Source organism: Alkalicoccus chagannorensis DSM 18086 (assembly GCF_000429725.1).
Taxonomy (GTDB): domain Bacteria; phylum Bacillota; class Bacilli; order Bacillales; family Salisediminibacteriaceae; genus Alkalicoccus; species Alkalicoccus chagannorensis.
In genome coordinates, this window is sequence record NZ_AUCK01000006.1 from 1 (window position 1) to 55,897 (window position 55,897).

Annotated in this window: 70 protein-coding genes and 1 other annotated feature (1 of these 71 cut by a window edge); of the genes, 69 read left to right on the forward strand and 1 reads right to left on the reverse strand. The window is 53.3% G+C overall.

The genetic code is table 11. The annotated features are described in order from the left end of the window. Positions 1–374 precede the first annotated feature (374 nt). From G477_RS0104480 to rpsI, 69 genes are all read left to right on the forward strand, one after another. Positions 375–845 (forward strand): CtsR family transcriptional regulator, encoded by a 471-nt coding sequence (locus tag G477_RS0104480; RefSeq protein WP_026696924.1) that lies wholly within the window; start codon positions 375–377, stop codon positions 843–845. Positions 846–864: 19 nt separating this feature from the next. Then, positions 865–1,413: a protein-arginine kinase activator protein McsA gene (mcsA, locus tag G477_RS0104485; RefSeq protein ID WP_026696925.1), complete on the forward strand. Its 549-nt coding sequence runs from the start codon at positions 865–867 to the stop codon at positions 1,411–1,413. Further along, on the forward strand, positions 1,410–2,507 hold the full coding sequence (gene mcsB, locus G477_RS0104490; protein ID WP_026696926.1) for a protein-arginine kinase McsB: 1,098 nt from the start codon (positions 1,410–1,412) through the stop codon (positions 2,505–2,507). The genes mcsA and mcsB overlap by 4 nt, the downstream gene beginning before the upstream one ends. Continuing rightward, positions 2,504–4,954, forward strand: a complete 2,451-nt coding sequence (gene clpC, locus G477_RS0104495) for an ATP-dependent protease ATP-binding subunit ClpC (RefSeq protein ID WP_026696927.1) — start codon at positions 2,504–2,506, stop codon at positions 4,952–4,954. Before mcsB ends, clpC begins: the two co-directional genes overlap by 4 nt. A gap of 323 nt (positions 4,955–5,277) precedes the next feature. Further along, on the forward strand, positions 5,278–6,684 hold the full coding sequence (radA, locus tag G477_RS0104505) for a DNA repair protein RadA (RefSeq protein WP_026696929.1): 1,407 nt from the start codon (positions 5,278–5,280) through the stop codon (positions 6,682–6,684). Beyond that, positions 6,659–7,741 carry a DNA integrity scanning diadenylate cyclase DisA gene (disA, locus tag G477_RS0104510; RefSeq protein WP_026696930.1) on the forward strand — a complete coding sequence of 361 codons (1,083 nt, stop codon included), beginning with the start codon at positions 6,659–6,661 and terminating at the stop codon, positions 7,739–7,741. The genes radA and disA overlap by 26 nt, the downstream gene beginning before the upstream one ends. Positions 7,742–7,891: 150 nt before the next feature. Further along, positions 7,892–8,995 (forward strand): PIN/TRAM domain-containing protein, encoded by a 1,104-nt coding sequence (locus G477_RS0104515; RefSeq protein WP_026696931.1) that lies wholly within the window; start codon positions 7,892–7,894, stop codon positions 8,993–8,995. 28 nt (positions 8,996–9,023) lie between these two features. Further along, a complete protein-coding gene (ispD, locus tag G477_RS0104520; protein ID WP_026696932.1) occupies positions 9,024–9,734 on the forward strand; it encodes a 2-C-methyl-D-erythritol 4-phosphate cytidylyltransferase in 711 nt (236 codons plus the stop codon). Then, on the forward strand, positions 9,731–10,207 hold the full coding sequence (gene ispF, locus G477_RS0104525; protein ID WP_026696933.1) for a 2-C-methyl-D-erythritol 2,4-cyclodiphosphate synthase: 477 nt from the start codon (positions 9,731–9,733) through the stop codon (positions 10,205–10,207). The genes ispD and ispF overlap by 4 nt, the downstream gene beginning before the upstream one ends. Positions 10,208–10,281: 74 nt before the next feature. After that, on the forward strand, positions 10,282–11,745 hold the full coding sequence (gene gltX, locus G477_RS0104530) for a glutamate--tRNA ligase (protein ID WP_026696934.1): 1,464 nt from the start codon (positions 10,282–10,284) through the stop codon (positions 11,743–11,745). Positions 11,746–12,062: 317 nt separating this feature from the next. Further along, positions 12,063–12,716 carry a serine O-acetyltransferase gene (gene cysE / locus G477_RS18720; protein WP_035211241.1) on the forward strand — a complete coding sequence of 218 codons (654 nt, stop codon included), beginning with the start codon at positions 12,063–12,065 and terminating at the stop codon, positions 12,714–12,716. An 11-nt stretch (positions 12,717–12,727) separates the two neighbouring features. Then, complete coding sequence (gene cysS, locus G477_RS0104540) at positions 12,728–14,134, forward strand: cysteine--tRNA ligase (protein WP_026696935.1); 1,407 nt, start codon at positions 12,728–12,730, stop codon at positions 14,132–14,134. Continuing rightward, positions 14,134–14,559 carry a Mini-ribonuclease 3 gene (locus G477_RS0104545; protein WP_415783269.1) on the forward strand — a complete coding sequence of 142 codons (426 nt, stop codon included), beginning with the start codon at positions 14,134–14,136 and terminating at the stop codon, positions 14,557–14,559. The genes cysS and G477_RS0104545 overlap by 1 nt, the downstream gene beginning before the upstream one ends. Continuing rightward, positions 14,552–15,301: a 23S rRNA (guanosine(2251)-2'-O)-methyltransferase RlmB gene (gene rlmB, locus G477_RS0104550; RefSeq protein ID WP_026696937.1), complete on the forward strand. Its 750-nt coding sequence runs from the start codon at positions 14,552–14,554 to the stop codon at positions 15,299–15,301. Before G477_RS0104545 ends, rlmB begins: the two co-directional genes overlap by 8 nt. Positions 15,302–15,304: 3 nt before the next feature. Beyond that, positions 15,305–15,817 (forward strand): NYN domain-containing protein, encoded by a 513-nt coding sequence (locus G477_RS0104555; protein WP_026696938.1) that lies wholly within the window; start codon positions 15,305–15,307, stop codon positions 15,815–15,817. 126 nt (positions 15,818–15,943) lie between these two features. Continuing rightward, positions 15,944–16,603, forward strand: coding sequence for an RNA polymerase sporulation sigma factor SigH (sigH, locus tag G477_RS0104560; RefSeq protein WP_026696939.1), 660 nt, complete (start codon positions 15,944–15,946; stop codon positions 16,601–16,603). A gap of 302 nt (positions 16,604–16,905) precedes the next feature. After that, positions 16,906–17,049 (forward strand): 50S ribosomal protein L33, encoded by a 144-nt coding sequence (gene rpmG / locus G477_RS20880; RefSeq protein WP_084406129.1) that lies wholly within the window; start codon positions 16,906–16,908, stop codon positions 17,047–17,049. A 20-nt stretch (positions 17,050–17,069) separates the two neighbouring features. Further along, on the forward strand, positions 17,070–17,273 hold the full coding sequence (secE, locus tag G477_RS0104565) for a preprotein translocase subunit SecE (protein WP_026696940.1): 204 nt from the start codon (positions 17,070–17,072) through the stop codon (positions 17,271–17,273). A 49-nt stretch (positions 17,274–17,322) separates the two neighbouring features. Next, positions 17,323–17,856 (forward strand): transcription termination/antitermination protein NusG, encoded by a 534-nt coding sequence (gene nusG, locus G477_RS0104570; protein ID WP_026696941.1) that lies wholly within the window; start codon positions 17,323–17,325, stop codon positions 17,854–17,856. A 171-nt stretch (positions 17,857–18,027) separates the two neighbouring features. Next, entirely contained in the window at positions 18,028–18,453 is a 426-nt protein-coding gene (rplK, locus tag G477_RS0104575) for a 50S ribosomal protein L11 (protein WP_026696942.1), read from the forward strand. A gap of 120 nt (positions 18,454–18,573) precedes the next feature. Then, positions 18,574–19,272 carry a 50S ribosomal protein L1 gene (rplA, locus tag G477_RS0104580; protein WP_026696943.1) on the forward strand — a complete coding sequence of 233 codons (699 nt, stop codon included), beginning with the start codon at positions 18,574–18,576 and terminating at the stop codon, positions 19,270–19,272. 37 nt (positions 19,273–19,309) lie between these two features. Then, positions 19,310–19,458: a sequence feature (ribosomal protein L10 leader region), on the forward strand. Positions 19,459–19,504: 46 nt separating this feature from the next. Next, positions 19,505–20,005 (forward strand): 50S ribosomal protein L10, encoded by a 501-nt coding sequence (gene rplJ, locus G477_RS0104585; protein ID WP_026696944.1) that lies wholly within the window; start codon positions 19,505–19,507, stop codon positions 20,003–20,005. Between the two features lie 50 nt (positions 20,006–20,055). Next, positions 20,056–20,415 (forward strand): 50S ribosomal protein L7/L12, encoded by a 360-nt coding sequence (rplL, locus tag G477_RS0104590; RefSeq protein WP_026696945.1) that lies wholly within the window; start codon positions 20,056–20,058, stop codon positions 20,413–20,415. A 222-nt stretch (positions 20,416–20,637) separates the two neighbouring features. After that, complete coding sequence (locus G477_RS0104595; RefSeq protein ID WP_026696946.1) at positions 20,638–21,240, forward strand: class I SAM-dependent methyltransferase; 603 nt, start codon at positions 20,638–20,640, stop codon at positions 21,238–21,240. A gap of 349 nt (positions 21,241–21,589) precedes the next feature. Beyond that, positions 21,590–25,135, forward strand: coding sequence for a DNA-directed RNA polymerase subunit beta (gene rpoB / locus G477_RS0104600; protein WP_026696947.1), 3,546 nt, complete (start codon positions 21,590–21,592; stop codon positions 25,133–25,135). Between the two features lie 37 nt (positions 25,136–25,172). Next, positions 25,173–28,790 carry a DNA-directed RNA polymerase subunit beta' gene (gene rpoC, locus G477_RS0104605; protein ID WP_026696948.1) on the forward strand — a complete coding sequence of 1,206 codons (3,618 nt, stop codon included), beginning with the start codon at positions 25,173–25,175 and terminating at the stop codon, positions 28,788–28,790. A gap of 144 nt (positions 28,791–28,934) precedes the next feature. After that, positions 28,935–29,183, forward strand: a complete 249-nt coding sequence (locus G477_RS0104610) for a 50S ribosomal protein L7ae-like protein (protein WP_026696949.1) — start codon at positions 28,935–28,937, stop codon at positions 29,181–29,183. A gap of 108 nt (positions 29,184–29,291) precedes the next feature. Then, entirely contained in the window at positions 29,292–29,705 is a 414-nt protein-coding gene (gene rpsL, locus G477_RS0104615; protein ID WP_026696950.1) for a 30S ribosomal protein S12, read from the forward strand. Positions 29,706–29,741: 36 nt separating this feature from the next. Next, entirely contained in the window at positions 29,742–30,212 is a 471-nt protein-coding gene (gene rpsG / locus G477_RS0104620; RefSeq protein WP_026696951.1) for a 30S ribosomal protein S7, read from the forward strand. Positions 30,213–30,295: 83 nt separating this feature from the next. Continuing rightward, complete coding sequence (gene fusA / locus G477_RS0104625) at positions 30,296–32,374, forward strand: elongation factor G (protein ID WP_026696952.1); 2,079 nt, start codon at positions 30,296–30,298, stop codon at positions 32,372–32,374. A gap of 117 nt (positions 32,375–32,491) precedes the next feature. Beyond that, the gene (gene tuf / locus G477_RS0104630; protein ID WP_026696953.1) at positions 32,492–33,682 is read left to right on the forward strand and encodes an elongation factor Tu; all 1,191 of its coding nucleotides are present in this window, start codon (positions 32,492–32,494) and stop codon (positions 33,680–33,682) included. Positions 33,683–33,878: 196 nt separating this feature from the next. Beyond that, the gene (locus G477_RS0104635) at positions 33,879–34,688 is read left to right on the forward strand and encodes a hypothetical protein (RefSeq protein WP_026696954.1); all 810 of its coding nucleotides are present in this window, start codon (positions 33,879–33,881) and stop codon (positions 34,686–34,688) included. A 417-nt stretch (positions 34,689–35,105) separates the two neighbouring features. Continuing rightward, positions 35,106–35,414, forward strand: a complete 309-nt coding sequence (gene rpsJ / locus G477_RS0104640) for a 30S ribosomal protein S10 (RefSeq protein ID WP_026696955.1) — start codon at positions 35,106–35,108, stop codon at positions 35,412–35,414. Between the two features lie 53 nt (positions 35,415–35,467). Then, positions 35,468–36,097, forward strand: coding sequence for a 50S ribosomal protein L3 (rplC, locus tag G477_RS0104645; protein ID WP_026696956.1), 630 nt, complete (start codon positions 35,468–35,470; stop codon positions 36,095–36,097). A 27-nt stretch (positions 36,098–36,124) separates the two neighbouring features. Then, positions 36,125–36,748 carry a 50S ribosomal protein L4 gene (rplD, locus tag G477_RS0104650; RefSeq protein ID WP_026696957.1) on the forward strand — a complete coding sequence of 208 codons (624 nt, stop codon included), beginning with the start codon at positions 36,125–36,127 and terminating at the stop codon, positions 36,746–36,748. Next, entirely contained in the window at positions 36,748–37,035 is a 288-nt protein-coding gene (rplW, locus tag G477_RS0104655) for a 50S ribosomal protein L23 (protein ID WP_026696958.1), read from the forward strand. Before rplD ends, rplW begins: the two co-directional genes overlap by 1 nt. Before the next feature lie 27 nt (positions 37,036–37,062). Continuing rightward, the gene (gene rplB, locus G477_RS0104660) at positions 37,063–37,902 is read left to right on the forward strand and encodes a 50S ribosomal protein L2 (RefSeq protein WP_026696959.1); all 840 of its coding nucleotides are present in this window, start codon (positions 37,063–37,065) and stop codon (positions 37,900–37,902) included. Positions 37,903–37,966: 64 nt separating this feature from the next. Next, complete coding sequence (rpsS, locus tag G477_RS0104665; protein ID WP_026696960.1) at positions 37,967–38,242, forward strand: 30S ribosomal protein S19; 276 nt, start codon at positions 37,967–37,969, stop codon at positions 38,240–38,242. 32 nt (positions 38,243–38,274) lie between these two features. Continuing rightward, complete coding sequence (rplV, locus tag G477_RS0104670; protein WP_026696961.1) at positions 38,275–38,616, forward strand: 50S ribosomal protein L22; 342 nt, start codon at positions 38,275–38,277, stop codon at positions 38,614–38,616. A gap of 2 nt (positions 38,617–38,618) precedes the next feature. Further along, on the forward strand, positions 38,619–39,278 hold the full coding sequence (rpsC, locus tag G477_RS0104675; RefSeq protein ID WP_026696962.1) for a 30S ribosomal protein S3: 660 nt from the start codon (positions 38,619–38,621) through the stop codon (positions 39,276–39,278). A 3-nt stretch (positions 39,279–39,281) separates the two neighbouring features. Then, entirely contained in the window at positions 39,282–39,716 is a 435-nt protein-coding gene (gene rplP, locus G477_RS0104680) for a 50S ribosomal protein L16 (protein ID WP_026696963.1), read from the forward strand. Next, complete coding sequence (rpmC, locus tag G477_RS0104685) at positions 39,706–39,909, forward strand: 50S ribosomal protein L29 (RefSeq protein ID WP_026696964.1); 204 nt, start codon at positions 39,706–39,708, stop codon at positions 39,907–39,909. The genes rplP and rpmC overlap by 11 nt, the downstream gene beginning before the upstream one ends. A gap of 20 nt (positions 39,910–39,929) precedes the next feature. Then, positions 39,930–40,193 carry a 30S ribosomal protein S17 gene (gene rpsQ / locus G477_RS0104690; protein ID WP_026696965.1) on the forward strand — a complete coding sequence of 88 codons (264 nt, stop codon included), beginning with the start codon at positions 39,930–39,932 and terminating at the stop codon, positions 40,191–40,193. 36 nt (positions 40,194–40,229) lie between these two features. Beyond that, positions 40,230–40,598 (forward strand): 50S ribosomal protein L14, encoded by a 369-nt coding sequence (gene rplN, locus G477_RS0104695; protein ID WP_026696966.1) that lies wholly within the window; start codon positions 40,230–40,232, stop codon positions 40,596–40,598. Positions 40,599–40,661: 63 nt separating this feature from the next. After that, entirely contained in the window at positions 40,662–40,973 is a 312-nt protein-coding gene (gene rplX / locus G477_RS0104700) for a 50S ribosomal protein L24 (protein ID WP_026696967.1), read from the forward strand. 30 nt (positions 40,974–41,003) lie between these two features. Beyond that, positions 41,004–41,543 (forward strand): 50S ribosomal protein L5, encoded by a 540-nt coding sequence (rplE, locus tag G477_RS0104705; protein WP_026696968.1) that lies wholly within the window; start codon positions 41,004–41,006, stop codon positions 41,541–41,543. 29 nt (positions 41,544–41,572) lie between these two features. Further along, the gene (locus tag G477_RS20885; RefSeq protein ID WP_084406132.1) at positions 41,573–41,758 is read left to right on the forward strand and encodes a type Z 30S ribosomal protein S14; all 186 of its coding nucleotides are present in this window, start codon (positions 41,573–41,575) and stop codon (positions 41,756–41,758) included. 30 nt (positions 41,759–41,788) lie between these two features. Further along, the gene (gene rpsH, locus G477_RS0104710; protein ID WP_026696969.1) at positions 41,789–42,187 is read left to right on the forward strand and encodes a 30S ribosomal protein S8; all 399 of its coding nucleotides are present in this window, start codon (positions 41,789–41,791) and stop codon (positions 42,185–42,187) included. A gap of 30 nt (positions 42,188–42,217) precedes the next feature. Continuing rightward, positions 42,218–42,754 carry a 50S ribosomal protein L6 gene (gene rplF, locus G477_RS0104715; RefSeq protein ID WP_026696970.1) on the forward strand — a complete coding sequence of 179 codons (537 nt, stop codon included), beginning with the start codon at positions 42,218–42,220 and terminating at the stop codon, positions 42,752–42,754. Positions 42,755–42,794: 40 nt separating this feature from the next. After that, positions 42,795–43,157 (forward strand): 50S ribosomal protein L18, encoded by a 363-nt coding sequence (rplR, locus tag G477_RS0104720; RefSeq protein ID WP_026696971.1) that lies wholly within the window; start codon positions 42,795–42,797, stop codon positions 43,155–43,157. A gap of 26 nt (positions 43,158–43,183) precedes the next feature. Continuing rightward, entirely contained in the window at positions 43,184–43,681 is a 498-nt protein-coding gene (rpsE, locus tag G477_RS0104725; RefSeq protein ID WP_026696972.1) for a 30S ribosomal protein S5, read from the forward strand. Between the two features lie 12 nt (positions 43,682–43,693). Further along, complete coding sequence (gene rpmD, locus G477_RS0104730; RefSeq protein WP_026696973.1) at positions 43,694–43,882, forward strand: 50S ribosomal protein L30; 189 nt, start codon at positions 43,694–43,696, stop codon at positions 43,880–43,882. Between the two features lie 32 nt (positions 43,883–43,914). Then, positions 43,915–44,355, forward strand: a complete 441-nt coding sequence (gene rplO / locus G477_RS0104735) for a 50S ribosomal protein L15 (protein ID WP_026696974.1) — start codon at positions 43,915–43,917, stop codon at positions 44,353–44,355. After that, the gene (gene secY / locus G477_RS0104740; protein WP_026696975.1) at positions 44,355–45,647 is read left to right on the forward strand and encodes a preprotein translocase subunit SecY; all 1,293 of its coding nucleotides are present in this window, start codon (positions 44,355–44,357) and stop codon (positions 45,645–45,647) included. The genes rplO and secY overlap by 1 nt, the downstream gene beginning before the upstream one ends. A gap of 34 nt (positions 45,648–45,681) precedes the next feature. Then, positions 45,682–46,335 (forward strand): adenylate kinase, encoded by a 654-nt coding sequence (locus G477_RS0104745; RefSeq protein WP_026696976.1) that lies wholly within the window; start codon positions 45,682–45,684, stop codon positions 46,333–46,335. Next, entirely contained in the window at positions 46,332–47,081 is a 750-nt protein-coding gene (map, locus tag G477_RS0104750; protein ID WP_026696977.1) for a type I methionyl aminopeptidase, read from the forward strand. The genes G477_RS0104745 and map overlap by 4 nt, the downstream gene beginning before the upstream one ends. Positions 47,082–47,110: 29 nt before the next feature. Further along, a complete protein-coding gene (locus G477_RS0104755; RefSeq protein ID WP_026696978.1) occupies positions 47,111–47,413 on the forward strand; it encodes a KOW domain-containing RNA-binding protein in 303 nt (100 codons plus the stop codon). A 4-nt stretch (positions 47,414–47,417) separates the two neighbouring features. After that, positions 47,418–47,636 (forward strand): translation initiation factor IF-1, encoded by a 219-nt coding sequence (gene infA, locus G477_RS0104760; RefSeq protein WP_026696979.1) that lies wholly within the window; start codon positions 47,418–47,420, stop codon positions 47,634–47,636. A 48-nt stretch (positions 47,637–47,684) separates the two neighbouring features. Beyond that, complete coding sequence (gene rpmJ / locus G477_RS0104765; protein WP_003322638.1) at positions 47,685–47,798, forward strand: 50S ribosomal protein L36; 114 nt, start codon at positions 47,685–47,687, stop codon at positions 47,796–47,798. A gap of 19 nt (positions 47,799–47,817) precedes the next feature. Then, entirely contained in the window at positions 47,818–48,183 is a 366-nt protein-coding gene (gene rpsM / locus G477_RS0104770) for a 30S ribosomal protein S13 (protein WP_026696980.1), read from the forward strand. An 18-nt stretch (positions 48,184–48,201) separates the two neighbouring features. Then, entirely contained in the window at positions 48,202–48,594 is a 393-nt protein-coding gene (gene rpsK / locus G477_RS0104775) for a 30S ribosomal protein S11 (RefSeq protein WP_026696981.1), read from the forward strand. Positions 48,595–48,727: 133 nt separating this feature from the next. Then, positions 48,728–49,672, forward strand: a complete 945-nt coding sequence (locus G477_RS0104780) for a DNA-directed RNA polymerase subunit alpha (RefSeq protein ID WP_026696982.1) — start codon at positions 48,728–48,730, stop codon at positions 49,670–49,672. 44 nt (positions 49,673–49,716) lie between these two features. Continuing rightward, complete coding sequence (rplQ, locus tag G477_RS0104785; protein ID WP_026696983.1) at positions 49,717–50,079, forward strand: 50S ribosomal protein L17; 363 nt, start codon at positions 49,717–49,719, stop codon at positions 50,077–50,079. 804 nt (positions 50,080–50,883) lie between these two features. Next, entirely contained in the window at positions 50,884–51,735 is an 852-nt protein-coding gene (locus tag G477_RS0104795; RefSeq protein WP_170203837.1) for an energy-coupling factor transporter ATPase, read from the forward strand. Next, positions 51,720–52,583 (forward strand): energy-coupling factor transporter ATPase, encoded by an 864-nt coding sequence (locus G477_RS0104800; RefSeq protein WP_026696986.1) that lies wholly within the window; start codon positions 51,720–51,722, stop codon positions 52,581–52,583. The genes G477_RS0104795 and G477_RS0104800 overlap by 16 nt, the downstream gene beginning before the upstream one ends. Next, positions 52,580–53,380: an energy-coupling factor transporter transmembrane component T family protein gene (locus tag G477_RS0104805; RefSeq protein WP_026696987.1), complete on the forward strand. Its 801-nt coding sequence runs from the start codon at positions 52,580–52,582 to the stop codon at positions 53,378–53,380. Before G477_RS0104800 ends, G477_RS0104805 begins: the two co-directional genes overlap by 4 nt. Before the next feature lie 13 nt (positions 53,381–53,393). Then, complete coding sequence (gene truA, locus G477_RS18725; protein ID WP_035211245.1) at positions 53,394–54,170, forward strand: tRNA pseudouridine(38-40) synthase TruA; 777 nt, start codon at positions 53,394–53,396, stop codon at positions 54,168–54,170. 184 nt (positions 54,171–54,354) lie between these two features. Next, the gene (rplM, locus tag G477_RS0104815) at positions 54,355–54,792 is read left to right on the forward strand and encodes a 50S ribosomal protein L13 (RefSeq protein ID WP_026696988.1); all 438 of its coding nucleotides are present in this window, start codon (positions 54,355–54,357) and stop codon (positions 54,790–54,792) included. 20 nt (positions 54,793–54,812) lie between these two features. Continuing rightward, a complete protein-coding gene (gene rpsI, locus G477_RS0104820; RefSeq protein ID WP_026696989.1) occupies positions 54,813–55,205 on the forward strand; it encodes a 30S ribosomal protein S9 in 393 nt (130 codons plus the stop codon). A 118-nt stretch (positions 55,206–55,323) separates the two neighbouring features. Here rpsI and G477_RS0104825 read toward each other — a convergent pair whose 3' ends face one another. Beyond that, on the reverse strand, positions 55,324–55,897 hold the final stretch of the coding sequence (locus G477_RS0104825; RefSeq protein ID WP_026696990.1) for a site-specific integrase. 596 nt of this gene lie beyond the right edge of the window; 574 of the gene's 1,170 nt are visible here — the last part of the coding sequence; its start codon lies off the right edge, out of view; it ends in the stop codon at positions 55,324–55,326.

Here is a 55,897-nt window from a genome sequence, read left to right on the forward strand (position 1 = left end):
GATAGTTGGGGGCTCTCCCCCTGCGAAAGTAGGACGCTGCTGGATACCGAAGGCCGTTGGGCCGCCCGGAAGGGCGGTGCAGCGGTCTTTTTTTGCTTTCAGCCAAAGGTCTATATTCTCATCTAAAGAAGGCGTCGTCCTGCTTCGCTGCGGGAAGTTCACTTTTCTTTTGGAAACCGATAATTTGATGATTAACAATGTACGGATTGTGGAATAGTACACAACGGTCCTTCCCCATGCACACTCATTTTTATAAACCGAATGTGTTGCAGAATCCCGCATTTTCGTTATAATGAAGTTATAGTCAAATATAGTCAAAGTCAGAATCTGCGTATACTGCCGGAAGCTGAGCGGATGACGGGGAGGGGGATGCGATGAGAAATATATCAGATGTAATTGAGCAGTATTTAAAGCAGATTATAGAAGGAAATGAGAAGCCGCTTATCGAAGTAAAGAGAAGTGAGCTGGCGGACCAGTTCGACTGTGTTCCGTCCCAGATTAATTATGTCATTCGAACGCGGTTTACTGAAGAAAAGGGCTACGTGGTTGAAAGTAAACGCGGCGGCGGTGGATATATCCGTATTATTAAAGTGTCCCTCGACCACCAGAGGGATTTGTATGAGCAGCTGATGGACCTTGTCGGGATTAGTATGACCCAGCCGGCTGCAGAAAATATGATTCAACGTCTGTATGAAGAAGAAGCAGTAACAGACCGGGAAGCGAAGCTGATGAAAGCGGTCATGGACAGGGAAGTACTTGCGGCCCCGCTGCCGGCGAGAGATCAGTTCCGTGCAAGACTGATGACAGCCATGCTTCGCACCCTTAAATTTAAAACGTCTGATTGAATGAAGGGAGGAGTACGGCATGCTCTGTCAAGAATGCGAGGAGCGGGAAGCTTCGCTTCATTTTACGAAAATTATCAACGGCGAAAAAACAGAAGTACACCTCTGCGGTGTCTGTGCGAAAGATAAAGGAGACTACCTTCCGGGAGGAAAAAGCTTTTCCATTCATCAGCTGCTTTCCGGTCTGCTGGACTCCGGCCAGGGCAAGCAGACGAAGCAGGAAGGAACGAGGCAGGCAAGGCAGCGCAGGCCGGAGCTGAAGTGCGGTACGTGCGGAATGACGTACCGGCGTTTTGCAGAGGTCGGGCGTTTTGGCTGCGCAGACTGCTATGAACAGTTTGATGAGAAACTCGATCCGGTTTTCCAGCGGATTCATGGAAGCACCCAGCATACCGGCAAAGTGCCGAAGCGAAAAGGCGAGGACATGCACGTCTACCGGGAGCTTGAGTCACTGAGACAGCAGATGCAGCAGAAAATCGAAGAGGAAGAATTTGAGGAAGCTGCTTCGCTCCGGGACAAAATCCGCGGGCTGGAAGAGTCCCTGAAAGAGAAGGGAGGCGGTGCATCATGACGCTTCGTTCCTTTATGCAGGAGGCAGTGAGTCCATGGATGAAAAACGAGGGGCCGGATGCTGATATCGTCATTAGTACGAGGATCCGCCTGGCGCGGAATCTGGAGAATGTTCCGTTCCCGCTCGTGGCCGCAGAAGAACAGCTGCAATCGGTGTACACAGGTACTGCTGATCATTTCGATCAGCGTTCCCACCGGCGCTTCGGTACCTTTTCCATGCTGCCGATGCAGAGCCTCGCAGGGAATGAAAAACGTATTCTCGTAGAAAAGCATTTGATCAGTCCAAACCTTGCCCGGGAGAACCAGCACCGCGGGGTTCTGCTGAGTGAGGATGAATCGATTAGTATTATGGTGAATGAAGAGGATCACTTCCGGACGCAGTGTCTGTTATCCGGACTACAGCTGGAAGAAGGATTGAAGGCGGCCAACACGATCGATGACTGGATGGAAAGCAAGCTGGACCTTGCTTTTGATGAAAGGCGCGGATACTTAACGAGCTGTCCGACGAATGTCGGCACCGGCCTCCGTTCCTCTGTGATGATGCATCTTCCCGGACTTGTGATTACCAACCAGCTGAACCGCATTATTCCTGCGATCAACCAGCTCGGTCTCGTTGTGCGGGGGATTTATGGCGAAGGCAGTGAAGCACTCGGCAGTCTGTATCAGATATCGAACCAGAAAACGCTCGGAAACGCAGAAGAGGATATCATTAAAGATTTGAAGCACGTAGTAACACAGCTCATTCAGCATGAACGGGATGCCCGCCGGCAGCTGCAGGAGCATTCACTGAATCAGCTTGAAGACCGGGTCTACCGTTCCTACGGGATTCTGTCCTACAGCAGACGGATGGAATCGAAAGAAGCGATGGAGCGGCTCTCTGACGTGAGGCTCGGGATCGATCTCGGGATTCTGCCCGAAGTCGGGGCAGAGATTCTGAACGAGCTGATGGTGATGACCCAGCCCGGGTTTCTGCAGCAGTATGCAGGCATGTCCCTGGAAGCCGAAGAGAGAGATCAGCGCAGAGCTGCACTGATTCGTGAAAGGCTTTTGATGGAAACAACACAGGAAGAATCTGATGGAGGTGGCGACGAATGATGTTTGGACGATTTACAGAACGAGCGCAGAAAGTGCTCGCCCTGGCACAGGAAGAAGCATCCAGACTTGCGCATAATAATATAGGAACAGAACACATTCTTCTCGGACTCGTGCGAGAAGGAGAAGGTATTGCAGCCAAGGCGCTTACCGGTCTCGGTCTCGGTTCGGACAAGATCCAGACAGAAGTAGAGAACCTTATCGGACGTGGAGAAGAAGTGAGCCAGCAGGTACACTACACCCCTCGTGCGAAGAAAGTCATTGAACTGTCGATGGATGAAGCACGTAAACTCGGCCACTCCTACGTCGGCACCGAGCACATTCTGCTCGGGCTGATCCGCGAAGGGGAAGGAGTCGCAGCACGGGTGCTGAACAACCTCGGCGTCAGCCTGAATAAGGCCCGCCAGCAGGTGCTGCAGCTGCTCGGAAGCAGCGAAAATAACGGCGGCCAGCAGCAGGCATCCGGAGGCAGTGCCTCCAGTGCAAGTACCCCGACGCTGGACAGCCTGGCGCGTGACCTGACGGCGATTGCCAAGGAAGAGCAGATTGACCCGGTCATCGGCCGTGCGACCGAAATTGAACGTGTCATTCAGATTCTGAGCCGCCGTACGAAGAACAACCCGGTTCTGATCGGTGAGCCTGGTGTCGGTAAAACCGCGATTGCAGAAGGACTGGCCCAGCAGATCATTAACAACGAAGTGCCGGAGATCCTCCGTAACAAGCGCGTCATGACCTTGGATATGGGAACTGTCGTTGCGGGTACGAAATACCGAGGGGAATTCGAGGACCGTTTGAAAAAGGTGATGGAAGAAATCCGTCAGGCAAACAACGTCATTCTCTTCATCGATGAGCTGCATACTCTGATCGGTGCCGGTGGAGCGGAAGGTGCGATCGATGCTTCCAATATCCTGAAGCCGTCACTCGCACGCGGGGAACTCCAGTGTATCGGTGCGACGACGATGGACGAATACCGCAAATATATCGAAAAGGACTCCGCTTTAGAGCGCCGGTTCCAGCCGATTCAGGTAAACGAACCGACAGTCGACGAATCTATCCAGATTCTCGGAGGCCTGCGCGACCGTTATGAAGCACACCATCGGGTATCCATCACCGATGACGCGATTGACGCAGCGGTAAAACTATCCGACCGTTATATCTCAGACCGGTTCCTCCCGGACAAAGCGATTGACTTGATTGATGAGGCGGGGTCAAAAGTGCGGCTGCGTTCCTACACAGCTCCACCGAATCTGAAAGAGAAAGAACAGGAGCTCGATGAACTGCGGAAGGAAAAAGATGCAGCCGTGCAGAGCCAGGAATTCGAAAAAGCCGCTTCACTCCGCGACAGTGAACAGAAGCTGCGCGAAGAGCTCGATTCCTTGAAGAACAAATGGAAAGAAAAGCAGGGACAGGAAGATTCCGAAGTAACGATCGAAGATATCGCCGCGGTTGTTGCCACCTGGACTGGTATTCCTGTAAGCAAGCTGGCGGAAGAGGAAACCGACCGTCTGCTCCGTATGGAAGAGATTCTGCACAACCGTGTCATCGGCCAGGATGAAGCTGTCACGGCCGTCTCCAAAGCCGTCCGCCGTGCCCGTGCCGGACTGAAGGACCCGAAACGTCCGATCGGCTCGTTTATCTTCCTCGGTCCTACCGGTGTCGGTAAAACCGAGCTGGCCCGCGCCGTAGCGGAATCCCTCTTCGGGGATGAAGATGCCATCGTGCGGATCGACATGTCCGAGTACATGGAGAAGCATACGACGAGCCGGCTTGTCGGTTCACCACCAGGGTATGTCGGACACGAAGAGGGCGGCCAGCTGACGGAAAAAATCCGCCGCAAGCCGTACTCCGTGATTCTGCTGGATGAGATCGAGAAGGCGCACCCGGAAGTATTCAACATTCTTCTCCAGGTGCTCGAAGATGGTTTCCTCACGGATTCCAAAGGACGCCGCGTCGACTTCCGAAACACGGCCATCATCATGACGTCCAACGTCGGGGCAGACGTACTGCGCCGCGAAAAGAGCGTCGGCTTTACCGCCCAGCGCGGCGGCCAGGAACATCAGGACATGAAGAGCAAAGTCATGGATGAGCTGAAAAAAGCGTTCCGTCCAGAGTTCCTGAACCGAATTGATGAAACGATCGTCTTCCACTCGCTGGAAAAGCAGCATATCAAGCAGATTGTCTCCTTGATGGCAAACGAGCTGAAGAAGCGTTTGAAAGAACAAGGCATTGACTTTGAACTGACAGACGCGGCGAAGGCGAAAATTGCGGATGAAGGCTTTGATCCGGAATACGGCGCGAGACCACTCCGCCGTGCCCTTCAAAAAGAAGTGGAAGACCGTCTGTCCGAGGAGATGCTGAAAGGCAGCATTGCCAAAGGGCAGAAAGTCAAACTCGGTATCCGCGACGGCGAGTTTTACGTCTCTACGACAGAAGAAGCAGCGAAATCCTGATGGGCGTGCGTCCGGTTTGCCGGGCGCGGTTCCACCAGCACGCAGATAGAAGAGCAGCATCACGGCGTTATGCAGCCATGCAGCCAGGGAAAAGCCCCGGCATGGATGGAAGACCTCTCGTCGATATCGTTTCTGCCGGACATGGTGACCCAGGCTTCTGCACCTTTTTCCCGGCATGAATGTCAGGCCCGTCTCAACAGCCTTTTGAGACGGGCCTCTGCTTTTTTGCTGATTCTGCAAAGAGAACAGGCTTACCTGTACATAAACAGCGGACCGGCATGGTAAACTAGACAAATATAGGAGCAATCGGGAAGGAGGACGCTATGGCTAAGCAGAAAACGAAATTTGTATGTCAGGAGTGCGGGTATGAATCAGCGAAGTGGATGGGCAAATGCCCGGGATGCCATGCTTTTAACACCTTGGTGGAAGAGAGGGTGGCGGACCCGTCCGCGAAGCGGCGCAGCTTCGTTACTTCCGACGGCCCGAGACAGGTAAAACCGGAGCCGATCACGAGCATCGACCGGCAGGACGAGAAGCGGACGAGCACGAACATCGACGAACTGAACCGGGTGCTCGGAGGCGGGATCGTGCCAGGGTCCCTCGTTCTCGTAGGCGGAGATCCCGGGATCGGGAAATCAACCCTCCTCCTTCAAGTGTCGGCAGCCATTGCCCGGACCCAGAAGCGAATTCTCTACATTTCCGGCGAGGAGTCGGTGAAGCAGACGAAACTTCGTGCCGACCGGCTCGGCATTGAAGAAGATCAGCTGCTCGTCCTTGCCGAAACCGACGTGGCAGTGATTGAGAAGGTGATCGAAGAAATCGATCCTTCCCTCGTCATCATCGATTCCATCCAGACGATCCACCAGGAGGACGTCTCCAGCGCACCGGGAAGTGTCTCTCAGGTGCGGGAAGGGACCTCGGCGTTCATGCGCATTGCCAAAACACGCGGCATTGCTGTTTTCCTCGTCGGTCACGTTACGAAGCAGGGCTCCATCGCGGGTCCGCGGATCCTGGAGCACATGGTGGACACCGTGCTCTACTTCGAGGGGGAGCAGCACCATACGTACCGGATTCTCCGGGCGGTGAAAAACCGCTTCGGCTCGACGAACGAAATCGGCATTTTTGAAATGAAAGAGAGCGGCCTGGAAGAAGTGCTGAATCCGTCGGAAATTTTTCTCGAAGAACGGTCCGCCGGCGCCGCGGGCTCAGCTGTCGTCGCCTCGCTGGAAGGCACTCGGACGGTGCTGGTCGAGATCCAGGCCCTGATTTCCCCGACCAGCTTTGGCAACCCGCGCCGCATGGCAACGGGCGTCGACCAGAACCGTATTTCCCTGATCATGGCGGTACTGGAAAAACGGGTCGGCATGATGCTGCAGAACCAGGATGCCTACGTCAAAGTTGCCGGCGGCGTCAAGCTGGACGAGCCGTCGATTGACCTCGCCGTCACCACCGCGATTGCTTCGAGCTTCCGGGATGCTTCGACGGAACCCGGCGATGTCATCATCGGCGAAGTCGGCCTGACCGGCGAAGTCCGGCGTGTCTCCAGGATTGAGCAGCGGGTACAGGAAGCAGCCAAACTCGGCTTCACCCGGGTGATTGTACCAAGTAAATGTTTAGAAGGATGGCAGCCGCCGTCCAACATTCAAGTCGTCGGGGTGAAGACCGTCGGTGAAGCACTCGATGTGACGTTAGGAGGGAAGACCAGTGGAACAGCCCCGTTCGAACTATGATGACAACTTTATCAACGATGTCCTGCAGCTTGTCTGTCCGGGAACAGCGCTGCGTGAAGGCATTGACAACGTCCTGCGCGCCAACACCGGCGGGCTGATCGTCCTCGGTTACAACAATGAAATGATGGATTTGGTGAACGGCGGTTTTTTCATCAATACGGATTTTTCACCCGCGTACTTGTACGAGCTGGCCAAAATGGACGGAGCGATCATCCTCAGTGAGGATGGAAGCCGCATCCTGTACGCCAACACCCAGCTCGTGCCGGAGAATTCGATCGGCTCGACTGAAACCGGGATCCGACACCGGACCGCCCAGCGTGTTGCACGCCAGACCGGCAACCTCGTTATTTCCATTTCCCAGCGGAGAAATGTGATCACCCTGTATCAGGGGGAATACCGCTATGCCCTCAAGGATATCGGCGTCATTTTGACGAAAGCGAATCAGGCGATCCAGACGCTGGAGAAATACCAGTCCGTACTGGATCAGAGCATGACGAACCTCGGCGCATTGGAATTTGAAGAGCTGGTGACCTTCCAGGAAGTCTCTCAGGTCATGCACCGCGTGGAGATGGTGCTCCGGATCAAAGGGGAGATCCTCAACTACGTCAACGAACTTGGAGACGAAGGCCGCCTCATATCCATGCAGCTGGAAGAGCTCGTGACCAACACGGAGCAGGAAGCGCTGCTGCTGATCAAAGACTACATGAAGGATGCCTCGCAGAGCCCGAAAGAAACGCTGAAGAAGCTGAAGCGTCTCTCCAATGAGGAGCTGCTGGATGACAACGTGATCGTCAAGCTGCTCGGCTACGGCCGCATTGTGAACCTCTCCGAGTACGCGCTCTACCCGCGCGGCTATCGAATCCTGAACAAGATTCCAAGGCTGCCGGTCATGGTGGTGGACAACCTCGTCCAAGCGTACGATGAACTGCCGCAGATAACGCGGGCCTCCACGGATGACCTGGACGAAGTCGACGGCATCGGCGAAGCCCGGGCACGTAAAATCAAGGATGGACTGACCCGGATTCAGGAACAGCTGTTCATTGATCGACACATATAATCGGCACTCCTTTTTTCGGATTCTCTGTTGACGATAGCGTTTTCTCGGCTTATAATGTAAGATTATTTTAAATTGACAGAGGTCATACCCGGTGATAAGGTGAAAAAAAGATGTGCTTCTGCATATTTCAGGAAAAAAGGAGGTGACGGCATGCTGCATAAGGTTGTCCTCGCAGTCATTCTATTTATCGGTGGTGTGCTCGGTTATTTATTTATGCCGGAGTTGATCATGACACTTCCATTTGACGATATTCCAGCATGGGTGGCCCATGAAGTGACCGGTGCGCTGATAGGTGCAGTTATTTTATTTATGTCTCTGTACTGGTTCGCTGACAACATTGTCGGGCTGATCCGCTATGTGGAAGAATCGCTCATGAAACACCCGGTAACCGATTTGTTCTTTGGCACGATGGGGCTGTTTATCGGCCTGGCTCTTGCTTTTTTGATTACCGTAGCACTGATGAGCATGGAAATCCCCGTCGTCAGCTCGATACTGCCGATTCTTCTCACGCTTTTCTTCGGGTATATCGGCTTCCGGATCGGCCTGCAGAAACGCGATGAACTGATGGCGCTGCTTCCGCTCGGCCGGGGAGCCTCGAAGAAGAAAGCCGGCGAGGATGAATCCGCAGCGGAAGAGACGAAAGAACCGAAGCTGAAGCTGCTGGATACGAGTGTCATCATTGACGGCAGAATTGCAGACATCTGTCAGACAGGGTTTATCGAGGGAACACTGCTCATTCCGGAGTTCGTTTTAGAAGAGCTGCAGCACATTGCGGACTCGTCCGACGTCCTGAAGCGCAACCGGGGTCGGCGCGGCCTCGATATCCTGAACAAAATCCAGAAAGAACTCGACGTCAACGTGGAGATTTACGAAGGGGATTTTGACGATATTCAGGAAGTGGACAGCAAGCTCGTCAAGCTCGCCAAGCTGCTCGACGGATTTGTCGTCACCAACGATTTCAACCTGAACAAAGTGTGTGATCTCCAGGGGGTGGCCGTCCTCAACATCAACGATCTGGCCAACGCCGTCAAGCCGGTCGTCCTCCCGGGAGAAGAAATGGCCGTCCAGATCATCAAAGACGGCAAAGAACAGAATCAGGGCATCGCCTACCTCGATGACGGGACCATGATCGTCGTGGAGGAAGGAAAGAGTCATATCGGCAGTACGATTGACGTCGTCGTGACGAGCGTACTGCAGACATCAGCCGGACGGATGATTTTTGCGAAACCGAAAGCAGTCGTAAAGGCACAGTAGACCGACCGGACATAAAGGACGTTTTATCATGAAGGCATACAGCGTTATTCTTCTGGCCGCCGGACAGGGCAAGCGGATGCAGGCCGGAAAAAACAAACAGTTTCTATCGATTGCCGGGACTCCCCTTCTTATACACACGATCCGTGTATTTGAGGGGGATTCGCTGTGCCGGCACATTCAGCTGGTCGTCAACGATCAGGAAACCGAGGAGATCCGTGAGCTGCTGCGGGAATGGGAAACCGGCAGCAAGGCGGTCATTACGACCGGCGGCCGGGAGCGGCAGGACAGTGTCGCAGCCGGGCTGCAGCAGCTGCGGGAAAATGACCCGCGTGCAGTGGTCATGATCCACGATGCTGCGCGTCCGTTCGTACAGAGCGGGGAGCTGCACCGGCTCGCGGAAGCAGCGGCGCTTCATGGCGGTGCGATTCTCGGAGCGCCGGTCAAAGATACGATTAAAGAAGTGGAAGACGGGTCGATTACGAAAACAACCGACCGTTCACGGCTCTGGGCTGCACAGACGCCGCAGGCTTTCCATGACAGCGTCATCCGGGGAGCACATGAGGCAGCGGCGGCGGCTTCCTACACGGGAACCGACGACGCCAGCCTCGTGGAATGGCACGGCGGACGGGTCCGCATGGTGCAGGGGAGCTACGAAAATTTTAAAGTGACGACGCCGGAGGATCTGCTTTTCGCAGAAGCTGTCCTGAAACACCGGCAGCAGGGAGGGAGAACGACATGAGAATTGGTCAGGGATTTGACGTGCACCAGCTGACAGAAGGCCGGCCGCTGCTTCTCGGCGGCATTGATATTCCTTATGAGAAAGGGCTGCTCGGCCACTCCGACGCCGATGTGCTGCTGCATACGATCGCAGATGCTGCGCTTGGCGCCATCGGAGAGGGGGATATCGGCCGGCATTTTCCGGATACCGATCCGGCGTTCAAAGACGCTGATTCCCAGAAGCTGCTTTCCCACGTCTGGGACCTGGTGAAACAGCACGGCTACATCCTCGGGAACGTGGACTGCACGATCATGGCCGAAAAGCCGAAAATGGCCCCGTATATTCAGCCGATGCAGCGCCGGATTGCGGAGCTGCTGGAAGCGGACCCTTCCCGGGTGAACGTGAAGGCGACGACGACAGAGAAGCTCGGTTTTACCGGACGCGGGGAAGGGATTGCCGCCCAGGCCGTCATCCTGCTCGTACCGATCGACTGAAACGGCGGTGGGCGCAGCGCGCCGCATCGTGTACAATATAGACCAAAGAGGATTTTTCAGAAGGAGAGATAGCCATGACAGAAACGATCCGCGTGCGGTTTGCTCCGAGTCCGACAGGGCACCTGCATATCGGCGGCGCGCGCTCCGCGCTGTTCAACTACTTATTTGCCCGGCACCACGGAGGGTCTTTCGTCCTCCGCATCGAAGATACCGATCAGGCCCGCAATGTTGATACGGCAACGGAAAAGCTGATGGACAGCTTGACCTGGCTCGGGCTCGACTGGGATGAAAGTGTCGACAAAGGGGGTCCATACGGGCCGTATAAGAGCATGGACCGGCTGGATACGTACCAGCAGTACATTGACCGATTGCTCCAGGAAGGAAAGGCCTTCCACTGCTATATGACGCAGGAAGAGCTCGAAGAAGAGCGGGAAGCACAGCGGGCCCGCGGCGAAACACCGCAGTACAGCGGACGCGACCGGAACCTGACGGAGGAAGAAAAGCGTGCGTATGAAGCTGAAGGCCGCCGGCCGGTCGTCCGCTTTCTTGTTCCAAAAGGACAGGAGATCCATGTACCGGACCAGGTGCGGGGCGATGTGACCTTTGATTCGGACGGGATCGGCGACTTTGTTATCCAGCGCCAGGATGGGATTCCGACATATAATTTCGCGGTGGTTATTGATGATCACCTCATGCAGATCAGCCATGTCATCCGCGGGGAAGAGCATCTGTCCAACACCCCGAATCAGGTGCTTCTCTACGAAGCGCTCGGATTCGATGTGCCGGTGTTCGCTCATGCATCGCTGATCCTCAATGCGGATAAGCAGAAGATGAGCAAGCGGGATGAGTCGATTATCCAGTTCGTGGAGCAGTACCGCGATCTTGGTTATCTGCCGGAGGCGATCGTGAACTTCATCGCGCTGCTCGGCTGGTCTCCAGGCGGGGAAGAGGAGCTGATGACGGTAGAGGAGCTGCAGGAGCAGTTCACGCTGGACCGTGTCATCAATTCTCCGGCTGTGTTCGATACGCAGAAGCTGGAGTGGATGAACAACCAGTACATGAAAGAAGCGGATCCGGACCGGGTCGTGGCGCTCGCGATGCCGCATCTCGTCCGCGCGGGACGCCTGCCGGAAGCCCGCTCGGAGGAGCAGGAAGAATGGGCTGCTGACCTCATTAAGCTGCACCAGGAGAAAATGAGCTGCGGGGCAGAGATTGTGGAGCTGACAGAGTTGTTTTTCCGGGAAAAAATCGATTATAATGAAGAGGCACAGGAAGTACTGCAGGAAGAACAGGTGCCGGAAGTCCTGGCCGCATTCAAAGCGGAGCTGGAACAACTCGATACCTGGACGACAGATGATATTAAAGCGTCACTGAAGACCGTGCAGAAGGAAACGGGACATAAAGGCAAGAAGTTGTTCATGCCGGTCCGCGTCGCTGTTACCGGTCAGAAGCATGGACCGGATCTGCAGAAGACGATCGTGCTGCTCGGCCGGGAGACGGTCATTGCCCGCATCGATCAGCTGCTGCACCAGGCATAACGCAACCGAATAGCTGCTGCCGACGGAAGAAGTACGCCCGGCCGGACATCCCAGAGAGAATCCCCACAGGCTGGAAGGGATTTATGCACCGCCGGCGGAAATGCACCCGTTCTACATGGCAGCCGCTCGGGGAAAAGTGGAAGCAGCTGCCGGCTGCTTCAAGCAGAGTGGAACCGCGCTGATCAAGCGTCTCTGTGTCCTTCGGGGCACGGAGACGTTTTTTTTTGGAAGAAGACGGCGGCACCGTACGCCGCTGTCGGCCAATCAGCGCTCCGCGAGTTGGCCTCGGTTTTAGAAGGAGAGAGGAGGGATCTGGATTGTTCCGGACGTTAAAAAATGATGTGGACGTTGTACTGGAGCGGGACCCGGCAGCACGGAACCGGATTGAGGTGATACTCACCTATTCCGGTGTGCATGCCATCTGGGCGCACCGGGCGGCTCACGCTTTATGGAAGAAGAAACTGTATTTCTTTGCGCGATTTCTTTCGCAGGTAAGCCGGTTTATCACCGGAATCGAAATTCATCCGGGAGCAAGAATCGGTCAGCGGCTCTTCATCGATCACGGCATGGGCGTGGTCATCGGGGAGACGTGTGAGATCGGGGACTGCGTCACGATCTTTCAAGGCGTTACGCTCGGTGGTACGGGAAAAGAAAAAGGGAAGCGGCATCCGACGCTGGAGGACCACGTGCTGGTAGCATCCGGGGCGAAAGTGCTCGGCTCGATGCGGATCGGCCGCAACGCGCGGATCGGAGCCGGCTCGGTCGTTCTGAAAGAAGTCCCGCCGAATGCGACGGTCGTCGGTATTCCCGGCCGCATCGTCGTTCAGGACGGGGTAAAAGTCGGGGATGATCTGGATCATATCAACCTCCCTGACCCGGTAGCCGACAAGTTCCGGCAGCTGGAACATGACATGATACGCCTGCAGGAGGACGTGGAAGAACTCCGCAGAGAGAAGGCAGAGAAAGGCTAGGTGGATACAGCATGACGATACAGCTTTATAATACCCTGACAAGAAAGAAAGAAGTATTCGAACCGATCGAGCCCGGCAGAATATCGATGTATGTCTGCGGGCCGACCGTCTATAACTACATTCATATCGGGAATGCGCGTCCGGCTGTCGTCTTTGATATGGTGCGCCGCTACTTTGAATACCGCGGCTATGACGTCGACTACGTGTCCAACTTCACCGACGTGGACGACAAGATCATCAAAGCAGCTGAAGAGATGGGCGAAGACGTGATGGAAATCGCAGAAAAATTCATCGCCGCTTTTCACGAAGATACCGGAGCGCTCGGCGTGAAGCAGGCAGACCGGCACCCCCGCGTGACGGAGACCATGCCGGAGATCATCGACTTTATCCACCGCCTCATCGATAAAGGGTATGCCTATGAATCACAGGGGGATGTCTATTTCCGCACCCGGAAATTCGACGACTACGGGCAGCTGTCTCATCAGTCGATCGACGACCTGCAGGCAGGGGCCCGGATTGAAGTCGGCGACAAGAAAGAGGATCCGCTCGACTTCGTACTCTGGAAAGCGGCGAAAGAGAAAGAAATCGCCTGGGAGAGTCCGTGGGGCGAAGGACGGCCGGGCTGGCACATCGAGTGCTCGGCCATGGTGAAGAAGTATCTCGGAGATACGATCGATATTCACGCCGGCGGCCAGGATCTCTCCTTTCCGCACCATGAAAATGAAATCGCCCAATCAGAAGCGCTCAACGAGAAGCGGATGGCCAACTACTGGATCCATAACGGCTACATCAATGTCGATAATGAAAAGATGTCGAAATCGCTCGGCAACTTCATTCTCGTCCACGACATCATCCGTACGTTTGACCCCGAAGTGGTCCGCTTCTTTATCGTCAATGCCCACTACCGCAGCCCGATCAATTTCAGCGACGAGCAGCTGACGAGCGCAGCGAGCAGCCTTGACCGCATCAAAGAGGCCTACGAGAACCTGAAGCACCGGCTGCAGGCAAGCGCGGACCTCGGCGGAAATCAGGAGCAGTGGCTCAAGCTGATTGAAGATCACCGCGACCGGTTCATCGAAGCGATGGATGACGACTTCAACAGCGCGAATGCCGCCTCGGTCACCTTCGATCTCGTACGTCAGGCGAATACGTATCTCAACGAGAAGCAGTCCTCGACCGCTGTCCTGCGTGCGTTCATCGATCAGTTGGAAGACATGGGCTACGTCCTCGGCATCGATCCTTCCCGGGAAGAGGAGCTGCTCGATGAAGACGTTGACCGGCTCATCCAGGAGCGGGAGCAGGCGCGCCGGGACCGTGATTTTGCCCGTGCCGACGAGATCCGCGACCAGTTGAAGAACGAAGGGATCCTCCTGGAGGATACGGCGCAGGGAACCCGGTGGAAGCGGGGGCAGCACTGATGCGTCTCGGCAAAACGATTCAGGAGCCGGGCCAGCTGAACGGGCTGGCCCTCGCCTACATGGGGGACGGTGTTTTTGATACGTACGTCCGCTACCGGCTTCTCTCCCAGGGGCAGGTGCGGCCGAACCGACTGCATAAAGAAGCCACGCACTACGTATCGGCGAAAGCCCAGTCGAAGATGCTCGCCCACCTGCGGGAACGCGGCATGCTGCTGGAGAGGGAAGAGAACGTGCTGCGGCGCGGCCGGAATGCGAAGTCCGGTACGATACCGAAAAACACGAACCGCGCGACGTACGCAGACAGTACCAGTTTTGAAGCCTTGATCGGCTATTTGTATGTAACCGAGCAGGAGGAGCGCCTCGACGAGATCGTTGCTGCCTGCTTCCATTTTGTAGAGGGAAAGGAGGGGAAGACCCATGGCTGAACAGGAAGATTTCGTTGTTGGAAAGAACCCGGTGCTCGAAGCGCTGCGCGGATCGCGTACGGTGCATAAAGTACTCGTAGCCGAAGGGGCCGTAAAAGCGGATGCCGTGATCCGGGAAGCGAAAAAAGGGAAGATCCAAGTGCAGCATGTACCGAAGAAGAAGCTCGACCAGCTTGCAGACGGCCTTCCTCATCAAGGTGTAGCTGCATATCTGGCTGCCTATGAGTATGCCGACGTCGATGACTTGTTTGCCCGTGCCCATGAGCGCGGAGAGCACCCGTTTTTCCTCGTGCTCGATGAACTGGAGGATCCGCACAACCTCGGTTCGATTCTGCGGACCGCCGATGCCTCGGGTGCCCACGGTGTCATCATTCCAAAGCGTCGCTCGGCTGCCTTGACGCAGACAGTGGCGAAAGCATCGGCCGGCGCGGTGGAGTATGTCCCGGTCGCCCGGGTGACGAATATCGGCAAGACGATGGACGCACTGAAAGAACAGGGACTCTGGTTTGCCGGCACTGACGCTTCAGGTGACCAGGATTTCCGTGATGCGGACTTTGATATGCCGCTCGGCCTCGTTATCGGCAGCGAAGGAAAAGGCATGAGCCGGCTCGTCCGGGAGAAATGCGATTTCCTCGTGCGGATTCCGCTGCTCGGACAGGTCACCTCGCTGAATGCCTCGGTGGCAGCTTCGTTGTTAATGTACGAAGTGCTCCGGCAGCGCAGCCCATCCGGGGAGGCGTAGATCATGAAAAGCCTTCTTTTTGTAGATGGCTACAACATCATTGGGGACTGGCCGGAACTCAAGCAGCTGCAGGAGAACGACCTGGAGAGTGCGCGCGATCATCTGATCGAAAAGATGGCTGAATACCAGGCCTACACCGGGACGGAAGTGACGATCATTTTCGATGCGCACATGGTGCCCGGACTCGGCAAAAAGTACGAGCAGTTCGACCTTCGCGTGTTGTACACGAAGGAAAAAGAGACGGCAGATGAATGCATCGAACGCCTCGTCAATGAGACGAAGCGGATCGACCGGCAGATTTATGTCGCGACGTCCGACTTCGTGGAACAGCGGGTCATTTTTGCAAGCGGCGCCTACCGGAAATCGGCCAGGGAGCTGCGCACAGAGATGGAGCAGATCGAAAAAGGCATCGCGGTGGACGTAGAAAAAACGAAGCGGGTGAAAGCCAAAACGAAACTGCCGATCTCGGAAGAAATGGCTGAATTATTTGAAAAATGGCGCAGAGGAAAGCGGTAACACCTTGCTTTCCCGCCTTCTGCCTAGTATAATATTGGTAGAAAGGCGTCGTCTCTACAGACGACCCTCTGCAGCAGGCTGTGTGCCGGACGCTGTTCATACGTCAGACGGGTCGGAGGGATCGCGGTGGCTGTTAACGTACGAAATACCGAATCAATCCAGCATAAGTATGAAGGTATTGCAGATGAAGTGCTGGTGGATTATGTCCGGGAAGGTGACACCGGGGCGCTGGATTTTCTGATTACGAAATACCGCGGCTTTGTGAGAATGAGAGCCCGTTCGTACTTCCTGATCGGTGCTGATCAGGACGACATTGTTCAGGAAGGCATGATCGGTCTGTATAAAGCGGTCCGCGATTACCGCGGCAACAAGCAGTCGTCCTTCCGCGTGTTTGCAGAACTGTGTATCACCCGTCAGATTCTGACCGCGATTAAAATGGCCACAAGACAAAAACACATACCGCTCAATTCCTACGTTTCTCTCGATAAACCAATGTACGAAGACGGATCGGATCCAACCATGATCGACATGCTCTGCGGACACAGCGGTATGGACCCGGAGGAAGTGCTGATCAACCGGGAGGCGCTGCAGCACGCCGGGCTGAAAATGGATGAGATCTTAAGCGGACTCGAACGGGAAGTCCTGCTGCAGTACCTGGAGGGACGGACCTACCAGGAGATGTCGGATGATTTGAAGCGTCACGTAAAATCGATCGACAACGCCCTGCAGCGGGTGAAGCGGAAGCTGGAACGGTACGTCGAGCTCAAGGAAGTCAAGCTCTCCTGATGATTCACAAACGCTTCAGCATCAACTGTCTCCAGCCTGCGGGCTGCGGGGCAGTTTTTTTCGTAGTATAGGAATGTATAAGTTCTCATAACAAGAAGGCGACGGCTTCATGCGCTGCACGGGAAGAAGGAGGAACCCTTTCTTCCCTTAACAAGCCTGCGCCGGCCGACAGGGGGAAAATGCCTGCAGCAGCGTCCGTATGACGGGCGGCACAAGCCGGAACGCGCATTGACATGCCGGGCAGAGCTGTGATAAGTTCAATTAGTATGTAGAAGTACCGATTCAGAAAGGGGAGAGTCCCGATGAAGGTATCTCTCGCCTGCAGCACTTGTCACGCACGAAACTACACGACAGTAAAAACTACCGCTGATCAGGACAGACGATTACGCATAAAGAAATACTGCAGCCGGTGCGGCTGTCATACGATGCATGCAGAAACAAAGTAAGTGAGCACGGGGGTGTTAACATGGCGGAAGAAGCGAAAAAGACGAAGAGCCCGGTGAAGTTTCTGAAAGAAGTAGGCACCGAGATGAAGCGGGTCACCTGGCCGACAGCGAAGGAGCTGCGGAAGTACACCGGGGTCGTTGTGGCAACGGTTATTTTTATTTCCATTTTCTTTGCAATCTCAGATTTTGTAATTTCATCACTGCTGGAACTAATCACCGGCTGATCATTATGTGCAGTTAAAAGGAGGGAAGACAGGGCCGCCCTGACCAACTATGGAGAAAAATTGGTATGTAGTACACACGTATTCCGGCTATGAAAACAAAGTAAAAACAAACCTGGAAAAACGCGTTGAATCAATGGATATGGTGGATAAGATTTTCCGCGTTCTCGTCCCTGTAGAAGAAGAGACCGAAGTGAAGAACGGCAAAAGCAAGCAGGTCACGAAAAAGGTGTTTCCAGGCTATGTCATCGTAGAAATGGTGATGACGGACGACTCCTGGTACGTGGTCCGGAATACGCCGGGGGTGACAGGCTTTGTCGGTTCCTCCGGCGCCGGTTCGAAACCGACGCCGCTGCTGCCGGATGAAGTGGACGCCATCCTGCGTCAGATGGGTGTCACAACACCGAAGCAGGAAGTCAACTTTGATCTGAAGGAAGCGGTCAAAGTAAAAGAAGGGCCGTTCGCCGACTTTACAGGCACGATCGAAGATATTTCTGCCGAAAAGCAGAAGCTTAAAGTCCATGTAAACATGTTCGGCCGGGAGACACCGGTGGAGCTGGACTTCACGCAGGTAGAAAAAATATAAAATTCATTCTCTGATACGTCTTGTCAATCAGGGCGGATAGTGATAGAATTTGAATGTTGCTATGGAACGTGGACATTGCTGTTCACGTTCTTCCTGCGGATACGCAGGTTTTTTTGAGTGGGAGAGCAGACAGCTCGTCTACCACATCACGGACTTAAGGAGGTGTGTCGCGTGGCAAAGAAGGTCATTAAGGTTGTAAAACTGCAAATTCCAGCTGGTAAAGCCAACCCAGCGCCGCCGGTCGGCCCAGCATTGGGTCAGGCAGGTATAAATATCATGGGATTCTGTAAAGAGTTCAACGCGGAGACGCAGGAACAAGCTGGTCTGATCATTCCTGTAGAAATTACAGTATTTGAAGACCGTTCCTTTACATTCATTACGAAAACTCCGCCGGCTGCAGTTCTTCTGAAGAAAGCCGCAGGAGTCGAATCCGGTTCCGGCGAGCCTCACAAGAACAAAGTCGCTTCCGTCAAGCGGGATCAGGTACGTGAAATCGCGGAAACAAAGATGCCCGACCTGAACGCAGCGGATGTTGATGCTGCAATGCGTATGGTAGAAGGTACTGCACGCAGCATGGGAATCACGATTGAAGAGTAGGTCATAAAGACCTGAAAAGGTTGCGAGTAAATGGACTCTGTGTCCTGCCTGCCCTGCAGGTTCGCAACCTTTATTAGTGGGAGGTATAACCGCTAAAACCACAATGAGGAGGAAATCACATTGGCTGTAAAAGTAAGCAAGAAATACGAAGATGCACTCAAGCTCGTTGACCGTGAAAAAGCCTACACGCCTGCAGACGCTGCAGACGTAGTAAAGCAGACGGCAAAAGCGAACTTTGATGAGACAATTGAGCTTGCTGCACGCCTTGGTGTGGACCCGAAGAAAGCGGACCAGCAGATCCGCGGCGCGGTAGTACTGCCGCATGGTACAGGGAAGACACAGCGGGTAGCAGTATTTGCAAAAGGTGAGAAGGCGAAGGAAGCGGAAGAAGCAGGAGCAGACTTCGTCGGTGAGGAAGACCTCATCAACCAGGTAACCCAGGGCTGGATGGATTTCGACGTTGTTGTTGCAACGCCGGACATGATGGCTCAGGTTGGTAAGCTCGGCCGTGTACTCGGACCACGTGGTCTGATGCCGAACCCGAAAACAGGCACCGTAACGTTTGAAGTTACGAAGGCGATCGAAGAAATCAAAGCAGGTAAGGTGGAGTACCGTGTTGATAAGACCGGAAACATCCACGTACCAATCGGAAAAGCTTCTTTTGGAGCGGACAAGCTCGAAGACAACCTCCGTGCAATGATGGATACGATTGTTAAAGCAAAGCCTGCAGCAGCAAAAGGTACCTACATCCGTAACGTATCGGTTGCAGCAACGATGGGGCCGAGCGTAAAAGTCTCCACTAACGAATTTAAACTGTAGTTGACTTCGCCTGAACGGCGGGTTATACTGTTAGTTGTGAATAAAACAGATCATACCGTAGACAGCAGGTGCCGCGAGGCTTAAATATCCTGCCGAGGTTTGCAGCGGAATGCTCCTTCTTCTCGGAGAAGGCCTATATACGCCTGCCTCCATGTCTGCGGATGTGGAGGCTTTTTCTATGCTCTGCACCGAAGACGCAGGTATGAATCCTTTCACTACAGGAGGTGTCAACATGAGTACAGTGATCGAACAAAAGCAGGGAGTAGTGAATGAAATCACTACGAAACTGAAAGAAAGCCAGGCAGCGATCGTCGTGGACTACCGTGGACTGAACGTTGCGGAAGTAACGGAACTGCGTCAGCAGATGCGCGATGCCGGTATCGACTTCAAAGTGTACAAAAACACGATGGTCCGCCGTGCAACAGAAGCAGCTGATCTGACGGAGCTGGACGAGCATCTGACAGGCCCGAACGCAATTGCATTCGGCTACGATGATGTCGTACTGCCGGCGAAAATCCTCAACGATTTCGCAAAGGACCATGAAGCTCTGGAGCTGAAAGCCGGCGTTATCGAAGGAGAGTACGCAAGCCTCGATAAGGTAAAAGCATTGGCAAATCTTCCATCTCAGGAAGGACTCCTTTCCATGCTCGCCAACGTCCTGCAGGCGCCAATCCGCGGACTTGCGATCGCAACAAAGGCTGTTGCCGACCAGAAGGAAGAAGAGAGCGCCTAAGGCAGAGCGCGTAATCGCCTCATAATATTACCAACAGGAGGAATATAATCATGACGAATCAAGAGATCATCGATGCGGTAAAAGAAATGTCCGTACTGGAACTGAACGATCTTGTTAAAGCAATTGAAGAAGAATTTGGTGTAACAGCAGCAGCACCGGTAGCGGTAGCAGGCGCTGGAGAAGCAGCAGAAGAAGAGCAGACAGAATTCGACGTAGTACTCGAAGATGCTGGTTCTTCCAAGATCGGCGTTATCAAGGTTGTTCGTGAACTTACGGGTCTCGGCCTGAAAGAAGCGAAAGCACTTGTTGACGGCGCGCCATCTGCAATCAAAGAAGGCGTAGAGAAAGAAGATGCAGACCAGATGAAGTCTCAGCTTGAAGAAGCTGGAGCGAAGATCGAGCTTAAGTAAGTCGTTCTTTCATCTCTGCAGCCCGCTCTGGATCATCCGGAGCGGGCTTTTTTTCTTCTCAGGGAAGGGAAGAAGGCGGCGGATCCGCCGCTCCGTGCGCTCGGCGCGGAAAAACGATGGACCACGTACCGGAGGCGCTGGATCAGCTGCTGCAGGCACGTGGAGAAGGTACAATGACACGACACCGCAGGGCTCGTCCGCGGTGGAAAGGAAGGAAGCACCATGACAGATCATTATTATTCGTCCAGACCGGAGAAGCGGAGCAGCCGCCGCGAACTCCGTGTATCCGCAGCAGGAGTGGAGCAGACGTATCAAGTGGATCACGGCGTGTTTTCCAAAGGTGGACTGGATGAAGGTTCCCGGCTGTTGATTGAATCGTTCGAAGCCCCGGAAGTGGAAGGAGCATTTCTCGACGCCGGCTGCGGCTGGGGACCGATCGGCATCTCCATCGCCCAGCAGTATCCGGAACGCACCGTGCACATGATCGACGTGAATGAACGCTCCGTCATGCTCGCCTCGGAAAACACCATTCTCAACCACTGTCCAAACACCGAAGTGCGCCAGCAGGACCTGCTGGAAGGAGAAGCGCCGGCATCCTACGCAGCGGTGATGACCAATCCGCCGATCCGCGCTGGAAAGCAGGTTGTATTCCGTCTGTATGAGCAGGCCTGGGACGTGTTGAAACCGGGTGGAACGCTGACGGTTGTCATTCAGAAGAAGCAGGGAGCGCCGTCCACGAAGAAAAAGCTCGAAGAACTCGGCTTCAGCGTCACGGTACCGGCGAAGGAGAAAGGGTACTTTATCTTCAGGGCAGAAAAGCATTGACGCTTGTAAGCCGCTGTGTTATTGTTATTTAATGCGTATGAATATGACAATAGGACTCTTACGCCCTTATTGTCGTCCGGCCAATGTCTATAGTTGAAAATAGAGTAAGTGAGGGAAAAAGGGTGATTTCGTACAAACGATGTAATGTCTTCGGAGTAGTGCTGAGACGTTGAACCCTTTTTTTCTTTGTTTTGAACCATCAATCACACCGTATCGATGCTTCATTATATCCTTCCTTTTTGACATTGGCAATCCAGACATCCAATGAGAATAGAGTCAGCACGCTGTCAGTCAAAGGCATTCACATGTCTTTTGATGATAAAAACGTTAGGTTTGAGGGGTGAATGAGTTGACAGGTCAACTAGTTCAGTATGGACGCCACCGCCAGAGAAGAAGTTACGCCCGGATCAATGAAGTGCAGGACCTTCCGAACTTGATTGAAATTCAGACGGCTTCTTATGAATGGTTTCTTGATGAAGGTATTCAGGAAATGTTCCAGGACATTTCCCCGATTGAGGATTTCACTGGAAATCTCCGATTGGAGTTCGTGGGTTACAGCTTAGGGGAGCCTAAGTATCCCGTAGACGAATCAAAAGAGCGCGATGTCACGTATTCCGCTCCGCTTCGTGTCAAGGTACGCCTGATTAATAAGGAAACCGGCGAAGTGAAAGAGCAGGAAGTATTCATGGGTGATTTCCCACTCATGACAGACACAGGTACGTTTGTGATCAACGGTGCCGAGCGGGTAATTGTTTCCCAGCTTGTCCGTTCCCCAAGCGTATACTTCAGCGAAAAGTACGATAAAAACGGCAAAAAAGGCTTTACAACCACGGTTATTCCTAACCGCGGTGCATGGCTGGAACTGGAAATGGATGCAAAGGACGTCGTTTACGTTCGTATTGACCGCACGCGGAAAATTCCGGTGACGGTACTGCTGCGCGCACTGGGATTCGGCTCTGATCAAGAAATCATTGATCTTCTTGGTGAAGATGAATTCCTGCGTAACACGCTGGATAAAGATAATACCGATGGTTCCGAAAAAGCGCTGCTCGAGATCTACGAGCGCCTGCGCCCTGGTGAACCGCCGACAGTAGACAGTGCCAAGAGTCTGCTGGAGTCCCGCTTCTTCGATCCGAAGCGGTATGACCTGGCAAATGTCGGTCGTTACAAGATGAACAAAAAGCTTCATATTAAAAACCGCCTCTTCAACCAACGACTTGCTGAAACACTGGCAGATCCGGAAACAGGAGAAGTGCTGGCAGAAGAAGGGACGACGATCGACCGACGTGTGCTCGACCGCCTCATTCCTTACTTCGAAAACGGCGTCGGCTTCACACGCTATACGCTTCAGGGCGGCGTCATCGATGATGAAGAAGTCGATCTGCAGTCCGTGATGATTTATTCGCACAACAACTACGATGAGCCGATGCCGATCCGCGTGATCGCCAATGGCGAAATCGACACGAGCATCAAAAACATCACGCCGGCAGACATTATTTCTTCCATCAGCTACTTCTTCAATCTGCTTCACGGTGTCGGCAACACAGACGATATCGACCATCTCGGCAACCGTCGTCTGCGTTCTGTCGGTGAGCTGCTGCAGAACCAGTTCCGCATCGGGCTCTCCCGTATGGAGCGTGTCGTCCGTGAACGGATGTCCATCCAGGACACTGGTTCGATCACACCGCAGGCGCTCATCAACATCCGCCCGGTAATCGCGTCCATCAAAGAGTTCTTCGGCAGCTCCCAGCTTTCGCAGTTCATGGACCAGACGAATCCACTGGCCGAGCTTACGCATAAGCGCCGTCTCTCTGCTCTCGGACCCGGCGGACTGACTCGTGAACGTGCCGGCTTTGAAGTGCGTGACGTACACTACTCCCACTACGGGCGTATGTGTCCGATCGAAACGCCGGAAGGACCGAACATCGGGCTGATCAACTCCCTGTCCTCCTTTGCAAAGGTGAACAAGTTCGGTTTCATCGAGTCTCCGTACCGTCGCGTGGATCATGATCAGGCGATCGTAACAAGACAGGTCGACTACCTGACCGCAGACGAAGAGGACAACTACGTGGTAGCCCAGGCGAATGCGAAGCTGGATGAAGAAGGCCGTTTCGTGGATGAAAACATCATCTGCCGCTTCCGTGGTGAAAACATCATTGTTGCCCGCGACCGCGTCGACTACATGGACGTGTCGCCAAAACAGGTTGTTTCCGCTGCGACCGCGTGTATTCCGTTTCTGGAAAATGACGACTCCAACCGTGCCCTGATGGGAGCAAACATGCAGCGCCAGGCGGTACCGCTCCTCGAGCCGCGCTCTCCGCTCGTCGGAACCGGCATGGAGTACGTATCCGCTAAAGACTCCGGTGCTGCGATCGTTGCTCTGCAGCCGGGTCGAGTTGAAAAAGTCAGCGCCGACTTCGTCGATGTCCGTGAAATCAAGGAAATCGAAGGAAGCGAAGTGGAAGGCAACGTCAAGCGCTACAGCATGACCAAGTTTGAGCGTTCCAACCAGGGGACATGCTACAACCAGCGTCCAATCGTGGCTGAAGGCATGATCGTCGAGAAAGGCGAAATCCTCGCTGACGGTTCATCCATGGAAAAAGGGGAAATGGCACTCGGCCAGAATGTGCTCGTCGGCTTCATGACATGGGACGGGTACAACTACGAGGATGCGATTATCCTAAGTGAACGACTCGTGAAAGATGATGTCTATACGTCAATCCACATCGAGGAGTACGAATCCGAGTCCCGTGATACGAAGCTCGGGCCGGAGGAAATCACGCGAGACATCCCGAACGTCGGGGACGATGCGCTCCGCAATCTGGACGAACGTGGGATTATCCGCGTTGGTGCAGAAGTGAAAGACAGCGATATTCTCGTCGGTAAGGTGACGCCGAAGGGTGTTACGGAACTGAGCGCAGAAGAGCGCCTCCTCCACGCGATCTTCGGTGAAAAAGCGCGTGAAGTACGGGATACCTCCCTGCGTGCTCCGCACGGCGGCGACGGCATCGTGCTGGACGTAAAAATCTTCAACCGTGAAGACGGCGACGAACTGCCGCCCGGCGTGAATCAGCTTGTGCGTGTCTACATCGTGCAGAAGCGTAAGATTCACGAAGGCGATAAGATGGCCGGCCGTCACGGAAACAAAGGTGTTATTTCGAAAATCCTTCCGGAAGAAGATATGCCGTATCTGCCGGACGGTACACCAATCGACATCATGCTGAACCCGCTCGGTGTTCCTTCCCGAATGAACATCGGTCAGGTACTGGAGATGCACATGGGAATGGCAGCACGTCAGCTAAACATGCACATCGCAACACCTGTATTTGACGGAGCGGACGAGGACGATGTCTGGTCCACGATCGAAGAAGCAGGCATGGCCCGCGACGGAAAAACCGTCCTTTACGACGGCCGTACCGGAGAGCCGTTTGACAGCCGTGTTTCTGTCGGCGTGATGTATATGATCAAGCTGGCACACATGGTAGACGACAAGCTCCATGCCCGTTCGACCGGCCCGTATTCCCTTGTTACCCAGCAGCCGCTTGGTGGTAAGGCGCAGTTCGGTGGTCAGCGTTTCGGTGAAATGGAAGTCTGGGCACTCGAAGCCTACGGCGCTGCCTACACGCTTCAGGAAATCCTCACCGTCAAATCCGATGACACCATCGGCCGTGTGAAGACGTATGAAGCGATTGTTAAAGGAGAAAATGTACCGGAGCCGGGTGTACCGGAATCGTTTAAAGTACTGATCAAAGAGCTGCAGAGTCTTGGTATGGACGTGAAGATGCTCTCCAGCAATGACGAAGAAATCGACATGCTGGAACTGGATGAAGACGAGGAACAGGGAAGCGACAAGCTGAACCTGAACCTGGAGACGAGCGAAGAATCGAACGCGTAACCGGCGAACTTGAATTGCTGAAAGGGAGGTTGGCCCCTTGATAGATGTAAATAATTTTGAGTATATGAAAATCGGTCTTGCTTCTTCCGATAAGATCCGTTCCTGGTCCCGCGGCGAAGTAAAAAAGCCGGAGACGATCAACTACCGTACGCTGAAGCCGGAAAAAGACGGTCTGTTCTGTGAACGTATTTTCGGACCGACAAAAGACTGGGAATGCCACTGCGGTAAATATAAGCGCGTCCGTTACAAAGGCGTTGTGTGTGACCGGTGCGGGGTGGAAGTCACCCGCGCCAAGGTCCGCCGCGAGCGCATGGGACACATTGAACTTGCTGCTCCGGTGTCGCACATCTGGTACTTCAAAGGAATTCCGAGCCGTATGGGCCTTGTACTGGACATGTCGCCACGTTCCCTTGAAGAAGTGATCTATTTCGCTTCCTACGTAGTAACGGACCCGGGCGATACACCGCTTGAGGTGAAGCAGCTGCTTTCCGAGAAGGAATACCGCAGCTATTACGACAAGTACGGCCGTTCTTTCTCTGCAGGCATGGGCGCGGAAGCGATCCGTAAACTGCTGGAAGATATCGACCTGGATAAAGAAGCCAACATGCTGAAAGAAGAGCTTGAAACAGCACAGGGACAGCGCAGAACCCGTGCGATCAAACGTCTCGAAGTGCTGGAGGCTTTCCGTCATTCCGACAACGATCCGAGCTGGATGGTTCTCGACGTGCTCCCGGTAATTCCACCGGAAATCCGTCCGATGGTCCAGCTGGACGGTGGCCGTTTCGCCACCTCGGATCTGAACGATCTGTATCGACGGGTCATCAACAGAAACAACCGCCTGAAGCGTCTGCTTGATCTCGGTGCGCCGAGTATCATCGTCCAGAACGAAAAGCGGATGCTGCAGGAAGCCGTAGACGCCCTGATCGACAACGGACGACGCGGCCGGCCGGTTACTGGACCGGGTAACCGTCCACTGAAATCTCTTTCTCACATGCTTAAAGGTAAGCAGGGACGATTCCGTCAGAACCTGCTCGGAAAGCGTGTAGACTACTCCGGCCGTTCGGTTATCGTCGTCGGGCCGAGCCTGAAGATGTATCAGTGCGGACTGCCGAAGGAAATGGCGCTCGAGCTGTTCAAGCCGTTCGTCATGAAAGAGCTCGTCAGCAAAGGACTGGCTCACAACATTAAAAGTGCCAAGCGCAAAGTAGAGCGCGTGAATCCGGAAGTATGGGACGTGCTGGAAGCTGTCATCAAAGAGCATCCAGTTCTGCTTAACCGTGCACCGACACTGCACCGTCTCGGTATTCAGGCGTTCGAACCGACACTCGTCGAAGGACGTGCCATCAAGCTGCACCCGCTCGTATGTACTGCCTACAACGCAGACTTTGACGGGGACCAGATGGCGGTACACGTACCGCTCTCTGCCGAAGCACAGGCGGAATCCCGTCTGCTGATGCTCGCAGCCCAGAACATTCTGAACCCGAAGGACGGCAAGCCGGTTGTAACGCCATCCCAGGATATGGTTCTCGGTAACTACTACCTGACACTGGAGCGCGCAGGCGCCGTCGGAGAAGGAAGCATCTTCCATCATCCGGATGAAGTGCTGAACGCGTACCAGAACGGCTACGTGCATCTGCATACGCGTATCGCACTGCCGGTACAGTCGATCAACAAATCGAACTTCCGCAGTGAATTCAGCGACCATCTGATGCTGACATCCGTCGGTAAGGTAATTTTCAACGAGATCCTCCCGCAATCGTTCCCGTATGTCAACGAACCGACAGCAGGGAACCTGGAGATCGAAACGCCGGAACAGTATTTCGTTACACCGGATACCGACATCAAAAAATTATACGAAGAACGAGATATCGTACCGCCGTTTAAGAAAGGCTTCCTCGGCGATATTATCGCAGAGGTCTTCAAGAAATTTAAGATTTCCGAAACATCCGTCATGCTCGATAAGATGAAGGATCTTGGTTTCTATTACTCCACGAAAGCCGGAATCACCATCGGGGTCTCCGACATCGTCGTACTCGAGGACAAGCAGGAAATCCTCGACGAGGCTGAAGAGAGAGTATCCAAGGTGAGCAAGCAGTTCCGACGCGGTCTTATCACCGAAGAGGAACGATACGGCAAGGTCATTGAGATCTGGGGCGAGGCCAAAGATGTCATTCAGCAGAAGCTTCTCGGAACACTCGATAAGACGAACCCGATCTTCATGATGAGTGACTCTGGTGCCCGGGGTAACGCCTCGAACTTCACACAGCTTGCGGGAATGCGCGGGCTGATGGCGAATCCATCCGGACGAATCATTGAGCTTCCGATCAAGTCCAGTTTCCGTGAAGGTCTGACCGTACTCGAGTACTTTATTTCCACACACGGTGCGCGTAAAGGTCTTGCCGATACGGCACTGAAGACAGCCGACTCTGGTTATCTGACACGCCGTCTTGTCGATGTTGCCCAGGACGTGATCGTACGCGAAGACGACTGCGGCACAGACCGTGGACTGGACGTCAGTGCGATCCAGGAAGGCGCCGAAGTCATTGAACCGCTTTACGACCGTCTCGTCGGCCGTGTAGCGTTCCAGAATGTGTATCATCCGGAAACCGGCGAACTGCTGGCACCGCGTAACGAAGAAATGTTTGAAGACACAGCGAAAATCATTGAAGACGCAGGAGTCAAAACGGTCCGCATCCGTTCCGTCTTCACCTGTGATACACGTCACGGTTCCTGTAAGAAATGTTACGGACGTAACCTGGCGACAGGAGCAGAAGTGGAAGTCGGCGAAGCCGTCGGTATCATCGCAGCCCAGTCGATCGGTGAGCCGGGTACTCAGCTGACGATGCGTACGTTCCACACAGGCGGGGTTGCCGGAGACGACATCACCCAGGGTCTGCCGCGTATCCAGGAAGTATTTGAAGCGCGTAATCCGAAAGGACAGGCGATCATTTCCGAGATTGACGGTCAAGTGACCGACATCCGGGAAGCTTCCGACAAGAAAGAAATTGTCGTACAGAGCCGTATTGAGAGCCGGACGTACACCGCGCTCGCACAGGCCCGTTTCAAAGTTGACATCGGCGACAACGTCCATCCCGGGCAGGAACTCACAGAAGGTTCGATCGATCCGAAAGAACTTCTGACTGTTTCCGGTGTCCAGGGTGTGCAGGAATACCTGCTGCGTGAAGTGCAGAAGGTATACCGTATGCAGGGTGTTGAAATCGGCGACAAGCACGTCGAAGTCATGGTCCGTCAGATGATGCGGAAAGTCCGCGTGATTGACGCCGGAGATACCACGGTACTGCCGGGATCCCTGGTGGAAATCCATCAGTTCAACGAAGTAAACAAGGACATCCTCATTAAAGGTGGACGTCCAGCAACCGGACTTCCGGTACTTCTCGGTATCACGAAAGCATCTCTCGAAACGGACTCCTTCTTGTCCGCAGCCTCCTTCCAGGAGACGACGCGGGTACTCACCGATGCAGCCATCAAAGGAAAGCGCGATGAGCTCGTCGGTCTGAAGGAGAACGTCATCATCGGTAAGCTCGTTCCTGCCGGTACCGGCATGCAGCGCTACCGTCAGATGCAGCATGTGGATAAACATGCATCGCAGGACAAGGAAGTACTGGAAGAAGTAACAGTTCCTGAAGAAGAGTAATACGTTCCCGCCGGGTGCGCCCGGCGGGATTATTCCGGGAGCGGGAGTGCCGGCTGATTTTCTTTCCGGAAATGGTTGACACTCTCTGGACCCGGTGGTACTATATCTAAGTGTGCCAAATACCTGTTGCTTTGGAGGATCCTCATGTCTTATGAAAAAGTAGCCCAGGCGGACGAAAAGGTCGTCGGCACGAAGCAAACGTTAAAAGCACTGGAAAGCGAACAGGTCAAAGAACTTATTGTTGCAGAAGACGCGAGCCGCGACATTCTTCACAAAGTGTTGACCCTGGCAGAAACCGGATCTGTACCGGTCGGCTACGTCGACTCGATGCAGAAGCTCGGAAAAGCCTGCGGTATCGACGTGAACGCAGCAATAGTTGCCATTAAAAAGTAAAAAGAGTTTTTGCTGCGCCCATCAGCACGGCAAAAACTTTCTCTTTACCCAAGTGTGAACCACCTGGACCAGTGGGCTTGCATTTTACTACGAAAGGAGGAACCATCCATGCCAACAATTAACCAGCTGGTTAAAAAAGGACGTAAGTCCAAGCTGCAGAAATCCGACTCCCCGGCGCTGAACAAAGGCTACAACAGCTACAAGAAGCACCAGACAGACGAGGATTCTCCGCAAAAGCGCGGAGTCTGCACGCGGGTTGGTACTATGACGCCGAAGAAGCCGAACTCGGCCCTGCGTAAATATGCGCGTGTGCGTCTGACCAACCAGATTGAGGTTACTGCCTATATCCCTGGTATCGGTCACAACCTGCAGGAGCACAGTGTTGTTCTAATCCGTGGAGGCCGTGTAAAGGACCTTCCGGGTGTACGTTACCACATCGTACGCGGTGCGCTTGACACTGCCGGCGTTGAAGGACGTAAACAGAGCCGTTCCAAGTACGGCACAAAGAAAGCCAAGAAATAAATCAGCTTTTCATTATGACTGAAAGGAGGGACCTTAATGCCTCGTAAAGGACCAGTACCACGCCGCGATGTATTAGCAGATCCTATCTATAAGAGTAAACTCGTTACCCGCCTGATCAACCGTATCATGATCGATGGGAAAAAAGGAGTTGCACAGAAATCGCTTTATAATGCATTCGATCTCGTCCGTGAACGATCCGGTAAGGATCCTCAGGAAGTATTCGAAGAAGCACTCAAGAACATCATGCCGGTTCTGGAAGTAAAAGCACGCCGTGTCGGTGGTGCAAACTACCAGGTACCAATCGAAGTGAAGCCGGACCGCCGCACGACGCTCGGTCTGCGCTGGCTCGTGAACTACGCTCGTCTCCGTGGTGAGAAAACGATGGAAGAGCGTCTTGCAAACGAGATCCTCGATGCAGCAAACAATACAGGTGCAGCGGTGAAGAAGCGCGAAGAAACGCACAAGATGGCAGAAGCCAATAAAGCATTCGCCCATTACCGCTGGTAGAATACTGTACTGCCTGAAAACGGGGAGCAGCGCTCTCCGTCTTTCAGCGCAATTATCTAGAGTTACAGGAAGGAGAAAGACACATGCCAAGAGAGTTCTCCTTAGAGAAGACACGTAATATCGGGATTATGGCTCATATTGACGCAGGTAAGACCACTGCGACCGAACGTATTCTTTTCTACACAGGACGTATTCATAAGATTGGTGAAACCCACGACGGCGGCTCCCAGATGGACTGGATGGAGCAGGAGCAGGAACGTGGCATTACCATCACGTCTGCAGCAACGACCGCACAGTGGAGAGATCACCGTATCAACATCATCGATACACCTGGACACGTCGACTTCACCGTTGAGGTTGAACGTTCCCTGCGCGTACTTGATGGTGCCGTTGCCGTACTCGACGCCCAGTCCGGCGTAGAGCCGCAGACAGAAACTGTATGGCGTCAGGCGACAACATACGGTGTTCCTCGAATCGTATTCGTCAACAAGATGGACAAAGTAGGAGCGGACTTCATTTATTCCCTCGGTACTCTTTCCAAGCGTCTTGGTGCGAATGCAGCAGCTGTTCAGCTGCCAATCGGGGCGGAAGATGATTTCGAAGGTATCATTGATCTGATTGACATGCAGGCATTCTTCTATCTGGATGATCTGGGTACAAGAAGTGAAGCACGTGAAATTCCGGAAGAGTACAGAGCTCAGGCCGAAGAGTACCGTGACAAGCTGATTGAATCCGTATCTGATCTCGATGAAGAGCTGATGATGTCTTACCTTGAAGGGGAAGAAATCAGCACCGATGCATTGAAGCAGGCGATCCGTACTGCAACGTGTAACGTAGAATTCTACCCGGTTCTATGCGGTTCCGCATTTAAGAACAAAGGGGTACAGCTTCTGATGGACGCTGTAGTAGAATATCTTCCTGCGCCGACGGATGTAGAAGCAATCAAAGGTCACATCCCTGGTACAGAAGAAGAAGTTGTCCGCAGGTCGGACGACAGCGAACCGTTCTCTGCACTTGCATTTAAAGTTGCAACCGATCCGTTCGTTGGTAAGCTTACTTTCTTCCGTGTTTACTCCGGTACTGTTGATGCTGGTTCCTACGTGAAAAACGCAACGAAAGATAAGCGTGAGCGTATGGGACGTATCCTGCAGATGCACGCGAACCACCGTGAAGAGATCCCGACATGCTACTCCGGGGATATTGCAGCGGGCGTTGGTCTCAAGGATACAGGAACAGGGGATACGCTTTGTGATGAAAAGAATGTCGTTATTCTTGAATCCATGGACTTCCCTGAGCCGGTCATCCACCTTTCTGTTGAGCCTGCTTCCAAAGCAGACCAGGACAAGATGGGTATGGCACTGGCCAAGCTGGCAGAGGAAGACCCGACTTTCCGCACGCATACAGATGAAGAAACAGGCCAGACTATCATCGGTGGTATGGGTGAACTTCACCTCGACATCATCGTTGACCGTCTGAAGCGTGAATTCAAAGTAGGCGCGAACGTCGGTGCACCTCAGGTTTCCTACCGTGAAACGATCCGTGAAGCTGCCAAGTGCGAAGGTAAATTCGTACGTCAGTCCGGTGGACGCGGTCAGTTCGGTCACGTATGGATCGAATTCTCACCAAACGATGAAGGCGGCGGATTTGAATTTGTCGACAACATCGTCGGTGGTGTTGTTCCACGTGAATATATCGGCTCTGTTGAGCAGGGTGTCCGTGAATCACTGGACAACGGTATGCTTGCAGGCTATCCGGTAGTAGACGTAAAAGCTCGTCTTTATGATGGATCCTACCACGATGTAGACTCCAACGAGATGGCCTTTAAAGTGGCAGCTTCCCTTGCGCTCAAAGAAGCAAAAGGCAAGTGTAAGCCGGTACTGCTTGAGCCGATCATGAAGGTAGAAGTTGTCATCCCAGAGGAATACATGGGGGACATCATGGGTGACGTAACATCCCGTCGTGGACGCGTCGAAGGTATGGAAGCACGCGGCAACGCACAAGTTGTCCGAGCGATGGTTCCACTATCCGAAATGTTCGGTTACGCGACGTCCCTGCGTTCCAACACACAGGGCCGCGGACAGTACACGATGCACTTCGACCATTACGAGGAAGTGCCAAAGAGCATCTCTGAAGAAATCGTAAAAAAGTCATCCGGTCAGTAAAAGAAAGTTGATTGTCACTCGATGCAATTTGTTGTAAGCTTGTAAAGGTGGAAGCTCCGGCTTCACCTTTCAAGTTGAAATAAAAAATCTTAACTATATGTAAGGAGGATTTCGATCATGGCAAAACAAAAATTTGATCGTTCCAAAACGCATGCCAACATTGGTACTATTGGACACGTTGACCACGGGAAAACAACACTGACTGCGGCAATCACGTACGTCCTGCACAAAAACTCTGGTAAAGGTACTGCTATGGCGTACGACCAGATCGACGGTGCACCAGAAGAGCGTGAGCGTGGAATCACTATCTCCACTGCACACGTAGAGTACGAGACGGATTCCCGTCACTATGCACACGTGGACTGCCCAGGTCACGCGGACTATGTAAAGAATATGATCACTGGTGCAGCACAGATGGACGGCGCGATTCTCGTTGTATCTGCAGCGGACGGCCCAATGCCACAGACGCGTGAGCACATCCTGCTTTCCCGTCAGGTTGGTGTACCATCCATCGTTGTATTCCTGAACAAGACAGACCAGGTTGACGATGAAGAGCTGCTTGAGCTCGTTGAAATGGAAGTACGTGAACTTCTTTCCGAGTACGACTTCCCTGGCGACGACATTCCAGTAGTAAAAGGTTCTGCACTGCTCGCTCTTGAAGGTAACGCAGAGCACGAGCAGGCGATTGTAGACCTCATGCAGTCTGTTGACGACTACATTCCAACACCGGACCGTGACAAGGACAAGCCTTTCATGATGCCAGTTGAGGACGTATTCTCCATCACAGGCCGTGGTACAGTTGCAACAGGCCGTGTTGAGCGTGGCCAGCTTAACGTTGGTGACGAAGTAGAAATCATCGGTCTTTCTGAAAAGCCGGCGAAAACTACTGTAACAGGTGTTGAAATGTTCCGTAAGCTTCTTGACTATGCAGAAGCAGGCGACAACATCGGTGCACTCCTTCGTGGTGTGTCCCGTGACGACATCAACCGTGGTCAGGTTCTCGCGAAGCCGGGTACCATCACTCCACACACAAAGTTCAAAGCGGAAGTGTATGTTCTTTCTAAAGAAGAAGGTGGCCGTCACACGCCATTCTTCAACAACTACCGCCCACAGTTCTACTTCCGTACTACAGACGTAACTGGTGTTACGAACCTGCCGGAAGGCGTGGAAATGGTTATGCCTGGTGACAACGTAGAGATGACAGTTGAACTGATCTCTCCAATCGCGATCGAGGACGGTACGAAGTTCTCTATCCGTGAGGGTGGCCGTACCGTAGGCGCAGGCGTTGTTTCTCAAATCATCGAGTAATTCTCTCGATTACAACATCCCATCCGGTTATCCGGGTGGGATTTTTTCTATAGCTTAAGGTGGTGGTTCGGGTAGACGGCGCCGCGTGCTGCATGGAAGATGGTAGTCGGTGCAGCAGCACGTGATTGGATTGGAAAGGTAAACGAAGGGGAACCCGTACGGCTTTTCGCCCGTAAACGGTGCAGGGGTGATAAGAATGGATATCCAGTCTTTTTATGAACGAAAAGCCCGGACACATATCCTGCTCACAGGTTTAGAGGCAGCAGGGACGATCGGGCTCGTATTCATTCTCTACATATTGAACTGGCCGGCTTTTCAGCACTGGTATCCGGCACTCGCACTGCCTTTCAGTATTCCGGTTTCCATCATTCTGGCTCTGACAGCGCGGCGGCGTGCTGCAAACATCCGGCTGCAGGTACCGGAGAGGCCCGCGGCATTTCAGGATCAGCATCGGCTGATCCTTGTTCCTTTCGTCCACTGGCTCAAAGAGTATGTATTCTTCACGATGCAGGGAGAGGCCGTAGCCGTTGTAAGGGAGGACGTGCACGGCTGGAAAAAGGCGGGAACCTTTCTCCTGCACTTGATTGGTCTGCGCCGGTGGCTCGCGAAACGGCTGGTGGTAACGAACGCCGAAGCGCTTCTGTATACGCTGCAGAAAGAGGCAGGGTGGAAGCAGCGGTATCACCTTTTTGATGCCGATGGTAAAAAGCAGGCGTCCTACGAGATGAACCTGTGGAACCTCAAGCGTCAGTACTCTACTATTTACGATGCTGGTGGAGAAAAGGTGGCAGAAAACGAAGGCGGCTTCGCCGGTATTCATTTCAGCGTCGTCGATCTGACGGGAGACCGCCTCGTGGATATCAAATACGACGGGATTCCGCTGGAGGCGATGAATCTGTTTGCCGGCGTGAAAGGCGACATTCTCACGCTGCAGCAGGAGCTCGGTGAAGAGGCACCCGTGTACTTGTTCGCCCCGCTTCTTGTGCAGCTTCACTACACCCGCTGACGAGTTTCTACTATAGAATTAGGGCATCATGGAGAAGGGAAGCCGGCACGTATTCCCAAGGGGGAGAAGGGGGGCACCTCAGAACGATGTGTCCCCCATAAAGCCACCACAGGAGCGTCAAAAAGGAAGCACAATATTTGACAGAAAATTATGCATGTAAGAAATGTAGCCAGATTCAAAAAAACCCCTTGAAATCAGCACCCGCAGCTTGTATACTATTCAAAGTGTGACCGTGAATAAAGCAGAAAACCGTTGCGTGAGCATTGCGTTTCCTGTATACTATTTCATGTTGGTCACAGACAGGCTTTGATCTGAAAGGTTGCCGATACACCCGGCCCCTTTGCCATGGGCTGAGTGCATGGGAAATTTTCAGGGAGCAAGTCTATTTATAAAATGGGCGAAAAAGGAGGTAATCAAATGGCAAAGCAAAAGATCCGTATTCGACTGAAAGCGTACGACCACCGCGTACTTGATCAGTCCGCTGAGAAAATCGTGGAAACTGCAAAACGTTCAGGTGCAGGAGTAGCAGGGCCGGTCCCGCTTCCTACAGAACGTTCTATCTACACTGTTCTTCGTGCGGTACACAAGTACAAGGATGCTCGTGAGCAGTTTGAAATGCGTACGCACAAGCGTCTGATCGACATTGTTGATCCTACGCCGCAGACAGTCGATGCACTGATGCGTCTGGATCTCCCATCCGGCGTTGACATTGAAATCAAGCTGTAATTGTTTCTTATTATATAAATGATTAAATAAATTATTAACAGGAGGTGTGACGGATGACCAAAGGAATCTTAGGCAAGAAGCTCGGTATGACGCAGGTATTCTCTGAATCCGGTGAAGCAGTGCCAGTGACTGTCATTCAGGCAGAGTCGAACGTCGTTCTTCAGAAGAAGACAGAAGAAAGCGACGGGTACGAAGCAGTACAGATCGGCGGCTTTGACAAGAAGCCAAGCGCACAGAACAAACCGGAGAAGGGCCATGCCGGCAAAGCAGACACAGCCCCTAAGCGCTTCGTGAAGGAAATCCGCGACGCTGATACAACTGATGTGGAAGTTGGTCAGGAATGGAAAGTAGACGTTTTTGCAGAAGGTGACATTGTAGATGTTACCGGCCAGAGCAAAGGTAAAGGATTTGCTGGTGCAATCAAGCGTCACAACCAGGCTACAGGCCCAATGACACACGGTTCCCACTACCACCGTTCCCCAGGTTCCATGGGTCCGATTGACCCGAACCACGTACGACCGGGTAAGCTGCTTCCAGGACGCATGGGCGGCGAAACGGTAACAATCCAGAACCTTGAGGTTGTTAAAGTGGACACAGAGCGTAACGTCCTTCTTGTAAAAGGGAATATCCCTGGTGCGAAGAAGAGCTTTGTATCTGTTCAGTCAGCTGTAAAGCAGAAATAAACCTGAAAAAGAAAGGAGGAGCCCCCGATGCCAAAAGTGACATTGTTTAAACAGGATGGCTCACAAGCCGGTGACATCGAACTTGCAGAAGGTGTATTCGGCATTGAACCAAATGAAAGTGTTCTTTATGAAGCAGTAATCATGCAGCAGGCGTCCCGTCGTCAAGGTACGCATAAAGCAAAAGACCGCTCGGAACGCCGCGGCGGTGGACAGAAGCCATGGCGTCAGAAAGGAACAGGCCGTGCGCGTCACGGTTCGACTCGTTCCCCAATCTGGGTCGGCGGTGGAGTGACTTTCGGTCCTACACCACGAAGCTACGGCTACAAGCTGCCAAAGAAGCAGCGTCGTCTTGCACTAAAATCTGCTCTTTCCTCCAAAGTGAGCGAGGATAACATCCGCGTAGTGGAAGAGTTGAATTTTGAATCTCCAAAGACAAAGGAAATGAAAGCAGTTCTCGCCAGTCTCTCCGCAGACACGAAGACACTGATCGTAACAGCCGATCAAGACGAAGCTGTTGCTCTTTCTGCCCGCAATCTCCCTGGAGTACTAACAGTAACAGCATCCGGCGTGAATGTACTTGACCTTCTCACACACGAGAAGCTTGTCATCACACAAGAAGCTGTGAAACAGGTAGAGGAGGTGCTTGCATAATGGCAAACGTACGAGATATTGTGAAGCGCCCGATCATTACTGAGCGTTCTGCTGATCTAATGGCTGAGAAGAAGTACACGTTCGAAGTAATCCCAAGCGCAACAAAGCACCAGATCCGCAACGCAGTCGAAGAAATCTTCGGCGTTGAGGTAGCGAGTGTCAACACAATGAACTATAAAGGGAAATTCAAGCGTTTTGGCCGCTACAGCGGTTATACCCGCAAGCGCAAGAAAGCGATCGTCCAGCTCACTCCTGAAAGCCGGGATCTTGAGTTTTTTGAAGAATAATCTTTCTACGTAAGGAGGGAAATACTCATGGCAATCAAAAAGTACAAACCGATTACAAACGGCCGTCGTTTTATGACGTCGCTTGATTTTCAGGAGCTGACAACAGACTCTCCTGAAAGATCACTGCTCGCACCGCTTTCCAAGCGTGCCGGCCGTAACAACCAGGGACGTATTACGACACGCCACCACGGCGGCGGTCATAAGCGTCAATACCGTATCATTGATTTCAAGCGTGACAAAGATGGAATTCCAGGCCGCGTTGCTACGATCGAATACGATCCAAACCGTACTGCGAACATCGCACTGATCAACTACGTTGATGGGGAGAAGCGCTACATTCTTGCACCGAAGAACCTGAAAGTCGGTCAGGAAATCATGTCCGGATCCGAAGCGGATATCAAAACCGGAAATGCTCTTCAGCTGAAGGACATCCCAGTTGGTACCGTGATCCACAACATCGAGCTTCGTCCAGGAAAAGGCGGACAGCTTGTACGCTCTGCTGGTGCAGAAGCACAGGTTCTCGGTCGTGAAGAAAAGTACGTGCTCGTACGTCTTCGTTCCGGCGAAACTCGTCTCATCCTCGGCACATGCCGTGCGACAATCGGCCAGGTCGGCAACATCGAGCATGAGCTCGTCACGATCGGTAAAGCCGGACGTAAGCGCTGGATGAACCGTCGTCCAACCGTACGTGGTTCCGTTATGAACCCGAACGATCACCCACACGGTGGTGGTGAAGGTAAAGCACCAATCGGTATGCCATCTCCAATGTCTCCATGGGGCAAGCCGACACTTGGTTACAAGACACGAAACCGAAACAAAGAGTCCAACAAGTATATTGTCCGCGGACGCAAAAAGAAAAAGAAATAAAACACGGGGTTGATCTACGGTTCTCCTCGAGAACCGTAGCGCAATCGCGAAGGGAGGTACTATCATGGGTCGCAGCTTAAAAAAGGGACCTTTCGTCGACGACCACCTCATGAAGAAGGTGGAAGAGCAGGGTGATACGAACAACAAAAAAGTGATCAAAACCTGGTCTCGCCGTTCTACGATTTTCCCACAGTTTATCGGGCACACGATCGCTGTTTATGACGGACGTAAGCACGTGCCTGTTTATGTACAGGAAGACATGGTTGGACACAAGCTTGGTGAATTTGCACCAACGCGTACGTACAAAGGCCATGCTTCAGATCGAAAAACGAAACGATAAAGAACAAGAAGTAGAGAGAGGAGGTACTGATCATGGAAGCGAAGGCAGTTGCTAAACAGGTTCGTATCGCACCGCGTAAAGCTCGTCTCGTTGTAGACCTCATCCGCGGAAAGGAAGTCGGCGAAGCGATTTCCATCCTGAACCATACGAACAAAAGATCTTCTCCAGTAGTTGAAAAGCTCCTGAACTCTGCTATTGCAAACGCAGAGCACAACTACGAAATGGAGCCGGATAACCTTGTCGTCGATCAGGTCTACGTAGATGAGGGAGTTACACTGAAAAGGTTCCGTCCAAGAGCACAGGGACGCGCGAGCCGAATCAACAAACGTACAAGCCACATTACAGTTGTTCTAACAGAAAAGAAGGAGGGATAAGTGTGGGTCAGAAAATAAATCCTAACGGACTGCGTGTCGGCGTTATCCGCGACTGGGAATCCAAGTGGTACGCAGAAAAAGACTTTGCTGATCTTCTTCATGAAGACATCCGTATCCGTGAGAACCTGCAGAAGCGTTTGAGCGAAGCATCTATTTCTGCGATTGAAATCGAACGTGCGGCTAACCGCGTGAACGTGACAATCAACACTGCTAAGCCTGGTATGGTTATCGGTAAAGGCGGTTCGGAAGTGGAAAACATCCGTAAAGCCCTGAACCAGATGACAGGCAAGCGTGTCCACATCAACATCAACGAAATCAAAAAGCCGGACATGGACGCAACGCTCGTATCTCAAAACATTGCCCGACAGCTGGAAGCTCGTATTTCTTTCCGTCGTGCGATGAAGCAGTCGATGCAGCGTACAATGCGCTCCGGTGCACAAGGTATCAAAACACAAGTTTCCGGCCGACTGGGCGGAGCTGACATTGCTCGTTCCGAAACTTACAGCGAAGGAACTGTTCCTCTCCACACACTGCGTGCAGACATCGACTACGGTACTGCAGAAGCAGATACAACGTACGGTAAAATCGGCGTCAAGTCGTGGATCTACAAAGGAGAAGTCCTTCCAACGAAAGGAATAACCGAAGAGGAAGGAGGAGAATAAATCATGCTAATGCCTAAACGTGTGAAGTACCGTCGAGAACACCGCGGCAAGATGCGCGGACGAGCGAAAGGCGGCACAGAAGTTTCATTCGGTGAATACGGTCTGCAGGCAGTAGAAGCCTCCTGGATCACCAACCGTCAGATCGAAGCTGCGCGAATTGCGATGACCCGCTATATGAAGCGTGGCGGTAAAGTATGGATTAAAATTTTCCCGGACAAGCCTTATACAGCAAAGCCTCTTGAAGTCCGAATGGGTTCCGGTAAAGGTGCTCCTGAAGGATGGGTAGCTGTTGTAAAGCCAGGGAAAGTGATGTTTGAAATTGCCGGGGTACCTGAAGATGTAGCCCGAGAAGCACTGCGTCTTGCATCTCACAAGCTCCCGATCAGGACGAAAGTGATTAAACGTGAAGAAGTGGGTGGTGACGCAAATGAAAGCTAATGAAATCCGCAGCCTTACCACTGCAGAAATCGAACAGAAAGCATCTTCTCTGAAAGAAGAGCTTTTCAACCTTCGCTTTCAGCTTGCGACTGGGCAGCTGGATAATCCAGCCCGCATTCGTGAAGTGAAGAAGGCGATTGCACGAGCGAAGACAGTATTACGCGAACGTGAACTCGGTATCACGAGCGAATAGTCCTGAGAGGAGGATGCACCGTGGCAGAACGAAATAATCGTAAGAGCTACGTCGGGCGTGTGACATCAGACAAGATGGACAAGACCATTACGGTCGTTGTTGAAACGTACAAGATGCACCCGCTTTACGGTAAGCGCGTTAAATATTCCAAGAAGTTCAAGGCACATGATGAAAACAATACAGCGAAGGTGAACGACGTTGTACGTATCATGGAAACCCGACCGCTATCGAAGGATAAGCGATTCCGCCTTGTCGAAGTAGTAGAAGAGGCAGTCGTTATCTAAATCGACATTTTCAACTGAAGGGAGGTCAAGGAATCAATGATTCAACAGGAAAGCCGTCTAAAAGTAGCCGACAACTCTGGTGCCCGTGAAGTGCAGTGCATTAAAGTACTGGGTGGAACAGGCCGTAAAACTGCGAACATTGGTGATGTCATCGTTGTTGCCGTAAAGCAGGCAACACCGGGCGGCGTTGTCAAGAAGGGTGAAGTTGTACGCGCGGTAATCGTTCGTTCGAAGAGCGGAGCACGCCGTAACGATGGATCTTATATCAAGTTTGACGAAAATGCTGCTGTTATCATCCGCGATGACAAAGGACCGCGAGGAACACGTATCTTCGGACCGGTTGCACGTGAACTGCGTGAGAACAAGTTCATGAAGATCGTTTCTCTTGCGCCGGAAGTATTGTAATTCCCGTTTCATCGATATCACGATCTGAAGTAAAGAGGAGGTTCCCTCATGTCCCAAAACAAACTGCACGTCAAGCAGGGAGATACCGTTAAAGTCATCTCCGGCAAAGACAAAGGTAAGGAAGGTAAGATTCTTCAAGCCATCCCTGCCCAGTCCCGTGTACTCGTAGAAGGCGTAAACATGGTGAAGAAGCACGCTAAACCATCTCAGTCAAATCCACAGGGCGGTATTCTTAACCAAGAAGCGCCGATTCACGTGTCCAACGTGATGGTGGTTGATCCATCTACGAACGAGCCGACACGCGTCGGTTTCAAGGTCGAAGACGGCAAAAAAATCCGTATCGCGAAAAAATCTGGCGAAGCGCTTGATAAGTAAGCTGCCAGCTGCTGAAAGGAGGTCCACTCAATGAATCGTCTCAAGGAACAATACAACCAGGAGATCACTCCTGCGCTGAAAGATAAATTCAATTATTCCTCCGTGATGGAAGTACCAGAGATCGAAAAGATCGTGGTGAACATGGGGGTTGGTGACGCTGTCCAGAACTCGAAAGTGCTTGATAAAGCAGTCGAGGAACTGACAGAAATCACTGGTCAAAAGCCGGTTATCACAAAGGCGAAGAAGTCCATTGCCGGATTTAAAGTACGTGAAGGCATGCCGATCGGTGCGAAAGTAACGCTCCGCGGTGAGCGCATGTACGACTTCCTGGACAAGCTGATTTCCGTTTCCCTTCCACGTGTACGTGACTTCCGCGGTGTTTCAAACAAAGCATTCGACGGTCGCGGCAACTACACGCTCGGGGTCAAAGAACAGCTGATTTTCCCGGAAATCAACTACGACAACGTCGACAAGGTACGAGGAATGGACATTGTTGTTGTTACAACGGCTGAGACAGACGAAGAAGCACGAGAGCTGCTGACGAAGTTCGGCATGCCGTTCCAAAAATAAAACTCTGACAGAAGAGAGGAGTGAAGACCTTGGCGAAAAAATCAATGGTCGCGAAACAGAAGCGCACAAAGAAGTTTGCGGTTCAGGAGTACTCGCGTTGTGAACGCTGCGGACGCCCCCACAGTGTTATGCGTAAGTTCAAGCTCTGCCGTATCTGCTTCCGTGAACTTGCACACAGAGGTCAAATTCCGGGCGTCAAAAAAGCTAGCTGGTAATACCGCTTAATAGGGAAGGAGGTAACTACTATGGTCATGACAGATCCTATTTCGGATATGCTCACACGCATTCGTAACGCTAACATGGTTCGTCACACAAGCCTGGAACTCCCGGCTTCGAACATTAAGAAAGAAATCGCAGACATCCTCAAGCGTGAGGGTTATATCCGCGACTACGAAGCAATCGAGGACAGCAAGCAGGGCATCCTGCGCCTGTTCCTCAAGTACGGAGCTGACAACGAAAAAGTCATCACCGGCCTGAAGAAGATCAGCAAGCCTGGTCTGCGCGTCTACGCAAAGTCTGATGAAATTCCACGTGTCCTCGGCGGACTCGGAATCGCCATCATCTCTTCTTCAAGCGGTGTGATTACTGATAAAGAAGCCCGTCAAAAGCAGGTCGGCGGCGAAGTACTCGCATACGTCTGGTAAGAAAAACACAAAAGAACGGAGGTGTCACGTATGTCACGAGTTGGTCTGAAACCAATCGAAATTCCATCCGGTGTTGAAGTGAAATTCGACGGAAACACCGCTGTTGTTAAGGGGCCGAAAGGCGAACTAACACGCGAATTCCACCCGGATATCAAAGTCAACATTGATGAAAGCATCATCACATTTGAGCGCCCGTCCGACCACAAGGAACACCGTTCCCTGCACGGCACGATGCGCAGCCTGTTGAGCAACATGATCGACGGCGTTAACAGCGGCTTCGAAAAGAAGCTGGAGCTCGTCGGTGTCGGTTACCGCGCTCAGAAGACAGGAAACAAGGTTGTACTGAACGTCGGCCTCTCCCACCCGGTAGAGTTCGTCGCAGACGATGACCTTGAAATCGAAGTACCTTCCAACACGCAGATCACGGTAAAGGGAATCGACAAGGAGCGCGTTGGTGCACTTGCTTCCAATATCCGTTCCGTACGTATCCCAGAGCCGTATAAAGGCAAAGGAATCCGCTACGAAGGTGAGCGTATCCGCATGAAGGAAGGGAAGACAGGTAAGTAATACCTGATCTAATACAACGGAAAGAAAGGAATGACGTTCGATGATCACGAAGACTTCGAAGAACGCGATTCGTAAAAAGCGTCACGCGCATGTTCGTCGTACGATCACCGGCACAGCTGAACGTCCCCGTCTGAACGTTTTCCGTTCTAATAAGCACATCTACGCGCAGCTCATCAACGATGTGGAAGGCGTAACTATCGCCAGCGCGTCCAGCTTAGATAATGAACTGAACCTGGAAAACGGAAGCAACCGGGAAGCAGCCCGCCAAGTAGGTGAACTCGTAGCGAACCGTGCGAAAAAGCATGATACTGAAACGGTCGTTTTTGACCGTGGAGGCTATCTCTACCACGGACGAGTACAGGAGCTTGCAGACGCAGCCCGCGAAGCTGGTCTCAAGTTTTAATCATAGAAAAAAAGGAGGGTAACACATTGCGTATCGATGCAAGCAAGCTGGAAATTGAAGAAAGAGTTGTCACCGTCAACCGTGTCGCGAAAGTGGTAAAAGGTGGACGCCGCTTCCGCTTTGCAGCGCTCGTTGTTGTAGGCGATAAGAACGGTCATGTTGGTTTCGGTATGGGCAAGGCACTGGAGGTACCGGAAGCGATCCGTAAGGCGATCGAAGAAGGTAAGAAAAACCTCGTGAAGGTGCCGATGACTGGTACAACGATCCCTCACTTGATCACAGGCGAATTCGGCGCAGGAAGCGTACTCCTGAAGCCGGCAGCCGAAGGTACTGGAGTTATCGCAGGCGGACCTGTCCGTGCGGTACTGGAACTTGCCGGAGTAGGCGACATCCTGTCTAAGTCCCTCGGATCCAACAACCCGATTAACATGGTGCGTGCAACCATCCAGGGTCTTGAAAGCCTGAAGAGCCCGGAGCAAGTTGCTAGACTACGCGGCAAATCTGTCGAAGAGTTGCAAGGTTAAGGAGGGATTGTCATGGCTAAGAAATTAGAAATCACCCTCACACGCAGCCTGATCGGACGTCCGGAAGACCAGCGCGTTACAGTGAAAACGCTCGGTCTCGGTAAGACGAACAGTACGGTTGTCAAAGAGGACAACGCAGCAATGCGTGGAATGGTCAATAAAGTTGCTCATCTCGTCTCCGTACGTGAGATTGACGCATAAATTCTAATCTACTGAATAAGGAGGTGTCATTCATGCAACTTCACGAACTTAAGCCTGCTGCTGGTTCCCGCAAAGCACGCAACCGTGTGGGTCGAGGAATCGGTTCTGGTAACGGTAAAACTGCAGGCCGCGGTACGAAGGGTCAGAACGCCCGCTCCGGCGGTGGCGTACGACCAGGATTTGAAGGTGGACAGATGCCAATCTTCCGCCGTCTGCCGAAGCGTGGCTTCCAGAATCCGAACCGCGCTGAGTACGCAGTTGTGAACCTGGAAACCCTCAACCGTTTCGAAGACGGCACAGAGGTTACACCAGCTCTGCTGGTAGAATCCGGCGTTGTGAAAAAAGAACGCGACGGAATTAAAATTCTAGGAAACGGAACATTGGAGCGCAAGCTGACGGTGAAAGCTGCAAAGTTTTCTGCATCAGCAAAAAGCGCAATTGAGGCTGCTGGCGGGACTGCCGAGGTGGTTTAATGTTCCGGACGATCTCCGATATCTTTCGAGTGGGTGACTTGAGGAGAAAAATCCTCTTCACCCTAGCGATATTAATCGTCTTTCGAATCGGTGCCCATATCCCCGCCCCCGGAGTCGACGCATCTCAGCTGGACTTCGGCGGGGACATGAACGCCTTTGGCTTTCTTGATGCCTTCGGCGGCGGTGCCCTCGAGCGTTTCTCGATTTTTGCGACAGGAATCATGCCCTATATCACCGCATCGATTATTGTGCAGCTTCTCAAGATGGATGTGATCCCGAAGTTTGCCGAGTGGTCGAGACAGGGCGAGGCAGGTCGTAAGAAACTAGCACAAGTGACAAGATACGGGACGATTGTGATCGCGTTCATTCAAGCCCTTGGCATGTCTATCGGCTTTAACAACCTTTTTCCGGAGCTCGTACCGGACCCGGGCGTTCAGACGTATCTGCTGATCGCACTGACGCTGACCAGCGGAACGGCCTTTCTGCTCTGGCTCGGGGAACAAATTACGGAAAGCGGAGTAGGGAACGGGATCTCAATTCTTATCTTTGCTGGGATTGCTGCTGGGATTCCGAATGGAGTTACCCAAATCTACGTAACTCAATTCGAAGGCGCAGGAGATGCCTTGTTTTTAAACATCGTCGCTGTGCTGCTGATTCTGCTGGCGCTGCTGGCGATCGTAGTAGGAGTCATTTTTGTCCAGCAGGCCCTCAGAAAAATTCCTGTTCAATATGCAAAACGATTGGTTGACGGAAAGCAGCAGGAAGTTCAGACTTCCCACCTGCCGCTCAAGGTCAACTCTGCCGGAGTCATCCCGGTCATTTTCGCCATGTCGCTTTTCATCTTTCCACCAACGGTAGCCGGTTTCTTTGGGGACACTGGCACCATTGCCGGGTGGATTCAGCGGAACTTTGATTATACGCAGCCGTTCGGCATGGTCGTATTTGCCATGCTCATCATCGGGTTCACGTATTTCTATACGTTTGTTCAGGTTAATCCGGAACAAATGGCAGACAACCTGAAGAAACAGGGCGGTTATATCCCCGGTATACGTCCGGGCAAAGCCACGCAGGAGCACATTTTGGCGATCCTCTATCGATTGACTTTCGTCGGGGCTTTATTCCTTGCAGTCGTAGCCACCATGCCGGTCTTCTTCAATGAAGCGGCGGGGCTGCCGCAGAGTGTGCAGCTGGGAGGAACCGGTCTGCTGATCGTTGTCGCTGTATCGCTTGACACGATGAAACAGATAGAGAGTCAACTTATCAAACGCTCCTACAAAGGGTTTATCAAGTAGTTGGGCGTCAAAGACTGATGGAGGTAATAGAGCAATGAATCTAATCCTTATGGGACTTCCGGGAGCCGGTAAAGGCACACAGGCAGAAAAAATCGTAGAAAAATATCACATTCCACATATCTCTACAGGGGATATGTTCCGAGCAGCAATTAAGAACGGCACAGAGCTTGGCATGAAAGCGAAGTCCTTTATGGACGAGGGAGCCCTCGTTCCGGATGAAGTGACAGTCGGTATTGTGCGGGAGCGCCTGAGTGAAGATGACTGCAAAGAAGGCTTCCTTCTCGACGGCTTCCCACGAACACCGGCCCAGGCCTCTGCGCTGGAAGAAATGCTCGATGATCTCGGTCGCAGACTGGACCATGTCCTGTATATCAAAGTACCGAAGGACGATCTGTTCAAGCGTCTGACTGGGCGCTGGATCTGTCCGGATTGCGGTGCTGCGTACCATGAGATTTACAATCCGCCGAAGACAGAAGGCAAGTGCGACAAGGATGGCAGCGACCTCATTCAGCGTGAGGACGATAAGCCGGAGACCGTCGACAAGCGTTTGGAAGTGAACCTGGAACAGGCGAAGCCCCTCGTGGACTTCTATGAAGAAAAGGGATACCTTCGAAACGTGGATGGACAGCAGGATATCGATCAGGTATTCGCTGATGTAGACAGCATCCTTCAGGGAGATCGTACATGATCATCCGCAAAAGCGCGGATGAGCTTGATTTGATGCGTGAAGCGGGCCGGATTGTAGCCCGTACCCATCAGATGCTGGAAGAGCAGATTCAGCCGGGCATAACAACCCAGCAGCTCAACGAAGCGGCTGATGCTTTTATCCGCAGCTGTGATGCTGTCCCATCCTTCTATGGCTATCATGGATTTACAGGAAGCATCTGTACTTCAGTAAATGAAGAATTGGTACACGGAATACCCGGCGCCCGCACCCTCGAAGACGGTGACATCATTAGTATCGACATCGGTGCGGAGTATGAAGGTTTCCACGGAGATTCAGCCTGGACGTACGCTGTCGGACACATTTCCGACGAAGAGCAGCGCCTGCTGGACGTGACGGAAGGTTCTCTTTACGAGGGTCTCCGCATGGCCGCACCAGGAGCCAGCCTGTCGGATATTTCCCACGCCGTGCAGCAGCACGCCGAGGCAGCCGGCTTCTCTGTTGTCAGAGAATATGTCGGTCACGGGGTCGGGCGGGACCTCCATGAGGATCCGCCGGTGCCCCACTTCGGTCCACCGGGAAAAGGGCCGAAGCTGGAGCCGGGAATGGTGCTCGCAGTCGAACCGATGATCAACGCAGGACGCCGGCATGTCAAAACGCTGCCGGATAACTGGACAGTGGTGACATCGGACGGTTCTAGGTGTGCACACTTTGAACACACTATTGCTATTGTCGAGACAGGATATGAAGTGTTGACGACAATCCGCTGACAGATCAAAAAGGTGGTCATCCAACAATTATGAAAGATCCTGATTCGGTTCCGCAGGCCGGTGAGCTCGTGCGGATTCTTCACGGAAGAGACAAAGATCAATTCGCCTGCATCATTAAGGTGCTGGACGACCGGTTTGTCCTGATTGCCGATGGCGATAAAAGGAAGGTCGACCGCCCGAAGAGAAAGAACCTGCAGCATATAGAGCGAAGTTATATCATTGCCTCCGAAGTAAAGAACAGTATAATAGAAACAGGTCGTGTCACCAATGCGAAACTGCGTTTTGCAATTTCATCCTATATCAACGATAATTTACTGAAGGAAGGGGAGTAAATTCATGGCCAAAGATGATGTTATCGAAGTAGAAGGCACGGTCATTGAACCGCTGCCGAACGCGATGTTCCGCGTAGAGCTGGAAAACGGCCACAAGATTCTGGCGCACGTATCCGGCAAAATCCGTATGCACTATATCCGTATTCTTCCGGGGGACAAGGTCACCGTTGAATTATCTCCGTATGATCTGACCCGCGGTCGAATTACGTATCGTTATAAATAAGCATCGATTCTAAAATCGTTACTCCGAATGATCAAGGAGGTAAAGAGCATGAAGGTAAGACCATCCGTCAAACCCATTTGCGAAAAGTGCAAAGTTATCCGACGTAAAGGAACCGTCATGGTAATTTGCGAAAATCCAAAGCACAAGCAGAAGCAAGGCTAACTAACAGGAGGTGTAAACTATGGCACGAGTAGCTGGTGTCGACATTCCACGCGATAAGCGGGTTGTCGTATCTCTCACGTATATCTACGGGATCGGAAAGACCCGTGCTGCCGAAGTACTGGAAGAAGCAGGTGTAGATGCGAGCACACGCGTCCGTGATCTCACGGAAGATGAGCTCGGTAAAATCCGTGGTGTAGTAGACAACATCAAGGTAGAAGGGGATCTCCGTCGTGAAGTCTCCCTCAACATCAAGCGTCTGATCGAAATCGGATCCTACCGCGGTATCCGTCACCGTCGGGGTCTGCCGACACGCGGTCAGAAGACGAAGAACAACGCACGTACACGTAAAGGACCTCGTCGTACTGTCGCGAACAAGAAAAAGTAAAGGAGGCTGCGTTAATTTATGGCTAAGCCAAAAACAACACGCGCAAAGCGTCGTCAGCGTAAGAATATAGAGACCGGTATTGCACACATTCGTTCTACGTTCAACAACACGATCGTAACGATCACTGACACTCAAGGAAACGCGATCTCCTGGGCAAGTGCCGGCGGCCTTGGTTTCAAAGGCTCTCGTAAGTCCACTCCGTTTGCTGCACAGACAGCAGCGGAAGCAGCATCCAAAGCTGCAATGGAACATGGCATGAAGGAAGTTGAAGTTTCTGTTAAAGGCCCTGGTGCAGGCCGTGAAGCGGCTATCCGCTCTCTGCAGGCTGCAGGTCTTGAAGTCAGCATGATCCGTGACGTAACGCCGGTTCCACACAACGGCTGCCGTCCACCAAAACGTCGCCGCGTATAATCCGCTCTACTGCTGGTCCGCTCCTGCAGCGGACCCTTGTCGAAGCTGTAACAAGTCAAGTGTGCCCAGTGAGGGATTCCGGCTGCGGTACTGCCCAGCCGGGGTTTCGACGTTTTGAAGGAGGGTTAGTTGAATGATCGAGATAGAGAAGCCGAAGATAGAAACGGTCGAATTAAGCGACGATCAAACGTACGGAAAATTCGTCGTAGAACCTCTGGAACGTGGATATGGAACAACGCTGGGGAACTCCCTGCGCCGCATCATGCTCTCCTCTCTGCCGGGAGCAGCGGTGACATCCGTGCAGTTCAATGGTGTCCTGCATGAGTTCTCCACCATCGAAGGGGTCGTGGAGGATGTAACAACCATCATCCTTCACCTGAAACAGCTGGCGCTCAAAATTTACTCTGATGAAGAGAAAACGATTGAGATCGATGCAACGGGCGAAGGAACGGTTACTGCCGCGGACATTACGCACGACAGTGACGTCGAGATCCTCAACCCGGATCTTCATATCGCAACCCTCTCCAAAGGCGCGCAGTTCCAGATGAAAGTGACAGCGAAGCGCGGCCGCGGCTATGTGCCGGCGGAAGGAAACAACACGGGAGATCTGCCAATCGGCGTCATTCCTGTTGACTCCATCTTTACTCCGGTATCGCGTGCGAACTACCAGGTGGAAAACACCCGAGTAGGTCAGATTACCAATTTTGATAAGCTGACGCTCGATGTCTGGACAGACGGGAGCATCCGTCCGGAAGAAGCTGTCTCTCTCAGTGCGAAAATCCTGACCGAGCACCTGAACATTTTTGTCGGGCTGACCGATCAGGCACAGCATGCAGAGATCATGGTGGAAAAAGAAGAGGACCAGAAAGAAAAAGTTCTGGAAATGACGATTGAAGAACTGGATCTCTCTGTCCGTTCCTATAACTGCCTCAAGCGGGCAGGAATCAACACGGTGCAGGAGCTGACTCAAAAGTCGGAAGAGGACATGATGAAAGTGCGCAACCTCGGACGTAAATCCCTCGAGGAAGTCCAGGAAAAGCTGCACGAACTCAACCTCGGCCTGCGCAAAGAAGACTGATGCATCGGAGTACCGATGGTATTTGTGAAGGAGGGAAATGACTCATGGGATATCGTAAGCTTGGACGCGACAGCAGTGCCCGTAAAGCACTTCTGCGTGACCTGACTACTGATCTGATCATCAATGAGCGTATCGAAACGACAGAGCCGAAAGCAAAGGAAATTCGTTCTGTTGTGGAGAAAATGATCACGCTCGGAAAGCGTGGAGACCTGCATGCCCGCCGTCAGGCAGCGGCATTCGTCCGTAAAGAAGTAGCGGACGAGGAAACAGGACAAGACGCGATCCAGAAGCTTTTCGACGACGTCGCAAAGCGCTATGAAGACCGTCAGGGTGGTTATACCCGCGTAATGAAGCTGGGACCACGTAAGGGAGACGGCGCTGAAATGGCAATCATCGAGCTTGTGTAAGCACAAGTTCTTTTAAGGGGCGGCACCAAAGCTGATGTATCAGCGGCGGATCGGCGCCCTTTTTTTTATAGTTTAAGCTCTGTGATTGTTTATTGTTGATAATGACAGAAAACGCCGCTGCAACTCGGCAGGCTTGCCGTGGAGGAAATCTCCAGCTTCCTCGGTCTGACGCCCTGCGGGATCTTCCGATCTCCTTCTTCCACAGGCGTCCGCCGGTCTTCGCTGCGTCCTTCTGAAAGAAAAGAAACGTTTATGAAACGGAGCAGGCCCAGGCTCTTTTTCGAGACGCCTGCGGATAAAGAAAGCGTGAAGATCCTCCCGGTCGTAAGGGAGGGAGAGCGGAAGGAAATCTCCGCGGCAAGCGAAGAAAAAAGAGCCGCAGGCGTACTTTTGCTATAACAACACTAGGCTTTAACATAGCCATAGTTTAAGAAAGCATAAGTTTTCATACAAGGAGACGGCGGCTTCATGCGCTGCGCGGGAAGAAACAAAAACGTCTTCTTCCCTCAAAAGCCTGCAGCGGTGCCGCACGCCGTTCCGACCAAAAGGCGCTTTGCGCATTTGGTCTGTTATAGTCAGGTTCTCGCTGCTATCGAGGAAGAGAGCGGCTCGGTCTTCGTACGAGGGCTTCCTGCTTTTCGCGGTGGTTCGGCTCGAAACTGGAGCGGACCGACGTGTTTTGGCCTGCGTAAGGCGATCCCCGTCCCAGTCAGGAGCAGCACCTGGTTTTCTCGACAGCAGGCAATGGCTTTATCCGGTCATTCGGAGATGCGGCCTTTTGTTTCCAGGAGGGAAAAACATTCCGTGTTCTACGAAAGCGAGGCGGCACAGGCAATGGAAGCAGTAGTGGAAATGAACGATGTCCGGGCAGGGTACGACGGCACCGACGTGCTGCACGGCATCAATCTGACGTTGGAAAAAGGCAGTTTCACCGCAGTCACCGGGCATAACGGCTCTGGAAAGTCCACGCTGGCGAAGTGCCTGAATGGATTTGTCCAGCCAAGCACGGGGACCGTCCGCACGTGCGGGTTCAATCCGGCAGAGAAAACGACACAGCCGCAGCTCCGCCGCCGGGCCGGCATGGTCTTCCAGCATCCCGACAATCAAATTGTCGCCCCGACGGTTGCGGACGATATCGCCTTCGGTCTGGAGAATGCCGGGATTCCGACGGAGGAGATGCAGGAGCGGGTGGCTGCGGCCATCACCCGGTTCGGTCTGGACGGCTTTGAGGACAGGGAACCGCACCGCCTTTCCGGCGGCCAGAAACAGCGCGTCGCTCTGGCGGGGGTGACCGCCCTGCGGCCGGAACTCATCATTCTGGATGAAGCGACGTCGATGCTTGATCCAGAAGGACGGGTAGACATGCGTCATGTCATCCGGCAGCTCGCTGAGGACAGCTCCGTGACGGTGCTCAGCGTTACGCATGAGATGGAGGAAGCCGCAGAAGCAGACCGGGTGCTCGTGCTGCAGGACGGCCACATCGTTCTCGACGGGTCTCCGAGAAACGTTTATGCAGAAGCGGATGTGCTGGAAGCCGCGGGACTGCGGCCGCCGCTGCCGGTGCGGATTTCCGCTTCGCTTCGGAAAGAGGATGCCGCCTTTCGGCATACGATGTCACAGGAAGAGCTGGTGAGTGCGCTGTGCAGATCGAAGTAAAGCAGGCAGGGTATACGTACCAGCCGGATACGCCTTTTGTCCACGAAGCCCTACAGGAGCTCACCGTGACGTTTGCATCCGGGAAGGTTCATGCGCTGGCTGGTGCCACCGGATCCGGTAAATCGACGCTCCTGCAGCTGTTCAACGCGCTGGAGAAGCCGACGACGGGCACGGTGACGGTCGGACGCCACACCGTCCGGCCGGATTCCAAAAGCCGGGACCTGCATACGCTGCGGGCGGAGACCGGCATGGTGTTTCAGTTTCCCGAGCATCAGCTGTTTGAAGAAACGGTGCTCCAAGACGTGATGTTCGGTCCGCTCAACCACGGTGTGCCGAAAGCCGAAGCGAAAGCACGCGCCCTCGAAGCGCTCGCCCGGACCGGCCTTTCCGCAGACCTGCATCACCGGACCCCTTTCGCCCTCTCCGGGGGGCAGATGCGCCGTGCCGCAGCAGCCGGCGTCCTGGCACTCGAGCCGAAGCTGCTCCTTCTCGATGAGCCGACAGCCGGCCTCGACCCGCGCGGCCGGGAAGAGATGATGCAGCTGTTTACGGACTGGTGCCGCGAAAAACCGGAGCGGACGCTCGTCTTTGTCACCCATCACATGGAGCACATTGCTGCCTACGCTGATGTGGCGACGATTCTGCATGAAGGTCGGCTGCATATGCAGGGACCCCCGGCGGAGGTGTTCCAGTCACAGCAGCAGCTGCAGGAAGCGTCCTTAACACCGCCGGAAACGCTGCAGATCGTCCACCGGCTGCAGCAGGAAGGCATCCACCTGGACGGACCGGTGCTCACCGAGACGGAGCTGGCGACCGCGCTCCAGCGGTACTGGAGGCACGCACGATGAAATATGCCGTCATTGCCGGCCAGTACATTCCTGGAGACTCGCTCGTCCACCGTATGGACCCGCGCAGCAAACTCATCCTTGTCGTGCTGTTCATGTCCCTCGTGTTCGTCTCAGCGCACCCGGCCTCTCTCGGAGCAGCTGCCGTCCTGGTCGCCGGGGCTTTTCTGATCACCGGCATCTCCTTCCGCTTCTTCTGGAAGGGCATGCGCCTCATCCTGATCATCATTGTGCTGACATTTCTCATGCACGCCCTGATCACGAACGAAGGCACCGAGCTCGTCTCTGCCGGCTGGCTCTCCATCTATAGTGGAGGCGTAGCGACAGGCGCCCTGCTGGCAGGCAGGCTCGCCCTGCTCGTGACGTTTGCCGTCATGCTTACACTCACAACGACCCCGGTGGATCTGACCGACGCGATGGAACGGCTCCTGCACCCGCTCAAGCGTCTGCGCGTCCCCGTCCATGAGCTCGCGCTGATGATGTCGATCGCCCTCCGGTTCATTCCGACCCTCCTGGAGGAAACCGAGCGCATCATCAAGGCCCAGTCCGCACGAGGCGCCTCCTTCAGCCAGGGATCTTTATGGAAGAGAATTCAGTCCTTCACGCCGGTCCTCGTGCCGCTCTTTGCCCAGTCCTTTCGAAGAGCCGAGGACCTTGCCGACGCGATGGAGGCAAGGGGGTATGAAGGCGGCAAGGGGAGAACCCGGTTCCGTGTGATGACATGGCACCGCCGGGATACCGCAGCACTGCTGGTTTTTGCCTGCTACGGGCTGTTCGCCGTGTGGACGAGATTCTGGTAAGGAGGAAGAGACAATGCGCATCATGATCTATCTGTCGTACGACGGAAGCGGGTTCCGGGGCTATCAGAAGCAGCCGGATGCCCGGACGGTCCAGCAGGAAGTGGAGCGGGCGCTGGCCCGGATGCACAAAGCAGACAGCTGGCCATCCACGGCGTCCGGCCGGACCGATACCGGCGTCCATGCCCTGAGCCAGCCGGTTCACTTTGATACGCCGCTGCAGATTCCGCTGGAGCGGTGGCCGCGGGCGCTCAATGGCCTGCTGCCGGACGATATTTACGTGCACCGGGCGGTCGAAGCAGAGGGGCTGCATGCGCGTTACGACACGGTCGGCAAAGAATACGTGTACAGAATGACCACAGGCGCGCCACACGATGTATTTCAGCGGCATTACCGGCTGCAGCTGAGGGAAACCCCTGATGCTGCCAGGATGCGTCAGGCAGCCGCACACTGGCTTGGAAGGCACGACTTCTCCAGCCTGTCTTCTCCGCGGACGGATGTCGCAGATAAAGTGCGCACGATGTACGCGGTGGATATTTACCAGGACGGGACGTCGTGGGTGCTCCGTTTTGCCGGGAGCGGCTTCTTGTATCAAATGGTTCGGATCATGACCGGGACGCTCCTGGCTGTCGGTTTCGGCGAATGGAAGCCGGAAGACATGCCGGCCCTGATGGAGGCGAAGGACCGCACGCAGGCGCCGAAGACAGCCCCGGGCCATGGGCTGTATCTTTCCCGTGTTTTCTACGATTCCTCGGAGCTGGAACAGCACCTGCAGCAGCGCCCGGACCTGTAGGCAGCAGGTCCGGCACGAAAAAAAATAAAAAACAACGGCTCCGAGTGTGTTTTCGTATTGACACCAGGCGTAACGTATTATATGATGGTTAACGGTATTCTTATGCCCACTAGCCCCGGGTACGGAATCGATCGATACGACAGTACAGTTTTTGGATAGTCAGATTTAGGAGGGAAATCAACAAATGCGTACAACATATATGGCAAATGCAGAATCCGTAGAACGCAAATGGTACGTTGTCGACGCAGCAGGCCAGACACTCGGTCGTCTGTCTTCCGAGGTTGCATCAATCCTGCGCGGCAAGCACAAGCCGACGTTCACCCCACACGTGGACACAGGTGACAACGTGATCATCATCAACGCAGAAAAGATTGAAATGACAGGAAACAAATTTCAGGACAAGTACTACTACCGTCACAGCCGCTACCCAGGCTCCCTGAAGGCGACTTCCGCCGGCGACATGCGCCGCGAAAAGCCGGAGCGTCTGCTGGAGCTTTCCATCAAAGGAATGCTTCCAAAAGGACCACTCGGACGCCAGACAGGCAAAAAACTGCACGTGTATGCAGGCAGTGAGCATCCTCACGCAGCACAAAAACCAGAAGCGTACGAACTACGCGGATAATTTCGAAGGAGGGACTTCTCTTGGCACAAGTTCAATATGCAGGAACAGGTCGTCGTAAGAACTCTGTCGCACGCGTGCGGCTCGTACCTGGTGACGGCAGCATCGTCATCAACAAGCGCAGCATCGACGAGTATTTCGACCTCGAGACACTCAAAGTAATTGCAAAGCAGCCACTGGCTGAAACACAGACAGAAGGCACGTACGATGTACACGTAAACGTAAACGGCGGCGGCTACACAGGCCAGGCCGGCGCAATCCGTCACGGTGTTGCACGCGCGCTGCTTCAAGCGGATCCGGAATTCCGTCCGTCACTCAAAAAAGCAGGCTACCTCACTCGTGACCCTCGTGGGAAAGAGCGTAAGAAGTACGGTCTCAAGGCCGCTCGTCGTTCTCCTCAGTTCTCGAAGCGTTAAAAAGCCTTTCATATCAAGCTTTTCAGCCCCTCTGCTCCCCAACCCGGCAGAGGGGTTTTTTCTGTTTTTGCTGTACTAACTCACTAATTAACTCACTATTGGTTGAAAAAGCGATTTTTTACCCGTCCATGAACTGTTGAAAAGCAGCCGCTGTGGTATCTTTCCGATCCGGGGTGACATGCGTGTACGTGTTCATAGTGGTATGAATATCTTTATGGCCCAGGCGCACCTGCACATCCTTTATAGATAAGCCCGCTTCAAACAACAGGCTGGCGTGCGTATGACGAAATCCGTGCACGCCGATCCGGGGCAGATCCGGCAGCTCTTTAGATATCCGCTGCAGGGTTTCGTTTAAATATGACAGTTTGCAGTAATCCATCCTCTGGGTGGAATAGTGAAAGTTCGTAAATACGGGCTGTTCTTCCGCTTTTTGAAAACGCAGACCGAGGCGCATGTACCACTGCATCTGCTGTTTCCTCCATATGTGAAGCAGCCGCACCGTTTCATCATCCAGGCTGACCGTCCGGATCGAGGCCTGTGTCTTTGTGGGAATAACAACTTTCTTGCTGTCTACAAAAGCCAGTGTTTTATTCACACGGATGGTTTTTTCCTTCAGGTCCACATCCGACCAGTGGAGCCCCTGGAGTTCTCCTTTCCGTACTCCCGTATAGGCGAGCATACGAAACATCAGA

Bases quoted from the DNA above. Each gene is read 5' to 3' on its own strand.
- G477_RS0104480 (WP_026696924.1), top strand. From the start codon at position 375: ATGAGAAATATATCAGATGTAATTGAGCAGTATTTAAAGCAGATTATA.
- mcsA (WP_026696925.1), top strand. From the start codon at position 865: ATGCTCTGTCAAGAATGCGAGGAGCGGGAAGCTTCGCTTCATTTTACG.
- mcsB (WP_026696926.1), top strand. From the start codon at position 1,410: ATGACGCTTCGTTCCTTTATGCAGGAGGCAGTGAGTCCATGGATGAAA.
- clpC (WP_026696927.1), top strand. From the start codon at position 2,504: ATGATGTTTGGACGATTTACAGAACGAGCGCAGAAAGTGCTCGCCCTG.
- radA (WP_026696929.1), top strand. From the start codon at position 5,278: ATGGCTAAGCAGAAAACGAAATTTGTATGTCAGGAGTGCGGGTATGAA.
- G477_RS0104515 (WP_026696931.1), top strand. From the start codon at position 7,892: ATGCTGCATAAGGTTGTCCTCGCAGTCATTCTATTTATCGGTGGTGTG.
- ispD (WP_026696932.1), top strand. From the start codon at position 9,024: ATGAAGGCATACAGCGTTATTCTTCTGGCCGCCGGACAGGGCAAGCGG.
- ispF (WP_026696933.1), top strand. From the start codon at position 9,731: ATGAGAATTGGTCAGGGATTTGACGTGCACCAGCTGACAGAAGGCCGG.
- gltX (WP_026696934.1), top strand. From the start codon at position 10,282: ATGACAGAAACGATCCGCGTGCGGTTTGCTCCGAGTCCGACAGGGCAC.
- cysS (WP_026696935.1), top strand. From the start codon at position 12,728: ATGACGATACAGCTTTATAATACCCTGACAAGAAAGAAAGAAGTATTC.
- G477_RS0104545 (WP_415783269.1), top strand. From the start codon at position 14,134: ATGCGTCTCGGCAAAACGATTCAGGAGCCGGGCCAGCTGAACGGGCTG.
- rlmB (WP_026696937.1), top strand. From the start codon at position 14,552: ATGGCTGAACAGGAAGATTTCGTTGTTGGAAAGAACCCGGTGCTCGAA.
- G477_RS0104555 (WP_026696938.1), top strand. From the start codon at position 15,305: ATGAAAAGCCTTCTTTTTGTAGATGGCTACAACATCATTGGGGACTGG.
- rpmG (WP_084406129.1), top strand. From the start codon at position 16,906: ATGAAGGTATCTCTCGCCTGCAGCACTTGTCACGCACGAAACTACACG.
- secE (WP_026696940.1), top strand. From the start codon at position 17,070: ATGGCGGAAGAAGCGAAAAAGACGAAGAGCCCGGTGAAGTTTCTGAAA.
- nusG (WP_026696941.1), top strand. From the start codon at position 17,323: ATGGAGAAAAATTGGTATGTAGTACACACGTATTCCGGCTATGAAAAC.
- rplJ (WP_026696944.1), top strand. From the start codon at position 19,505: ATGAGTACAGTGATCGAACAAAAGCAGGGAGTAGTGAATGAAATCACT.
- rplL (WP_026696945.1), top strand. From the start codon at position 20,056: ATGACGAATCAAGAGATCATCGATGCGGTAAAAGAAATGTCCGTACTG.
- G477_RS0104595 (WP_026696946.1), top strand. From the start codon at position 20,638: ATGACAGATCATTATTATTCGTCCAGACCGGAGAAGCGGAGCAGCCGC.
- G477_RS0104610 (WP_026696949.1), top strand. From the start codon at position 28,935: ATGTCTTATGAAAAAGTAGCCCAGGCGGACGAAAAGGTCGTCGGCACG.
- rpsL (WP_026696950.1), top strand. From the start codon at position 29,292: ATGCCAACAATTAACCAGCTGGTTAAAAAAGGACGTAAGTCCAAGCTG.
- rpsG (WP_026696951.1), top strand. From the start codon at position 29,742: ATGCCTCGTAAAGGACCAGTACCACGCCGCGATGTATTAGCAGATCCT.
- fusA (WP_026696952.1), top strand. From the start codon at position 30,296: ATGCCAAGAGAGTTCTCCTTAGAGAAGACACGTAATATCGGGATTATG.
- tuf (WP_026696953.1), top strand. From the start codon at position 32,492: ATGGCAAAACAAAAATTTGATCGTTCCAAAACGCATGCCAACATTGGT.
- G477_RS0104635 (WP_026696954.1), top strand. From the start codon at position 33,879: ATGGATATCCAGTCTTTTTATGAACGAAAAGCCCGGACACATATCCTG.
- rpsJ (WP_026696955.1), top strand. From the start codon at position 35,106: ATGGCAAAGCAAAAGATCCGTATTCGACTGAAAGCGTACGACCACCGC.
- rplC (WP_026696956.1), top strand. From the start codon at position 35,468: ATGACCAAAGGAATCTTAGGCAAGAAGCTCGGTATGACGCAGGTATTC.
- rplD (WP_026696957.1), top strand. From the start codon at position 36,125: ATGCCAAAAGTGACATTGTTTAAACAGGATGGCTCACAAGCCGGTGAC.
- rplW (WP_026696958.1), top strand. From the start codon at position 36,748: ATGGCAAACGTACGAGATATTGTGAAGCGCCCGATCATTACTGAGCGT.
- rplB (WP_026696959.1), top strand. From the start codon at position 37,063: ATGGCAATCAAAAAGTACAAACCGATTACAAACGGCCGTCGTTTTATG.
- rpsS (WP_026696960.1), top strand. From the start codon at position 37,967: ATGGGTCGCAGCTTAAAAAAGGGACCTTTCGTCGACGACCACCTCATG.
- rplV (WP_026696961.1), top strand. From the start codon at position 38,275: ATGGAAGCGAAGGCAGTTGCTAAACAGGTTCGTATCGCACCGCGTAAA.
- rplP (WP_026696963.1), top strand. From the start codon at position 39,282: ATGCTAATGCCTAAACGTGTGAAGTACCGTCGAGAACACCGCGGCAAG.
- rpmC (WP_026696964.1), top strand. From the start codon at position 39,706: ATGAAAGCTAATGAAATCCGCAGCCTTACCACTGCAGAAATCGAACAG.
- rplN (WP_026696966.1), top strand. From the start codon at position 40,230: ATGATTCAACAGGAAAGCCGTCTAAAAGTAGCCGACAACTCTGGTGCC.
- rplE (WP_026696968.1), top strand. From the start codon at position 41,004: ATGAATCGTCTCAAGGAACAATACAACCAGGAGATCACTCCTGCGCTG.
- rpsH (WP_026696969.1), top strand. From the start codon at position 41,789: ATGGTCATGACAGATCCTATTTCGGATATGCTCACACGCATTCGTAAC.
- rplF (WP_026696970.1), top strand. From the start codon at position 42,218: ATGTCACGAGTTGGTCTGAAACCAATCGAAATTCCATCCGGTGTTGAA.
- rplR (WP_026696971.1), top strand. From the start codon at position 42,795: ATGATCACGAAGACTTCGAAGAACGCGATTCGTAAAAAGCGTCACGCG.
- rpmD (WP_026696973.1), top strand. From the start codon at position 43,694: ATGGCTAAGAAATTAGAAATCACCCTCACACGCAGCCTGATCGGACGT.
- rplO (WP_026696974.1), top strand. From the start codon at position 43,915: ATGCAACTTCACGAACTTAAGCCTGCTGCTGGTTCCCGCAAAGCACGC.
- secY (WP_026696975.1), top strand. From the start codon at position 44,355: ATGTTCCGGACGATCTCCGATATCTTTCGAGTGGGTGACTTGAGGAGA.
- G477_RS0104745 (WP_026696976.1), top strand. From the start codon at position 45,682: ATGAATCTAATCCTTATGGGACTTCCGGGAGCCGGTAAAGGCACACAG.
- map (WP_026696977.1), top strand. From the start codon at position 46,332: ATGATCATCCGCAAAAGCGCGGATGAGCTTGATTTGATGCGTGAAGCG.
- G477_RS0104755 (WP_026696978.1), top strand. From the start codon at position 47,111: ATGAAAGATCCTGATTCGGTTCCGCAGGCCGGTGAGCTCGTGCGGATT.
- infA (WP_026696979.1), top strand. From the start codon at position 47,418: ATGGCCAAAGATGATGTTATCGAAGTAGAAGGCACGGTCATTGAACCG.
- rpmJ (WP_003322638.1), top strand. From the start codon at position 47,685: ATGAAGGTAAGACCATCCGTCAAACCCATTTGCGAAAAGTGCAAAGTT.
- rpsM (WP_026696980.1), top strand. From the start codon at position 47,818: ATGGCACGAGTAGCTGGTGTCGACATTCCACGCGATAAGCGGGTTGTC.
- rpsK (WP_026696981.1), top strand. From the start codon at position 48,202: ATGGCTAAGCCAAAAACAACACGCGCAAAGCGTCGTCAGCGTAAGAAT.
- G477_RS0104780 (WP_026696982.1), top strand. From the start codon at position 48,728: ATGATCGAGATAGAGAAGCCGAAGATAGAAACGGTCGAATTAAGCGAC.
- rplQ (WP_026696983.1), top strand. From the start codon at position 49,717: ATGGGATATCGTAAGCTTGGACGCGACAGCAGTGCCCGTAAAGCACTT.
- G477_RS0104805 (WP_026696987.1), top strand. From the start codon at position 52,580: ATGAAATATGCCGTCATTGCCGGCCAGTACATTCCTGGAGACTCGCTC.
- truA (WP_035211245.1), top strand. From the start codon at position 53,394: ATGCGCATCATGATCTATCTGTCGTACGACGGAAGCGGGTTCCGGGGC.
- rplM (WP_026696988.1), top strand. From the start codon at position 54,355: ATGCGTACAACATATATGGCAAATGCAGAATCCGTAGAACGCAAATGG.